The sequence below is a fragment of the Mycobacterium sp. H4Y genome, assembly GCF_000364405.1.
Taxonomy (GTDB): domain Bacteria; phylum Actinomycetota; class Actinomycetes; order Mycobacteriales; family Mycobacteriaceae; genus Mycobacterium; species Mycobacterium intracellulare.
This window is the reverse complement of the sequence record NZ_AKIG01000002.1, coordinates 1081834-1138536: the sequence shown is the minus strand read 5'-3', so window position 1 is coordinate 1138536 and position 56703 is coordinate 1081834. Positions and strand designations below refer to the sequence as shown.

The 56703-nt window shown below is 68.5% G+C and carries 55 protein-coding genes, 2 pseudogenes and 1 riboswitch (2 of these 58 cut by a window edge); of the genes and pseudogenes, 30 read left to right on the top strand and 27 right to left on the bottom strand.

The features are described from left to right. The 4 genes from W7U_RS19240 to W7U_RS26940 form a co-directional block, all read left to right on the top strand. A protein-coding gene (locus W7U_RS19240) for a hypothetical protein (RefSeq protein WP_008261503.1) crosses the window boundary here: on the top strand, positions 1–9 show its 3' end. It extends 894 nt beyond the left edge of the window; 9 of the gene's 903 nt are visible here — the last part of the coding sequence; the start codon falls outside the window, past its left edge; the stop codon is at positions 7–9. Beyond that, the gene (locus W7U_RS19235; RefSeq protein WP_008261501.1) at positions 6–653 is read left to right on the top strand and encodes an RNA methyltransferase; all 648 of its coding nucleotides are present in this window, start codon (positions 6–8) and stop codon (positions 651–653) included. Before W7U_RS19240 ends, W7U_RS19235 begins: the two co-directional genes overlap by 4 nt. A 152-nt stretch (positions 654–805) precedes the next feature. Further along, positions 806–1945 (top strand): glycoside hydrolase family 76 protein, encoded by a 1140-nt coding sequence (locus tag W7U_RS19230; RefSeq protein ID WP_008261499.1) that lies wholly within the window; start codon positions 806–808, stop codon positions 1943–1945. Beyond that, complete coding sequence (locus W7U_RS26940) at positions 1942–3291, top strand: 3-oxoacid CoA-transferase (RefSeq protein ID WP_008261497.1); 1350 nt, start codon at positions 1942–1944, stop codon at positions 3289–3291. Before W7U_RS19230 ends, W7U_RS26940 begins: the two co-directional genes overlap by 4 nt. A 15-nt stretch (positions 3292–3306) precedes the next feature. Here the strand turns inward: W7U_RS26940 and W7U_RS19220 are convergent, their stop codons facing one another. Beyond that, a complete protein-coding gene (locus W7U_RS19220; RefSeq protein ID WP_008261494.1) occupies positions 3307–3999 on the bottom strand; it encodes a DedA family protein in 693 nt (230 codons plus the stop codon). A 92-nt stretch (positions 4000–4091) separates the two neighbouring features. Between W7U_RS19220 and fbaA the strand changes: the two genes are divergently transcribed. Further along, on the top strand, positions 4092–5123 hold the full coding sequence (gene fbaA, locus W7U_RS19215; protein ID WP_008261492.1) for a class II fructose-bisphosphate aldolase: 1032 nt from the start codon (positions 4092–4094) through the stop codon (positions 5121–5123). Between the two features lie 87 nt (positions 5124–5210). Here the strand turns inward: fbaA and W7U_RS19210 are convergent, their stop codons facing one another. Continuing rightward, complete coding sequence (locus W7U_RS19210) at positions 5211–6092, bottom strand: hypothetical protein (RefSeq protein ID WP_008261490.1); 882 nt, start codon at positions 6090–6092, stop codon at positions 5211–5213. Between the two features lie 123 nt (positions 6093–6215). Between W7U_RS19210 and W7U_RS19205 the strand changes: the two genes are divergently transcribed. After that, positions 6216–6629, top strand: a complete 414-nt coding sequence (locus W7U_RS19205) for a DUF3151 domain-containing protein (protein WP_008261488.1) — start codon at positions 6216–6218, stop codon at positions 6627–6629. Positions 6630–6633: 4 nt separating this feature from the next. Here W7U_RS19205 and W7U_RS19200 read toward each other — a convergent pair whose 3' ends face one another. The 3 genes and pseudogenes from W7U_RS19200 to W7U_RS19190 all read right to left on the bottom strand — a co-directional run bounded on the left by W7U_RS19200 (position 6634) and on the right by W7U_RS19190 (position 9009). Beyond that, positions 6634–7530, bottom strand: a complete 897-nt coding sequence (locus W7U_RS19200) for a cation diffusion facilitator family transporter (protein WP_008261485.1) — start codon at positions 7528–7530, stop codon at positions 6634–6636. Between the two features lie 40 nt (positions 7531–7570). Continuing rightward, complete coding sequence (locus W7U_RS19195; RefSeq protein ID WP_008261482.1) at positions 7571–8353, bottom strand: site-2 protease family protein; 783 nt, start codon at positions 8351–8353, stop codon at positions 7571–7573. 9 nt (positions 8354–8362) lie between these two features. Continuing rightward, a pseudogene (locus tag W7U_RS19190) lies at positions 8363–9009 on the bottom strand (peptidase M50). A gap of 285 nt (positions 9010–9294) precedes the next feature. On the opposite strand from W7U_RS19190, the gene W7U_RS19185 reads away from it, so the two are divergent. The 6 genes from W7U_RS19185 (at position 9295) to W7U_RS19160 (ending at position 15446) form a co-directional block, all read left to right on the top strand. Continuing rightward, on the top strand, positions 9295–10209 hold the full coding sequence (locus W7U_RS19185; RefSeq protein ID WP_170320614.1) for a histidine phosphatase family protein: 915 nt from the start codon (positions 9295–9297) through the stop codon (positions 10207–10209). Between the two features lie 208 nt (positions 10210–10417). Next, the gene (locus tag W7U_RS19180) at positions 10418–11716 is read left to right on the top strand and encodes an adenylosuccinate synthase (protein ID WP_008261479.1); all 1299 of its coding nucleotides are present in this window, start codon (positions 10418–10420) and stop codon (positions 11714–11716) included. After that, entirely contained in the window at positions 11713–12360 is a 648-nt protein-coding gene (locus W7U_RS19175) for a PaaI family thioesterase (RefSeq protein WP_008261478.1), read from the top strand. Before W7U_RS19180 ends, W7U_RS19175 begins: the two co-directional genes overlap by 4 nt. Before the next feature lie 89 nt (positions 12361–12449). Next, a complete protein-coding gene (purT, locus tag W7U_RS19170; protein WP_020823680.1) occupies positions 12450–13646 on the top strand; it encodes a formate-dependent phosphoribosylglycinamide formyltransferase in 1197 nt (398 codons plus the stop codon). 116 nt (positions 13647–13762) lie between these two features. Continuing rightward, a complete protein-coding gene (locus tag W7U_RS19165) occupies positions 13763–14203 on the top strand; it encodes a rhodanese-like domain-containing protein (RefSeq protein WP_008261475.1) in 441 nt (146 codons plus the stop codon). A gap of 7 nt (positions 14204–14210) precedes the next feature. Further along, a complete protein-coding gene (locus W7U_RS19160) occupies positions 14211–15446 on the top strand; it encodes an O-succinylhomoserine sulfhydrylase (protein ID WP_008261473.1) in 1236 nt (411 codons plus the stop codon). On the opposite strand, the gene W7U_RS19155 is transcribed toward W7U_RS19160, so the two are convergent. From W7U_RS19155 to W7U_RS19130, 6 genes are all read right to left on the bottom strand, one after another. Continuing rightward, the gene (locus W7U_RS19155; protein WP_008261470.1) at positions 15443–16837 is read right to left on the bottom strand and encodes an NAD(P)/FAD-dependent oxidoreductase; all 1395 of its coding nucleotides are present in this window, start codon (positions 16835–16837) and stop codon (positions 15443–15445) included. The two genes, W7U_RS19160 and W7U_RS19155, sit on opposite strands and share 4 nt — an antisense overlap. A gap of 812 nt (positions 16838–17649) precedes the next feature. Continuing rightward, positions 17650–18276: a hypothetical protein gene (locus W7U_RS19150; protein ID WP_008261466.1), complete on the bottom strand. Its 627-nt coding sequence runs from the start codon at positions 18274–18276 to the stop codon at positions 17650–17652. A gap of 5 nt (positions 18277–18281) precedes the next feature. Then, complete coding sequence (locus tag W7U_RS19145; protein ID WP_008261464.1) at positions 18282–18953, bottom strand: TetR/AcrR family transcriptional regulator; 672 nt, start codon at positions 18951–18953, stop codon at positions 18282–18284. Positions 18954–18962: 9 nt separating this feature from the next. After that, entirely contained in the window at positions 18963–20108 is a 1146-nt protein-coding gene (locus W7U_RS19140; RefSeq protein ID WP_008261463.1) for an acyl-CoA dehydrogenase family protein, read from the bottom strand. Next, complete coding sequence (locus W7U_RS19135) at positions 20108–21292, bottom strand: acyl-CoA dehydrogenase (protein WP_008261462.1); 1185 nt, start codon at positions 21290–21292, stop codon at positions 20108–20110. The genes W7U_RS19140 and W7U_RS19135 overlap by 1 nt, the downstream gene beginning before the upstream one ends. A gap of 27 nt (positions 21293–21319) precedes the next feature. Beyond that, positions 21320–22066, bottom strand: coding sequence for an SDR family oxidoreductase (locus W7U_RS19130; protein WP_036429539.1), 747 nt, complete (start codon positions 22064–22066; stop codon positions 21320–21322). Between the two features lie 70 nt (positions 22067–22136). Between W7U_RS19130 and W7U_RS19125 the strand changes: the two genes are divergently transcribed. The 3 genes from W7U_RS19125 to W7U_RS19115 are packed head-to-tail and all read left to right on the top strand — an operon-like array spanning position 22137 to position 23917. Then, positions 22137–22508 (top strand): DUF3054 domain-containing protein, encoded by a 372-nt coding sequence (locus W7U_RS19125; RefSeq protein ID WP_008261460.1) that lies wholly within the window; start codon positions 22137–22139, stop codon positions 22506–22508. Positions 22509–22515: 7 nt separating this feature from the next. After that, entirely contained in the window at positions 22516–23406 is an 891-nt protein-coding gene (locus W7U_RS19120; protein WP_008261459.1) for a class I SAM-dependent methyltransferase, read from the top strand. Positions 23407–23413: 7 nt separating this feature from the next. Beyond that, positions 23414–23917, top strand: coding sequence for a GNAT family N-acetyltransferase (locus W7U_RS19115; protein WP_008261457.1), 504 nt, complete (start codon positions 23414–23416; stop codon positions 23915–23917). A 182-nt stretch (positions 23918–24099) separates the two neighbouring features. On the opposite strand, the gene W7U_RS19110 is transcribed toward W7U_RS19115, so the two are convergent. Next, entirely contained in the window at positions 24100–24846 is a 747-nt protein-coding gene (locus tag W7U_RS19110) for an MBL fold metallo-hydrolase (RefSeq protein WP_036429538.1), read from the bottom strand. A 133-nt stretch (positions 24847–24979) separates the two neighbouring features. Here W7U_RS19110 and fgd point away from each other — a divergent pair, with 133 nt between their 5' ends. The 3 genes from fgd to W7U_RS19095 are packed head-to-tail and all read left to right on the top strand — an operon-like array spanning position 24980 to position 29314. Then, entirely contained in the window at positions 24980–25990 is a 1011-nt protein-coding gene (fgd, locus tag W7U_RS19105; protein WP_008261452.1) for a glucose-6-phosphate dehydrogenase (coenzyme-F420), read from the top strand. Between the two features lie 11 nt (positions 25991–26001). Next, positions 26002–28161: a phosphate acetyltransferase gene (pta, locus tag W7U_RS19100; protein ID WP_008261450.1), complete on the top strand. Its 2160-nt coding sequence runs from the start codon at positions 26002–26004 to the stop codon at positions 28159–28161. Continuing rightward, entirely contained in the window at positions 28151–29314 is a 1164-nt protein-coding gene (locus W7U_RS19095; RefSeq protein WP_014383396.1) for an acetate kinase, read from the top strand. Before pta ends, W7U_RS19095 begins: the two co-directional genes overlap by 11 nt. Before the next feature lie 75 nt (positions 29315–29389). On the opposite strand, the gene W7U_RS19090 is transcribed toward W7U_RS19095, so the two are convergent. The 4 genes from W7U_RS19090 to glnX form a co-directional block, all read right to left on the bottom strand. Then, on the bottom strand, positions 29390–30253 hold the full coding sequence (locus W7U_RS19090; RefSeq protein ID WP_036389707.1) for a hypothetical protein: 864 nt from the start codon (positions 30251–30253) through the stop codon (positions 29390–29392). A 355-nt stretch (positions 30254–30608) separates the two neighbouring features. Beyond that, entirely contained in the window at positions 30609–32897 is a 2289-nt protein-coding gene (locus tag W7U_RS19085) for a serine/threonine-protein kinase PknG (protein ID WP_008261442.1), read from the bottom strand. Further along, positions 32897–33874, bottom strand: a complete 978-nt coding sequence (locus W7U_RS19080) for a glutamate ABC transporter substrate-binding protein (protein WP_008261441.1) — start codon at positions 33872–33874, stop codon at positions 32897–32899. Before W7U_RS19080 ends, W7U_RS19085 begins: the two co-directional genes overlap by 1 nt. Continuing rightward, positions 33874–35193, bottom strand: a complete 1320-nt coding sequence (glnX, locus tag W7U_RS19075; RefSeq protein ID WP_008261439.1) for a protein kinase G-activating protein GlnX — start codon at positions 35191–35193, stop codon at positions 33874–33876. The genes W7U_RS19080 and glnX overlap by 1 nt, the downstream gene beginning before the upstream one ends. Positions 35194–35346: 153 nt before the next feature. Between glnX and W7U_RS19070 the strand changes: the two genes are divergently transcribed. Beyond that, positions 35347–35979: an NUDIX hydrolase gene (locus tag W7U_RS19070; protein ID WP_008261437.1), complete on the top strand. Its 633-nt coding sequence runs from the start codon at positions 35347–35349 to the stop codon at positions 35977–35979. On the opposite strand, the gene thiE is transcribed toward W7U_RS19070, so the two are convergent. Beyond that, positions 35951–36601 carry a thiamine phosphate synthase gene (gene thiE, locus W7U_RS19065; RefSeq protein ID WP_170320631.1) on the bottom strand — a complete coding sequence of 217 codons (651 nt, stop codon included), beginning with the start codon at positions 36599–36601 and terminating at the stop codon, positions 35951–35953. The two genes, W7U_RS19070 and thiE, sit on opposite strands and share 29 nt — an antisense overlap. Before the next feature lie 69 nt (positions 36602–36670). Further along, a riboswitch (TPP riboswitch) is annotated at positions 36671–36789 on the top strand. A 1-nt stretch (position 36790) separates the two neighbouring features. Here thiE and thiO point away from each other — a divergent pair. The 4 genes from thiO to W7U_RS19045 are packed head-to-tail and all read left to right on the top strand — an operon-like array spanning position 36791 to position 39593. Further along, complete coding sequence (gene thiO / locus W7U_RS19060) at positions 36791–37813, top strand: glycine oxidase ThiO (RefSeq protein ID WP_008261433.1); 1023 nt, start codon at positions 36791–36793, stop codon at positions 37811–37813. Further along, a complete protein-coding gene (thiS, locus tag W7U_RS19055) occupies positions 37810–38019 on the top strand; it encodes a sulfur carrier protein ThiS (protein WP_008261432.1) in 210 nt (69 codons plus the stop codon). Before thiO ends, thiS begins: the two co-directional genes overlap by 4 nt. Next, positions 38012–38821, top strand: a complete 810-nt coding sequence (locus tag W7U_RS19050) for a thiazole synthase (protein WP_008261431.1) — start codon at positions 38012–38014, stop codon at positions 38819–38821. Before thiS ends, W7U_RS19050 begins: the two co-directional genes overlap by 8 nt. A gap of 4 nt (positions 38822–38825) precedes the next feature. Further along, positions 38826–39593 carry an SGNH/GDSL hydrolase family protein gene (locus W7U_RS19045; RefSeq protein WP_008261430.1) on the top strand — a complete coding sequence of 256 codons (768 nt, stop codon included), beginning with the start codon at positions 38826–38828 and terminating at the stop codon, positions 39591–39593. Positions 39594–39596: 3 nt separating this feature from the next. On the opposite strand, the gene W7U_RS19040 is transcribed toward W7U_RS19045, so the two are convergent. Beyond that, positions 39597–40118 carry a hypothetical protein gene (locus W7U_RS19040; RefSeq protein WP_008261427.1) on the bottom strand — a complete coding sequence of 174 codons (522 nt, stop codon included), beginning with the start codon at positions 40116–40118 and terminating at the stop codon, positions 39597–39599. Positions 40119–40178: 60 nt separating this feature from the next. Further along, a complete protein-coding gene (locus W7U_RS19035) occupies positions 40179–40709 on the bottom strand; it encodes a hypothetical protein (protein ID WP_008261424.1) in 531 nt (176 codons plus the stop codon). Positions 40710–41045: 336 nt separating this feature from the next. Here W7U_RS19035 and W7U_RS19030 point away from each other — a divergent pair, with 336 nt between their 5' ends. From W7U_RS19030 to W7U_RS19005, 6 genes are all read left to right on the top strand, one after another. Further along, on the top strand, positions 41046–41378 hold the full coding sequence (locus W7U_RS19030; RefSeq protein WP_008261422.1) for a CD225/dispanin family protein: 333 nt from the start codon (positions 41046–41048) through the stop codon (positions 41376–41378). A gap of 12 nt (positions 41379–41390) precedes the next feature. Further along, positions 41391–41819 carry a DUF2752 domain-containing protein gene (locus W7U_RS19025; RefSeq protein WP_008261420.1) on the top strand — a complete coding sequence of 143 codons (429 nt, stop codon included), beginning with the start codon at positions 41391–41393 and terminating at the stop codon, positions 41817–41819. A gap of 52 nt (positions 41820–41871) precedes the next feature. Beyond that, positions 41872–43356 carry a M28 family metallopeptidase gene (locus tag W7U_RS19020; protein WP_008261417.1) on the top strand — a complete coding sequence of 495 codons (1485 nt, stop codon included), beginning with the start codon at positions 41872–41874 and terminating at the stop codon, positions 43354–43356. Beyond that, positions 43353–44825 carry a M28 family peptidase gene (locus W7U_RS19015; protein ID WP_008261415.1) on the top strand — a complete coding sequence of 491 codons (1473 nt, stop codon included), beginning with the start codon at positions 43353–43355 and terminating at the stop codon, positions 44823–44825. The genes W7U_RS19020 and W7U_RS19015 overlap by 4 nt, the downstream gene beginning before the upstream one ends. A gap of 212 nt (positions 44826–45037) precedes the next feature. Then, positions 45038–46021, top strand: coding sequence for an NAD-dependent epimerase/dehydratase family protein (locus W7U_RS19010; RefSeq protein WP_008261409.1), 984 nt, complete (start codon positions 45038–45040; stop codon positions 46019–46021). A 145-nt stretch (positions 46022–46166) separates the two neighbouring features. Beyond that, positions 46167–47201 (top strand): hypothetical protein, encoded by a 1035-nt coding sequence (locus tag W7U_RS19005; RefSeq protein WP_231504906.1) that lies wholly within the window; start codon positions 46167–46169, stop codon positions 47199–47201. Here W7U_RS19005 and W7U_RS19000 read toward each other — a convergent pair. The 5 genes and pseudogenes from W7U_RS19000 to W7U_RS18980 all read right to left on the bottom strand — a co-directional run bounded on the left by W7U_RS19000 (position 47185) and on the right by W7U_RS18980 (position 53310). After that, entirely contained in the window at positions 47185–48405 is a 1221-nt protein-coding gene (locus W7U_RS19000; protein WP_008261406.1) for a peptidoglycan DD-metalloendopeptidase family protein, read from the bottom strand. The genes W7U_RS19005 and W7U_RS19000 overlap by 17 nt on opposite strands. Before the next feature lie 25 nt (positions 48406–48430). Beyond that, positions 48431–49354, bottom strand: a complete 924-nt coding sequence (locus tag W7U_RS18995; RefSeq protein ID WP_008261404.1) for a class I SAM-dependent methyltransferase — start codon at positions 49352–49354, stop codon at positions 48431–48433. Positions 49355–49620: 266 nt separating this feature from the next. Next, a pseudogene (locus tag W7U_RS18990) lies at positions 49621–50876 on the bottom strand (HNH endonuclease signature motif containing protein). Positions 50877–50938: 62 nt separating this feature from the next. Next, entirely contained in the window at positions 50939–51838 is a 900-nt protein-coding gene (locus W7U_RS18985; RefSeq protein WP_008261399.1) for a class I SAM-dependent methyltransferase, read from the bottom strand. Positions 51839–51867: 29 nt separating this feature from the next. Further along, positions 51868–53310, bottom strand: coding sequence for a serine hydrolase domain-containing protein (locus W7U_RS18980; protein ID WP_231504905.1), 1443 nt, complete (start codon positions 53308–53310; stop codon positions 51868–51870). A 263-nt stretch (positions 53311–53573) separates the two neighbouring features. Between W7U_RS18980 and W7U_RS18975 the strand changes: the two genes are divergently transcribed. Further along, positions 53574–55022, top strand: a complete 1449-nt coding sequence (locus W7U_RS18975) for a peptidase (RefSeq protein ID WP_008261395.1) — start codon at positions 53574–53576, stop codon at positions 55020–55022. 16 nt (positions 55023–55038) lie between these two features. On the opposite strand, the gene W7U_RS18970 is transcribed toward W7U_RS18975, so the two are convergent. The 3 genes in view from W7U_RS18970 to W7U_RS18960 are tightly spaced (at most 46 nt apart) and all read right to left on the bottom strand, a layout consistent with a single transcriptional unit that may run on beyond the window. Next, complete coding sequence (locus tag W7U_RS18970) at positions 55039–55914, bottom strand: LLM class F420-dependent oxidoreductase (RefSeq protein ID WP_008261393.1); 876 nt, start codon at positions 55912–55914, stop codon at positions 55039–55041. A gap of 18 nt (positions 55915–55932) precedes the next feature. After that, entirely contained in the window at positions 55933–56367 is a 435-nt protein-coding gene (locus tag W7U_RS18965) for a MarR family transcriptional regulator (protein WP_008261391.1), read from the bottom strand. A 46-nt stretch (positions 56368–56413) separates the two neighbouring features. After that, a protein-coding gene (locus W7U_RS18960; RefSeq protein ID WP_008261389.1) for an alpha/beta family hydrolase crosses the window boundary here: on the bottom strand, positions 56414–56703 show its final stretch. 346 nt of this gene lie beyond the right edge of the window; the window shows 290 of its 636 coding nt (coding positions 347–636); the start codon falls outside the window, past its right edge; it ends in the stop codon at positions 56414–56416.

Below are 56703 nucleotides of genomic sequence, written 5' to 3'. Positions count from 1 at the left end.
CAGCGATGAGCGGACCCGGGCCCACCGAATGGTCCGCGACCCCGCCCGCCGGCGTCGGGCCGTGGCCGGGCGAACCACCCGACGACCCGCGGTATGACCCAATCCTGTTGCGCGAGGGCGACACTCGCAACGTCGTCGACGCCTACCGGTACTGGACCCGGGAAGCCATCGTCGCCGACATCGACCGGCGACGGCATCCCCTGCACGTGGCGATCGAGAACTTCGGTCACGACGCCAACATCGGTTCGGTGGTGCGCACCGCCAACGCCTTCGCCGTGCACACCGTGCACATCGTAGGGCGGCGGCGGTGGAATCGCCGTGGCGCCATGGTGACCGACCGCTATCAGCGGCTGTGCCACCACGACAGCACCGCCGAGCTGCTCGACTTCGCGGCGGACGCCGGCCTGACCGTCGTCGCCGTCGACAACGTCCCGGGCGCGGCGCGGCTCGAGGAGACCGCGCTGCCGCGCGAGTGCCTGCTGGTGTTCGGTCAGGAGGGGCCCGGCATCACCGACGACACCCGCGGCGGCGCGACCCTGACGGTGTCGATCGCCCAGTTCGGCTCGACGCGCAGCATCAACGCCGGCGTCGCCGCGGGGATCGCCATGCACACCTGGGTGGAGCAGCACGCCGACCTGTCCCGCGCCTGGTGACACCCGCCGGGCGCGTTGAGTGTGAACCGGCGGCGTTGACTGTGCGCTGACGGCGGGCCAGCTCGGCGTGTCGCCGCCACACATGCACACCGAAAGCCCTGCGTTCACACTCGACGCCGCGCGCTCACACGCATGCGGCAGGATCGGCAGGTATGGATCAGCTATGGGCCAACCGGGCGGCCAGCTGCGAAGCCGCTGTCACACAACGGCACCTGAAGCGGCTGTGGGGTCTACCCGCCACACAGCTCGGGGTGGTGGCCTGGCCGGCGCAGCGCAAAGACCGGCTGTTCGGGACCTGGCACTACTGGTGGCAGGCGCATCTGCTGGACTGCCTCATCGACGCCCAGCAGCGCGATCCGCAGCCCCACCGGCACACCGAGATCAACCGGCAGGTCCGTTCGCACCGGCTGCGCAACAACTTCTCGTGGATCAACAACTACTACGACGACATGGCCTGGCTGGCGCTGGCGCTCGAACGTGCCGCGCGCATCGCCAGCGTCGAGCGCCGAAAAGCGTTGCCCAAGCTGGCGAACCAATTCCTGACGGCGTGGTCGCCGGAGGACGGCGGCGGCATCCCGTGGCGCAAGCAGGACAAGTTCTTCAACGCCCCGGCCAACGGCCCCGCGGGGATCTTCCTCGCCCGGTACGGCGATCACCTGAAACGTGCCGAGCAGATGGCGAATTGGATCGAGGCGACGCTCATCGACCCCGAGACGCACCTGGTGTTCGACGGCATCAAGGCGGGGTCGCTGGTGCGCGCGCAGTACACCTACTGCCAGGGCGTGGTGCTGGGGCTCGAGACCGAGCTGGCCGCCCGCGCCGGGGCCGAGGTGAGGGCCCGGCACGCCGCGCGGGTGCATCGGCTGGTCGCGGCCGTGCGCGAGCACATGGCCCCGGCGGGCGTGCTGGTCGGCGCCGGCGGCGGCGACGGCGGCCTGTTCGCCGGCGTGACCGCCCGCTACCTGGCGCTGGTGGCGACCACGCTGCCGGGGGATTCGCCGGAGGACGCGATGGCCCGCGATACCGCCCGCCAGATCGTGCTGGCCAGCGCGAAGTCGGCGTGGGACTACCGCCAGACGGTGGACGGGCTGCCGGTGTTCGGCCCGTTCTGGGACCGCGACGCCCAGGTGCCCACCGCGGGCGGCAAAGAGGCTGAGTTCGTCGAGGGCGCGGTGATGGCGTCCGAGGTCGCCGAGCGGGACCTGTCGGTGCAGCTGTCGGGGTGGATGCTCATGGAGGCCGCCTGTAACGTCTCCGCCGAATCGTCGCACGAGGACAGGAGCGCCCTGTGAAGAAAGTCCACCCCGACGCGGAGTCGGCGCTGCACGGCCTGCTGAAGGACGGCATCACCATCGCCGCCGGCGGCTTCGGCCTGTGCGGCATCCCGGAGAAGCTGATCCGGGCCCTGGTGGACAGCGGCATCAAGGACCTCACCATCGTCGGAAACAACGCCGGCGTAGACGATTTCGGCATGGGCCTGCTGCTCAAGGGCAGGCAGGTGAAGAAGGTGATCGCCTCCTATGTGGGGGAGAACAAGGAGTTCGAGCGGCAGGTGCTGGCCGGCGAGCTCGACCTCGCGCTCACGCCCCAGGGCACGCTGGCGGAGAAGCTGCGGGCCGGCGGCGCCGGGATTCCCGGCTTCTACACGCGCACGGCCTACGGCACCAATCTCGCCGAGGGCAAGGACACCCGGGTCTTCGACGGTACGGAATACGTTCTGGAAGAAGGCATCCGGGCGGACGTGGCGCTCGTCAAGGCGTGGAAGGGTGACACGACCGGCAACCTCGTCTACCGCAAGACGGCGCGCAATTTCAACCCCATGATCGCCACCTGCGCCGCGGTCACGGTGGCCGAAGTCGAGGAGCTGGTCGAGGTCGGCGAGCTGGATCCGGACCTGATCCACACCCCCGGCATCTACGTGGACCGCATCATCGAGGGCATCGGCTACGAGAAGCGCATCGAGTTCCGCACCACCAGCGGCGGCGCAGCGCTGAAGAACGACAGCCCCATTCGCGAGCTCATGGCCCAGCGCGCGGCCCGCGAATTGCGCGACGGCTACTACGTGAACCTGGGCATCGGCATCCCGACGTTGGTGGCCAACTTCATTCCCGACGACATCAACGTCACGCTGCAGTCGGAGAACGGCTTGCTCGGCATCGGGGCCTACCCGAGCGAGGACAGCGTGGACCCCGATCTCATCAACGCCGGCAAGCAGACCATCACGAGCCTGCCCGGCTCCAGCTTTTTCAGCAGCGCCGACTCCTTCGCGATGATCCGCGGCGGCCACATCGACCTGTCGATCCTGGGCGCGCTCGAGGTGGCCGAGAACGGCGACCTGGCCAACTGGATGGTGCCCGGCAAGATGGTCAAAGGGCCTGGCGGCGCAATGGATCTCGTGTCGGGTGTCAAGCGGGTGATCGTCGTCATGGACCACACCGCGAAAGACGGCAGCCCGAAAATCCTCAAGCAATGCACGTTGCCGCTGACCGGCAAGGGCGTGGTCGACATGATCATCACCAACCTGTGCGTCTTCGACGTCGAGCCGGGGCAGGGGCTGGTGCTCACGGAACTGCATCCCGGGGTGACGGTCGAGGACGTCCGCGCCAAGACCGGCTGCGATTTCACCGTCGCGGTCTGAGCCGCGCGCGGCCCGCTACTCGGAGGCCGGCAGCTTCTCGGGTTCCCGGGCGGCGGTCTCCGTCGCGCGGCGGCGGCCCCGATAGCCGCGCCAGGCAGCGACGAACGCCGGGATCATCGACACGAACAGGATGGCGAGGATGATCTTTTCCAGGTTGTGGTGCACGAACGGCACGTTGCCCAAGAAGTAGCCCGCGAGGGTCGCGCCGCCGCCCCAGGCGATGCCGCCGACGATGTCGAACCCCAAGAACAGCGGATAGCGCATGTAGGACACCCCGGCGATCACCGGGACGAACGTCCGCACGAACGGCGCGAACCGGGCCAGGATGATCGCCCAGGGCCCGTACTTCTCGAAGAACGCGTGTGACTCGGTCACGTAGTGCTTCTTGAAGAACCGCGAGTCTTCCTTCTTGAACAGCGCGGGCCCGATCCGCCGCCCGATGAAATATCCGGTCTGATCGCCCAGGACCGCGACCGTGGTGACGCACGGCGCCAGCACCCAGATGCTGACCGGTGGGTGCGGATGCGCGGCCAGCAGGCCGCCGGTGAACAGCAGCGACTCGCCGGGCAGCAACGGGAACAGCAGCCCGGTCTCGATGAAGACGATGACCAGGATCCCGGGCAGCACCGCCGACCCGAAGACGCCGTCGGCGCCCAGCCAATACATCGGGTCGAGGATGGCGGGCAGGGCCGTCACGGCGGTACTCATGATCCATCAACATACCGGCCCGCGGTGAGCCGCCCGCCGACCTGGACGATACTGGGTGGACCCGGCCGCAGAAGGGGCAGAAGGGAGTTGCCATGCCCATCGCCACGCCCGAGGTCTACGCCGAGATGCTGCGCCGCGCCAAGGAGCACTCGTACGCCTTCCCCGCGATCAACTGCACCTCGTCGGAGACGGTGAACGCCGCCCTCAAGGGCTTCGCCGATGCCGGCAGCGACGGAATCATCCAATTCTCCACCGGCGGAGCCGAATTCGCGTCCGGCCTCGGAGTCAAGGACATGGTCGCCGGGGCGGTGGCGCTGGCCGAGTTCACCCGATCCATCGCGGCCAGGTACCCGATCAACGTCGCGCTCCACACCGACCATTGCCCCAAAGACAAGCTGGACACCTACGTCCGCCCGCTGCTGTCGATCTCGGCCGACCGGGTCAGCGCGGGCGGCGCGCCGTTGTTCGGATCACACATGTGGGACGGGTCGGCGGTGCCGATCGACGAGAACCTGGCGATCGCCCGGCAACTACTCACCGAGGCGTCGGCCGCCAAGATCATCCTCGAGATCGAGATCGGCGTGGTGGGCGGGGAAGAGGACGGCGTCGCCAACGAGATCAACGACAAGCTCTACACCACGCCGGAGGACTTCGAGAAGACCATCGACGCGCTGGGCCACGGCGAGCACGGCAAGTATCTGCTGGCCGCCACGTTCGGCAACGTGCACGGCGTGTACAAGCCCGGCAACGTCAAGCTGCGCCCCGACATCCTGGCCCAGGGCCAGAAGGTGGCGGCGGCCAAGCTCGGGTTGCCCGACGACACGAAACCGTTCGACTTCGTCTTCCACGGCGGCTCCGGATCCGAGAAGTCGGAGATCGAGGAGGCCCTGCGCTACGGCGTGGTGAAGATGAACGTCGACACCGACACGCAGTACGCGTTCACCCGCCCGATCGCCGGCCACATGTTCACCAACTACGACGGCGTGCTGAAGGTCGACGGCGACGTCGGGGCCAAGAAGGCCTACGACCCCCGCAGCTACCTCAAGAAGGCCGAGGCGTCGATGTCGGAGCGGGTGGTCCAGGCGTGCACGGACCTGCACTGCGCCGGAAAGTCGATCGCCTGACCCCGTCGAGCGTCGACTTCTGGGGCTGAATCCGGCCCGTTTCGCGCAACAACTCCACGGTCGGCGGGCAGGGGGCGGGCTAGCGGGTCACCCGCTGGCGGACTGGCAGATCTTCCACTGGTCGTCGCGGTACTGCAGGTCCAGGCTGCGGGTGGAGCGCACCTGCGGGTCGTAGGCCATGAACGTGGTGACGTTGGCCTCGGCGTGCTGGCCGTTGACGACGACCTGGTCGATGCTGGCGATCACCGGATACTGCTTGGCCGCCGAGACCCGCCGGTACGTTTCGTCCCAGGAACGTTCGTCGTAATCGGCGTAGCCGTCGCGGGTGGTGCCGCAGGTGATGGTGCGCAGCGTGGTCAGGTCGCCCCGCTGAATCGCGACGTCGAAGTTGCCGATCGTGTGCCGGACCTGGTCTTCCTGCGAGACGCCGGTGTGTTTACCCCGGGTGAGCAGCACTGTGCCCAGGATCGCGATCGCCGCCAGCGCCAGCACGATCACGACGATCGCCAGTATCCACCCCCAGTTGAATTGCCTGGAGGTGCGCAGCTTCCCGCCGAGCCGGGGTGGGATCGATTGCGGGACAGCGGCTTTGGGCGGGGCCCCGAACTGCGCGGTCCCGTCCTGTCCCGGCGTGGCGAAGACCTCGGTGGCGGGCTCCGGGGTGGTGGAGATGATCGTGGTTTCTTTCGCGTCAAACCCCGGGGCGGTGAAGCGACGCTCGCGCTGCGGTGCCTCCGGCACTTCCTGGGGACCGCTGTGCGGGTCGGGTTTGTTGATCACCACGGTCTCGGTCTCGGCGTCGTTGGGGACCATGGGCACGCTCTCGGTGGCGTCGTCACCGGTCTCGAAGCCGCCGTCGGGGCCGGATTCGGCCCCCCACTCGTCGCTCGGATCGTTGCGAGACTCGCGTGGGTCGAACCCGGGCCGGTTCGGCGGGCCGCCGCGGTCGGGCTCGGATGGGTTGGGCATGAGTACTACTGTCCTCCCGCTGTCGAGTGGGGTAGTTGCAGAGCTTAGCGACCGAGACCCCGGCCCGGGGCGATGGCCGAGGTGCGTCCCGCGGGCAAAACGGGCGAGCTGCAGAATAGAGCCATGACGCCGATGAAGGATCTGCTAGGGCCCGACCCGATCCTGCTGCCCGGGGACCCCGACACCGAGGCGGAGCTGCTGGCCGGCGAGAAGCCGGGCATCGTCGCCGCCGCGCATCCGACGGCGTCGCTGGCCTGGGCGGCGCTGGCCGAGCAGGCGCTGGCCGACGACCAGGCCATCACCGCGTACGCGTACGCCCGCACCGGCTATCACCGCGGCCTGGACCAGCTGCGCCGCAACGGCTGGAAGGGTTTTGGCCCCGTCCCGTATTCGCACGAGCCCAACCGCGGCTTCCTGCGCTGTGTGGCCGCGCTGGCGCGCGCCGCCGACGCGATCGGCGAAACCGACGAGTACGCACGGTGCCTGGACCTGCTCGACGACTGCGACCCCGAGGCGCGCAAAGCGCTTGGGCTGTAACGCCTTAAAAGCTCTCCGAGCAATCGGTGTCGTCGGGGCAGTCGATCTGAACGGTGGCGTGTTCCAGCCCGCGGGCCGATAGCACCGCCCGCGCGTCATGCAGGACCCGGGCGGGGTCCCCGGTGCTGGTCAGGTGCGCCGTGCACATGTCTTTGCCCGGCGACAGCGTCCACACGTGCAGGTCGTGCACCCCCGTCACGCCGTCGACGGCGGCGAGGGCGCGGCGCAGCTCCTCGACGTCGATGTGGGTCGGCGACGACTCGGAAAGGATCCGCAGCGCGTCGCGCGCGAGCGCGATCGCCCGGGGCAGCACCCAGAGCGCGACGAGCACGGCAACCACCACGTCGGCGTAGGGCCAGTGCGTCGTCACGGTGACCACGCCGGCGATCAGCACGCCCAGGCTGCCGACGGTGTCGGCGACGACCTCCATGTAGGCGCCCTTGACGGCCAGGCTCCCCGACGAGTGGGACCGCAGCAGCAGCGCGACGGCGAAGTTGGCGGCCAGCCCGGCCAGCGCGACGACGATCATCGGCACGCCTGGGACGGCGGGCGCCTCGCTGAGCCGCCGGACGGCCTCGTAGAGGATGAACGCCGCCACCCCGATCAGCAGGCCCGCGTTGGCGACGGCGGTGAACACCTCGGCGCGATGCCAGCCATACGTGCGGGCCGGCGACGAGCTGCCGCGGCGGGCCAGCGTGACGGCGGCCAGCCCCATGAACACGGCGACGACGTCGGTCAGCATGTGGCCGGCGTCGGCCAGCAGCGCGATCGAGTTGATCAGCAGCGAGGTGGCCAGTTCCACGACGAAGAACGCCGCCAGGATCGCCGCGGCGGTGACCATGCGCGGGATCAGCCGAGCGTCGTCCGTCTCGGCCGGGGTGTGGTTGTGGCCGGCGCCCATGCCGGGAAATATATGCGTGACGACGCATATATGGCAAGGGTCAGAACCAGCGGCTCCAGAAGCGGGTCAGCCCGTTGCCCCAGCTCACCAGCACGTCCGGCACGCCGGACAGGTCGAACAGCGACAACACGATCCCGAAGAACCAGTGGTTGAGCACCGGCGCCAGGAGCAGGAACAGCAGGATGACGAAGCCCCACTGCTTGGCCGGGGCCAGCGCGCGCTGCGTCTCGGGGCTCAGGTGCGGTTCCAGGGCGTCGTAGCCGTCCAGCCCGGGGATGGGCAGCAGGTTCAGCACGACGGCGGTGAGCTGAAGGAATCCCAGGAACGCCACCGCGGCCCACAGCACCACGTGCGTCGGGTCGAAGAACAACCGGATCAGCGCCAGCAACAGCGCCGCCAGCGCCAGGTTGGCCGCCGGCCCGGCCAGGCTGACCAGCGTGCGACGGGCCGGCGTCATGAACCACGTCCGCACGTAGACCGCCGCCCCGGGCAGGCCGATCCCGCCCAGCGCGACGATCACCAACGGCAGCACGAGCGACAGCGCCGGATGGGCGTAGCGGCGGGGATCCAGCGTCAGGTACCCGCGCACGGCCGCGTCGTGGTCGCCGAACCGCCAGGCGGTGACCGCGTGCCCGAACTCGTGCAGGCACAGCGACACCAGCCAGCCGGCGATCACGAAGATGAACACCCCGACATAGGCCAGCGGCCGCGCGCTGTAGCCGGCCTGCCAGGCCAGTCCACCACCGACCGCCGTCAACCCGAGCAGGGCCAAAAAGATCGGGCTCGGCCGGACCGATTCGCGTTGGGGCGAGGGGAAGCTCACCGCACGAAACTATCGGACCAGCAGCCAGCCCTCGATGTTGCGGTAGAACGCCGAGCGGCGGCCGGGCCGGGGGCGGGGACGCCGTCGCGCAGCACGACGACGCCCGTGCTGCCCAGCTGGGCCGCGCGGCCGGTGACCCACCGGCGCCAGCGCCCCTGGAGCGAGGCCCGCAGGCCGGGCGCGGCCAGCGTCGGCTCGACGAGCACGCCGGCGGCGTCGCCGTCGAACAACGTGGTGTCGTCGACGACCGCCTCGCCGTGGATCACCCGCTCGCCGTCCGGCGGTACCCAGGCGGCGCGCCCGACGACCACCGAGCCGGTCTCGTCGCGGATCAGCGTCACCCGTTGCGCGGAACCGCGGACGGCCCGGCGCGCCGCCCGGCGCCCGGTGGGCAGGCGATAGATCCGGGTCGCCCGGGTGCGCCGCCGCGGCACGTAGGCCACCTCGACGTCGAGCCGCTCCGCGCGCAGCAGCCGGGTCAGCACGGCCGCCAGGTCGGCGTCGGCGCCCACCACGACCAGGCGCGGGAAGGTGCCTATCGCGGCGTCGAGGTCGGGTTCGCCGGCGATGCGGTGGGCGCGCAACCCCCGCAACGGGCCGTAGGTCCGCCCGTGCGTGAACAGCAGGACCGCGGCGGCCGGATCGTCTTGTGTCACAAGCTATCCAATCAAGCTGGTCCAATCTGTTTGACTTCCAACGACTCTGGCTCGATCAATGGGCCATAACGACACAGTCACAACATGGTGTCGGACTGCGAAAGTTGTTGCGGCGCCGCCTGGAAACACCCGGATACTTTACTCCTGCCACCGGGCCTACGTTGTGCGGAATCCCGCCAACGAGTGGCTGAGAGAACGGAGAACGACCATTCGCCGCCTCACCGCCATTGTCTCCGCCGTGCGGCCCGCGCCGCTCGGGTACGGCGCCGGCCCCGCCCGCCTCCGTTGCTGACGACGCACCTCGGTCGCGTTGGCGCCGTGCTGCTTTCGGCCGTGCTGCTGTGCCTCGCATCGGCGCGGGCGTCGGCCGACGAGTCGATCGTGATCGATTTGGTGCGCCACGGGCAGTCGGTGGCCAACGCCGCGAGGGTGATCGATACGGCGGTGCCCGGGGCCGCGCTCACCGCGCTTGGCCAACAACAGGCGCAGGACGTCGCCAATGTGCTCGCGGCGAAGGGCCCGGTCGCCGCGATCTTCGCGTCGCAGTTGATCAGGACGCAGCAGACCGCGGCGCCGTTGGCGGCGGCGCTGGGGATGAATGTCCAGGTGCTGCCCGGGCTCAACGAGATCGACGCGGGCATCTTCAACGGGATGCCGCAGTTCAGCCTGGCGGGGCTGGCGTACCTGCTGGCACCGGTCGCGTGGTTGCTCGGGCTGCGCGTCGTGCCGATGCTCGCGCCGGGCTCGGCCGACCCCAACGGGTACGAGTTCCACAGGCGTTTCAGCGGCGCGCTCCAGACGATGTCCGGCAACGCGGCGACGACCGCGAGCGGCTTCAACGACATGCTCGCAAGGATGTACGGCAGCGCGTTGGCCAACCCGGTCCGCGCGTCCGACGGCAGGATCAGAGAGGTCGCGTTCTCCAGCGAATTCGACATAGGCATCGGGACGATGACGACCGTCAGAAACCCCGAACAGTTGCTCCTGCTTTTCGACCCGCTGCCCAACACCGGCATCGTCGAGATCCAGGGCAATCCCCACGATGGCTGGACGCTGGTCAGCTGGAACGGGAAACCGGCGTGGCCCGGTTGGGCGGCCAAGCGATACGACCGTGACGCCAACGGCCTGTGCCTGATGCTGGACGCGCCGTCGCGCAACGGCGTGTGCGCGGCGAAGCCGCCGCTGGCGGCAAGCCCCTGAGCACCATGCGAGGCCCGACGTCTAGGATCGCCACGTGAGCGCGGCAAGCAAAGACGCGTGCAGCTACGCGCACGGTCACGACGCGGCCAACCGAGGCGCCGTCACCCGACGGCAGTGCGAGCCATCGGGCGATGTCGAAAACCGTTGCAGCGGTGCAAGATCTGGCGTTCTGCCAGCAGAACCACAGTAGGCAGGCGGGAGCAAACTCATGCCGGCAATCGTCCTGATCGGCGCCCAGTGGGGCGACGAGGGCAAAGGTAAGGCCACCGACCTGCTGGGTGGGCGGGTGCAGTGGGTGGTGCGCTACCAGGGTGGCAACAACGCCGGGCACACGGTCGTCTTGCCGACGGGGGAGAACTTCGCCCTGCACCTGATCCCGTCGGGCGTGCTTACGCCCGGCGTCACCAACGTCATCGGCAACGGTGTGGTGATCGACCCCGGCGTGCTGCTCGACGAGCTCAAAGGCCTCGAAGACCGCGGCGTCGACACCTCGAGGCTGCTGATCTCCGCCGACGCGCACCTGCTGTTGCCCTACCACGTGGCCATCGACAAGGTCACCGAGCGCTACATGGGCAACAAGAAGATCGGCACCACCGGCCGCGGCATCGGGCCCTGCTACCAGGACAAGATCGCCCGGATCGGAATCCGCGTCGCGGACGTGCTCGACCGGGACGTGTTGACCCACAAGGTCGAGGCCGCGCTGGAGCTGAAGAACCAGATCTTGGTCAAGATCTACAACCGCAAGGCGCTCGACCCGCACCAGGTGGTCGAGGCCCTGCTCGAGCAGGCGGAGGGTTTCGCGCACCGCATCGCCGACACCCGGCTGTTGCTCAACACCGCGCTGGAGTCCGGCGAAACCGTGTTGCTGGAGGGTTCGCAGGGCACCCTGCTCGACGTCGACCACGGCACGTATCCCTATGTGACGTCGTCGAATCCGACGGCGGGCGGGGCGGCGGTGGGTTCGGGAATCGGGCCGACGCGGATCACCGCGGTGCTGGGCATCCTCAAGGCCTACACCACCCGCGTGGGCTCCGGCCCGTTCCCCACCGAGTTGTTCGATGAGAACGGCGAATACCTGTCCAAGACCGGGGGCGAATTCGGCGTCACCACCGGGCGGCGCCGGCGGTGCGGCTGGTTCGACGCCGTCATCGCCCGCTACGCCACCCGGGTCAACGGCATCACCGACTACTTCCTGACCAAGCTCGACGTGCTGTCCAGCCTGGAAACCGTTCCCGTGTGCGTCGGCTACCAGATCGACGGGGCACGCATCCACGAGATGCCGATGACCCAAAGCGATTTGCACCGCGCCGAGCCGATCTACGAGGAGCTGCCCGGCTGGTGGGAGGACATTTCGCACGCCCGCGAGTTCGACGACCTGCCCGCCAAGGCCCGCGACTACGTGCTTCGGCTCGAAGAGCTTGCGGGAGCCCATGTTTCGTGCATCGGTGTGGGACCCGGGCGCGAACAGACCATCGTGCGCCGCGACGTCCTGGCGGCCCGCGCGTGACGGACCCGGAACCGAACCCGATCGACCTCGATCCCGAATACGAACACCACGGCGGCTTCCCGGAGTACGGGCCCGCCAGCCCCGGTCCCGGCTTCGCCCGGTTCGTCGCCTCGATGCGCCGGCTGCAGGACCTCGCCGTGTCGGCCGACCCGGGTGACGACGTCTGGGACGACGCCGCCGACCGGGTCGCGGCGCTGACCGAGCTGCTGGGGCCGTTTCAGGCCGAGGCCGAGGGCCAGGCGCCCGCGGGCCGCACCCCCGACCTGCCGGGCATGGGCAGCCTGCTGCTGCCGCCGTGGGTCCTGACGCGGTACGACCCCGAGGGCGTCGAAATGACCGGCCACTTCAGCCGGTTCCACGTCGGCGGCAACCACGCGGTGCACGGCGGCGTGCTGCCGCTGCTGTTCGACCACATGTTCGGCATGATCTCCCACGCCGCCAACCGGCCCATCAGCCGCACGGCGTTCCTGCACGTCGACTACCGCAAGGTCACCCCGATCGACGTGCCGCTGCTGGTGCGTGGCCGCGTCACCGGCACCGAGGGCCGCAAGGCGTTCGTCTCCGCCGAATTGGTCGACGAGGACCAGACCGTGCTGGCCGAGGGCAACGGCCTGATGGTGCGGTTGCTTCCCGGTCAGCCCTAGCGCGGCGACGATGCGGCGCGGTGCCACCGCGCCGCTGAGGAGCCGGGCAGTCAGCCCTAGCACTCGCCGAACCGACCTATCCTTGAGCCGTGACTGACGGCGTGACGGACGGACGCGACGACGAGACGACGGCGCTCGTCGTCCCCCCACCGGCCCCCGCCGACGCACGCCCGACGGTGCTGCTGCTGGGTTCCGGCGAGATCAGCCGGGAGCTGGCGATCGCCCTGGGACGCCTCGGGGCGCGGGTGATCGCCGCCGACCGGCACCCCCACGCGCCCGCGCACGGGGTCGCCGATCAGGCGCTGGTGCTCGACATGACCGACGCCGACGAGCTGGCGCAGGCGATCGGGCGGCTGCAACCCACCCTCGTCGTCACCACCACCGACGCGGTCGCCACCGGGGCCCTCGACGCCCTCGACGGCGAGCTGGTGCCCAGCGCCCGCGCCGTGCGGCTCACCGCCGACCGCGAAGGGCTGCGCCGGCTGGCCGCCGACGAGCTGGGGCTGCCCACCGCGCCGTTCTGGTTCGTCGGATCGCTGGGCGAACTCGAGGCGGTCGGCGCGCACGCCGGGTACCCGCTGCTGGTCAAGCCGGTGGCCGGGCCGGCCGGGCAGCGGCAGTCGGTGGTGGCGCGCCGCGAGGACATCGAACCCGCCTGGCGCCGCGCGGTGGGCGACCAGTCCTCCGCCCGGGTGCTGGCCGAAACCGTGGTCGAGGTCGAGTTCTACGTGACCCTGCTGGCGGTGCGCAGCGAGGGCCCGTCGGGGCCGGCCATCGAATTCTGCTCACCCATCGGGCACCGCGGGTCCGACGGGCAGGTGCTGGAATCCTGGCAGCCCCAGAAGATGAGCGCGGCCGCGACGGACGCCGCGAGGTCGATCGCCGCGCGGATCGTCAAGGCGCTGGGCGGGCGCGGCGTGTTCGGGGTCGAATTGATGGTCAACGGCGACGAGGTGTACTTCGCCGGCGTCACGTCGCGCCCGGCCGACAGCGCCTGGGTGACCCTGCGCAGCCAGCGACTTTCGGCGTTCGAGCTGCAGGCCCGCACCATCCTGGGCCTGCCGGTGGACACCATGATGGTGTCGCCGGCCGCCGCCCGGGTGGCGGGCCCGGCCGATCCCCATGACCCCGCCGCGTTGATCGGCGCGCTGAGCGTGCCGGAGAGCGACCTGCGCGTCTCCGGGAGCGGGTTCCGGGCGTTGGCGACCGCGCCGGAGGTGACGGCGGCCCGCGAACGCGCCGGCCAGGCCGCCGAACGGCTGGCCGCCCCGGCGCCCCGCGGCTGAGCCCCGAGATGCGCGCGGCGCCGGTCTCGATACGATCGCAGGTCAGGTAGCGCCGCGCGGGGGGCAATCTCGCCGGGGTGGCTGACGATGCGTACGAAGGACGAGGGAATACGAGCATGAGCACAGAGCGCGGACACTCCTACGCGGGCGACATCTCGCCCCTGGAGGCATGGAAACTGCTCAGCGACAATCCGAACGCCGTGCTGGTCGACGTGCGCACCGACGCCGAATGGCGATTCGTCGGGGTGCCCGATCTGTCCAGCCTCGGCCGCGAGGTGCTGTTCCTCGAATGGAATTCCTCCGACGGCAGGCCCAACGCGAACTTCGCCGACCAGCTGCGCGAGCAGGTGGCGCCGGCCGAAACCGACGCGGATCGCCCGGTGCTGTTTTTGTGTCGCTCCGGAAACCGCTCCATCGGCGCCGCCGAGGTGGCGACCCAGCTGGGGATCACGCCGGCCTACAACATCCTGGACGGCTTCGAGGGCCAGCTGGACGCCAACGGTCATCGCGGCGAGTCGGGCTGGCGGGCGATCGGATTGCCTTGGAAGCAAGGTTGATCCGGGCATGACGCCCGCCGATCACGACTCGGTTCGCACTCCCGCACCGTTGCCCGAAGGCGTCAGCCAGGCGACCATCGGCGTGCGCGGTGGGCTGCTGCGCTCGGGGTTCGACGAGACCGCCGAGGCGCTGTACCTGACGTCGGGCTACGTCTACGAAACCGCGGCGGTCGCCGAGCAGTCGTTCACCGGCGAGGTCGACCGCTTCGTCTACTCGCGGTACGGCAACCCGACCGTGACGATGTTCGAGGAGCGGCTGCGCCTGCTCGAAGGGGCACCGGCGGCGTTTGCCACCGCGAGCGGCATGGCGGCGGTGTTCACGTCACTGGGCGCGCTGCTGGGCGCGGGGGACCGGTTGGTCGCGTCGCGCAGCCTGTTCGGCTCGTGTTTCGTGGTGTGCAACGAGATCCTGCCGCGCTGGGGTGTCGAGACCGTCTTCGTCGACGGCGACGACCTGTCCCAGTGGGAACAGGCGTTGTCGGTGCCCACCACGGCGGTGTTCTTCGAAACCCCGTCGAATCCGATGCAGTCGCTGGTGGACATCGCCGCGGTGACCGAGCTGGCCCACGCCGCGGGCGCAAAGGTGGTGCTGGACAACGTTTTCGCCACACCGCTGCTGCAGCAGGGCGTCCCGCTCGGCGTCGACGTGGTGGTGTACTCGGGCACCAAGCACATCGACGGCCAGGGCCGGGTGCTGGGCGGGGCCATCCTCGGCGACAAGGAGTACATCGACGGCCCGGTACAGAAACTGATGCGGCACACCGGCCCGGCGATGAGCGCGTTCAACGCCTGGGTGTTGTTGAAAGGCCTTGAGACGATGGCCATCCGGGTCGAGCACAGCAATTCATCGGCGTACCGGATCGCCGAATTCCTCGAGACCCATCCGGCGGTGAGCTGGGTGCGCTACCCCTATCTGTCCTCACACCCGCAATACGACCTGGCCAAGCGCCAGATGTCGGGCGGCGGAACGGTGATCACCTTCGCGCTCGAAGTGCCGGACAGCTCAAAAAACTCTGCCAAACAGCGGGCTTTCGAGGTGCTGGACAAGTTGACGCTGATCGACATCTCCAACAACCTCGGCGACGCCAAATCCCTTGTCACACATCCCGCGACCACCACTCACCGGGCGATGGGCCCGGAGGGCCGCGCGGCGATCGGGCTCGGCGACGGCGTGGTCCGCATCTCCGTCGGCCTGGAAGGCACCGACGACCTGATCGCCGACATCGATCGGGCCCTGAGCTAGCCGGCCGCCTTCTGCTCGGCCGTCTCGGCGCGCTCGGCGGCCGCGAGCGTGCCTTCGGCGGCCTGCTGCTCCACCCAGTTCACCAGCGGCCGGGCGTAGATCATCTGGCTGGTGATGGCCATCTGGCCGCGGGTGCGGCCCAGGAACGAGATCCCCCAGGCGAACATGGCGGCCAGCCGGTTCCGGTGGCCGATGAGGTAGTACAGGTGCAGCACCAGCCACGCCAGCCAGGCGAAGAACCCGGCGAATTCCACCTTGCCGACCTGCGCGACGGCACTGTAGCGGGAGATGAGCGCCATGCTGCCCTTGTTCACGTACCGGAAGGGCTTGCGGTCGTCGGGATTGTCCTCACCCTTGAGCGCGTGCTTGATGACGGTGGCGGCGTATTTCGCGCCCTGGATCGCGCCCTGCGCCATCCCGGGCACGCCGGGCACCGACATCAGGTCGCCGACGACGAACACGTACGGGTGCCCCTTGACGGTGAGGTCGGGTTCGACGATCACCCTTCCGGCGCGGTCGGTTTCGGTTCCGTCGGACTGTTCGGCGAGCATCGCGCCCAGCGAGCTGGCCTGCACGCCGGCCGCCCACACCTTGCACGCGCATTCGATGCGGCGCTCGCCGCCGTCCTTCTCCTTGATCGTGATGCCCATGTAGTCGACCGCGGTCACCATCGCATTGAGCTGGACCTCGACGTCCATCTTCTCCAGCCGCCGCTGGGCCTTGAGGCCCAGCTTGGTGCCCATCGGCGGCAACACCGCGGGCGCCGCGTCGAGCAGGATGACGCGGCATTCGCTGGGGGTGATCGTCCGGAACGCGCCGGCCAGGGTGCGCTCGGCCAGCTGGACGATCTCGCCGGCCAGCTCGACGCCGGTGGGCCCGGCGCCGACCACCACGAAGGTCAGGCGGCGTTTGCGCTCGGCCGGATCGGTGGCGACCTCGGCGGCCTCGAAGGCGCCGAGGATGCGGCCGCGCAGCTCCAGGGCGTCGTCGATGCTCTTCATCCCGGGCGCGAAGGCGGCGTACTCGTCGTGGCCGAAGTAGGACTGCTGTGCGCCGGCGGCCACGATCAGGCTGTCGTAGGGCGTCACCGTCTCCATGCCCATCAGGTGCGATGTCACCGTCTTGGCGGTGAGGTCGATGGCGGAGACTTCGCCCCACAGCACCCGGACGTTGCGCTGCCGGCGCAGGATCAGTCTGGTGGTCGGCGCGATGTCGCCTTCGGACAGGATGCCCGTGGCCACCTGATACAGCAGCGGCTGGAAGAGGTGCGTGGTCGTCTTCGAGATCACGGTCACCTCGACTTCGGTGCCCTTGGGGGCGCGTTTGAGCGCCTTCGCCGCGGTCAACCCGCCGAAACCGCTTCCGATGATGACCACACGATGGCGCGACATGCCTCCACCGTACGACGCCGCACCCACGAAAGGCGAGGCCGACGTGCGCGCGGATGCGCGGCGCGTCGGAGCCACCGGGCCAGCAGAAGGAGCCGCAGAAGTCGAAAATGCGTGCGGCCAAGCCGATCTCGACGTCTCTACGGACGCCATAACCCGAAATGGCGTGTGTGGTAACGGATCCCGGCGGCCGGGGCCGCGGCGCGCATCAGGGCATGCTGTGGCCCCGGCCGATCACCTTGTGCCCTTCGCTACGCGAAGCGTGATGTGAGTGAACGGGCCCCAATTGAGCTCGGGGCCCGTTCGGTTACCGCTATCCGGTGCAGGTCAAACCGGGACCACAGTCGATAACGAGCGGAATCGTGCACGCCGAGGTCATTGGCGCTGCGAAAGCCAGCACCACGGCGACGACGATTTTGCTAGTACGACGTGACATTAGAACCCCCTACGTCTGGGAGACGACATTCTAAGGCCCGATGTCGGCGAGCTTACGTTGTCAATCGCTCGCAGATAAGCGATTTCGCGAATATTTCCGACCAATTCGTCAAACGGATGACCGACGAACCCAGCTCGGATGCGACCGCCTGGCCGCGAACGGAATTCAGCAAAATCCGGTGGCCCGGTGAATGGGAATTATCCTGCGCGGGGCCCATGTCGCGGCTATATTGGATCGCTATTTACCCGCCGCTCGCCGGCGCCGCTGCGCAAATTGGATATGAATTCAAATAGGCCCCGAGCTCGCGCCGCCCGACGCACGGCGAAACCGTCGGGATGGCAATTTGTTTCAGCGACGGGTGGGAGGGCATCGCGGCCGCTCAGAACGGCCACCCGCTGGCGTCGCTCTTGTACTTGGCGTTGAGGCCGCTGCAGAAGTCGGCGGCGGTGCCGGCGAGCAGGATGTAATAGGTCTCGCCGCGGCGGCTGTCGTAGGACGTCGGCGTGGTCCAGCCGTTGTTGCACATGGCGGTTTCGCCGCCCGCGGCGGTCCTTCGCCAATTGGTCTTCACGCAGCCCACCAGGCCGTCGAGGCTCGGCGTCGCGCTCTTGGCCGCGACCAGCATCGCGCCGCCCCACTGCCCGTCGTTGCGCCGATAGGCGCGCGCCCCGAATCCCGAATTGTCGGTCTGACACGCCAACGCCCGGCGCAGCAGCGAGAAGGGCCCCGCGAGTTGCGGGTTGGCGGCTCCCGCCGCGGACGTGATGAACTGCGCCGCGTCCGAGCCGTCGACCTCCTGCACGACGTTAGGATTGCCAAAGCTGAAGAGCTGCTGGGCGATTCCCTGCGCCGCCGCGGAACCCCCGCCGATGATCGGCCCGCTGCCGCTGGACGCCATCGGGGGCAGCGCCGCTGCCGGATCGGCGCCCGCCGCGGGCAGGCCGGCGGCGGCTCCCAGGGCCAACAAGGCGATCGTGCCGCGGACGCGGCGTGCGGTGACTCCCATGCCCTTCATTCCAGCACGTGCGCGTAGTCGACGCGGCGGTCGTCGGCGATCAATCCGCCCAGCACGTGGCGGATCTGCAACGCGATGTATTCGTCGAGGGTGTAGGTCGGCCCGAAGTGCCAGTGCTTGAGCGCCCAACCGTGGGCCAGCAGCATGATGTCGAACACGGTGAGGTCGACGTCGACCCCGCGGAAGACGCCCTGGGCGACGCCGGCCTCGATCACCGCGCGCAGCGGTGCGGCCGTGGCGATTTCGAGGTCCTTGATCTGGGTGCGGCCGGGCGACCCGAGGGTTCGGCTCTCCCGGTAGGTCAGGACCACGCCGTCGAGGTTCTCGTCGACGATCTGGATGTAGCGTCGGACCCCCGCGGTCAGCTGGTCCACGACGTCGTCGCCGGCGGCGGCGATGACCGGCGCCAGCTGATCGCGGAACGCGTCGAGGATGCGCACGATCGTGGCGAGCAGCAGGTCTTCCTTGCCGCCGAAGTATTTGTAGAGCAGGCCGACGCTGACCTCGGCCTCGGTGGCCAGGTCCTGCATGGACATCTGGTGAAACCCGGTCCTGCCCATGACTTTGACCGCGGCATCGAGCACCTGGCGGCGCCGCGAGCTGACGCGGGCGGCGCGCACCGCCTCCTCGGCGGGAAGGGCGCTGTAGTCGGCGACGTCGGTGGCCATCGGCTGTCCCTACAGGCCCAGGTCCTTGGCGATGATCGTCTTCATGATCTCGTTGGTGCCGCCGTAGATGGTTTGGATGCGGGCGTCGACGAACGCGCGCGCCACGCTGTACTCGCGCATGTAGCCGTACCCGCCGTGCAACTGCAGGCAGCGGTCGGCGGTGCGCACCTGCAGGTCGGTGGTCCACCATTTCAGCCGGGCGGCCCGGGCGGCCGTCAGTTCGCCCTCGAGGTGCTCGGCGAGGCAGTCGTCGAGATACGTTCGCGCGACGTCGATTTCGGTGGCCAACTCGGCGAGCACGAATTGGCTGTGCTGGAAGCTGGCGATCGGTGATCCGAAGGCCGTGCGATCGCGGACGTAGTCGAGGGTTGCGGCCAGGATCGCTTCCGCGGCGGCCACCGCCCCGACACCGAGCGCGAGCCGCTCCTGGGGCAGGTTCTTCATCAACTGATAGAAGCCGCGGCCCTCTGATTCGAGCAGGTTGTCCTTCGGCACCCGCATATCGGTGAAGGTGAGCTCGCTGGTGTCCTGGGCGTGCAAGCCGATCTTCTCCAGGTTGCGGCCGCGAGAAAAGCCCGGGGTGTCGGCGTCGACCACCAGAAGTGACAGTCCCTGATGGCGATCCGGCGAGGTGCGCGCGGCGATGACGAACAGGTCCCCGACCTGACCGTTGGAGATGAACGTCTTGGCGCCGTTGACGACGTAGTCGTCGCCGTCTCGCACCGCGGTCGTGCGGATCCCGGCCAGATCGCTGCCGGTGCCAGGCTCGGTCATCCCGATGCCGAGCACGGTCTCGCCGGTGACCACGCCGGGCAGCCAGCGCTGTTGCTGCTCCGGGGTCGTCAAGTCGGTGAGATAGGGCAGCACCACGTCGTTTTGCAGCGTGAAGGCGATGGCCTCCGCCGCCGCCCCGGCCCGCTGCAACTCGTCGATCACGATCGCGTTGTAGCGGAAGTCGTCCACCCCCGGGCCGCCGAGATGCTCGGGCACCGAAAAGCCCAGCAGCCCAAGCTTGCCCGCCTCGATGAACAGCGAGCGGTCCCACTGGCCGTCGCGTTCCCAGCTCTCGTGGTTGGGCGCGACCGTCTGCCGCACGAAATCCCGTACCAGTTCCCGGAACTGGCGATGCTCGTGCGTGTAGGTCAGTCGGCTCATCAGCGGAAGGCGTCGCTGCCGGTGAACGCCTGGCCGAGGACCAGCTGATGCATCTCGGGTGTGCCCTCGTAGGTCAGCACCGATTCCAGGTTGACCATGTGCCGGATCACGGGATATTCCAGCGATATCCCGTTGCCGCCCAGTATCGTTCGGGCGGTCCGGCAGATCTCGATCGCCTCCCGGGTGTTGTTCAGCTTGCCGAAGCTCACCTGCTCGGGACGCAGGCCCACGCTGTCCTTGAGGCGGCCGAGGTGCAGCGACAGCAGCTGGCCCTTGTGCAGTTCGACGGCCATGTCGACGAGTTTGGCCTGGGTCAACTGGAATCCGGCGATCGGGCGGCCGAACTGGGTGCGCTGCGTGGCGTAGTCGAGGGCCGCCTGCCAGGCCGAGCGCGCGGCTCCCATGGAGCCCCAGATGATTCCGTACCGGGCCTCGGACAGGCACGACAGCGGCCCGCGCAACCCCTTGGCCTCGGGCAGCATCGCCTCGGCGGGCAGCCGCACGTCGTCGAGCACCAGCTCGCTGGTGATCGAGGCCCGCAACGACAGCTTGTGGTGAATGGTGTTGGCGCTGAAGCCCGCCGTCTTGGTGGGCACGATGAAACCGCGGACCCCGTCATCGGTGTTGGCCCACACGACCGCGACGTCGGCCACCGAGCCGTTGGTGATCCACAACTTGCGGCCGGTGAGCACCCAGTCCGAACCATCCCGTCGCGCACGGGTTTTCATCGCGGCGGGGTCGGATCCGACGTCGGGCTCGGTCAGCCCGAAGCAGCCGAGCAGCTCGCCGGTGGCCATGCCCGGGAGCCATTCCTGCTTCTGCTCCTCGGATCCGAAATTCCAGATCGCAAACATCGCCAGCGAGCCCTGCACCGAGACCATCGATCGAATGCCGGAGTCGGCGGCCTCGAGCTCGACGCAGGCCAGGCCGTAGTGCACGGCGGAGGCCCCGCCGCAGCCGTACCCGTCCAGGTGCATGCCCAGCAGACCCAGCTGGCCGAACCCCTTGGCGAGTTCGCGGACCGGGAGGTCGCCGATCTCGAACCACTCCGCGACGTGGGGCAGGACGTGCTCGGCGCAGAATTCCCGGACGGTCTCGCGCACGGCGCGTTCGTCGTCGGACAGGGAGGCGTCCAGGCCGAGCGGGTCGTAGCGGTCGAAGGCGGGCGGCGTCTTGGTGCTCATAGGAGTCAGCCTGCCACTAGCCGGCCACTAACCGGCCATCGTCAGGCCGCCGCTGACGCTGATCACCTGTCCGGTGATGAACGAGGCGGCCTCCGACGCGAAGAACAACACCGGCGCGGCGACCTCGTCGGGCCGGGCAAGGCGGCGGAACGGGATCGCCTTGACCAGTGCCTCCTTCAGCTTCTCGGGCTGCGCGTGAAACAGCGGCGTGTCGGTCGGTCCGGGGCACACGCAGTTCACCGTGATCTGGTGCCGCGCCATCTCGCGGGCCAGCGACTTGGTCAGGGCGATCACCCCGCCCTTGGCGCCGGCGTAGATGCTCTCGCCCGCGCTACCCACCCGGCCGGCGTCACTGGCCAGGTTGACCACGCGCCCGCCGCCGTGCGTCTCGATCATCCCCGGCAGGAACGCCGAGCAGACATGCACGGGCCCCAGGTAGTTGATCGCGACCACCTTCTGCGCGAATTCCGCCGTGGCATTGAGGAATTGGTCAGTGCGGTCCCATCCGGCGGCGTTGACGACGACGTTGGGCACCCCGAGGTCGGCGTTGATGCGATCCCGCAGCGCGTTGACTTGATCCGGGTCGGCCACGTCCACCGGCAGCGCGGTGATCTTGTCGGGGTGTTCCCCGGCGGTGGCCGAGGCCGCCGCCTCGTCGAGGTCCGCGGCCACCACGCGGTCGCCGCGGGCGGCGAGTCCGAGCGCGATCGCCCTGCCGATGCCGGAACCGGCGCCGGTCACCACCGCGAGGCCATCAGGTGAATGGGTATTCATCGCTGACGAATCTAGGTTCACCGCGGCCGCCGGGTCAAGGATTGAGGCCCTGCCCCGGTAGTCTCGCTGCATGCTTAGGCTCCGGTGGCTGGGCTGGCTGGCCGTGGACGTCGTCGGCGTGCTGGTGTTCTGCGCCCTGGGGCGCCGCAGCCATGACGAAGGGCTCAACCTCACCGGCATCGCCACGACGGCGTGGCCGTTTCTCACCGGCACCGCCGTCGGTTGGCTGGCCGCACGCGGCTGGCGGCGGCCCACCGCCGTGGCGCCCACCGGGGTCGTCGTCTGGTTGTCCACCGTGGTCGTCGGCATGGTGCTGCGCAAGGCGACGTCTGCGGGCGTGGCCGCCAGTTTCGTCGTGGTGGCGACGGCGGTCACGGCGTTGTTGTTGCTGGGCTGGCGAGTGGCCGTGGGGCTTACCCTGCGGCGCCGCTCCGACGTCTGAGCGCGCGATGGCACCGACGGCCGATGTGGAGGTGACCGCGACGTTCGGGGCCGCCGCGCGGGCTGTGGCCACCCACAAGGGCCTGCTGAACGACCCGTTCGCCGAACCGTTGTTGTGCGCGGTCGGGATCGACTACCTCACCCGGGCGATCAAGGACCACGCGTTCGCGGCGGAGGGATCGCCGGTCGGCGACGACGCGGCGATGACGGCGCTGATGGACGCGCTGGCGGCGCACACCCGCTTCGTGGACGAATTCCTGGCCGACGCGGGCCGGGCGGGCATTCGCCAGGTGGTGATCCTGGCGTCGGGCCTGGACAGCCGCGCCTACCGGCTGTGGTGGCCGCGGGGGACGACGGTCTACGAGATCGATCGGCCGCAGGTGCTCGACTTCAAGTCCGACGTGCTTCGGGGGCTGGACGCCACCCTGGCCACCAACCGATGCGCGGTCGGCATCGACCTGCGCGACGATTGGCCGGCGGCGTTGCGGCGGGTGGGTTTTGACGCCGCCCAGCCCACGGTGTGGGTCGCCGAGCAGTTGCTCGTCGGGTATCTGCCGCCCCAGGAGCAGAGCCGGTTGCTGCGCGGGGTCACCGCGGCCAGCGCCCTCGGCAGCCGGTTGGCCGCCGATCACATGCCCACCTGGAATCCCTTGCAGCTGGGCGCCGAACGCGCCTTCGTCGACGGCTGGCGGCGGCGCGGCCTCGACGTCGATCTGGCCAGCCTGACCTATCCGGGCGAATACCACTATGTCCCTGAGTATTTGGCGGCCCACGGCTGGGAAACGCGTGGGCGTGACATCGCCGACTTGCTGCGCACCATGGGGCTGGGCAAGCGGCGGCGCACCGGGCGCGGCGACGCGGAGTTCATCCCGGAATACGTCACCGCGACACGCGTTTGAGTTTTCGATGATGCCGGAATCCATTCCGCCAGACGGCCGGTTGCGGTTCGTCTCGGCGACCCACGACGATCCGCTGGCCCAACCGCTGTTGGCCGAGTTGGCCGTCGAGTACGCGGAGCGCTACGGCGGCACGCCGAGCACGCATCTGTCCTGGCTGCCCGTGCCGGAGGCCGAGCTGGCGCCGCCGGATGGCGGGTTGTTGATCGGCGTGGTGGGCGGCGTGCCGGTGACCGGCGGCGCGTTTCGCCGCTACGACGCCCACACCGCCGAACTCAAGCGGATCTGGACCGACGCCGCCCATCGGCGCCGCGGCTATGCTCGGGCGTTGCTGGCCGCGCTGGAGGCCGAGACCCTGGCGCGCGGGTACCGGCGGCTCTACTTGATCACCGGCAACCGGCAGCCCGAGGCCGAGGCGCTCTACGACGCGACGGGCTATACCCGGGTGGCGCCGGACCCGCTGCCGTCCTGGGGGCCGTTCATCCCGATCGCCTTCGAGAAGTGGCTGGCATAGCCGGCGCCGCAACGGGTTTGGGGCGGCGACGTGTGAATCCTGGGCGTTGAGTGTGAATCGTGGGCGGCGACACGCCGGGATCTTGCGCCGTAGAGTCACGCAGAACGCCGGGGTTTCACGCTCGACTCCGTGGTTGCACGGCCGACTTCGCCCACACCGCGACCGCTCCGGCGGTTATGCGCTCACTGGGCCACCGAGATGGCCCGAGCCGTCGCCTCGCGGATCGGGCCGCGCCACACGTCGCCGTGCCCCGGCAGCAACACCTCGGTGTCGAGCAGGGCCAACGCGTCCAGGCTGCGCAGCGAATTCTGCTGGCTGTGGCTGAACACCTCCGGCAGCAGCTGTGGCCCGTCGTGCTTGAGCAGGGGGTGGCCGGTGATCAGGGCGTCGCCGCTGACCAGGACCCCGTCGACCACATACGAGCAGTGCCCGCTGGTGTGCCCCGGGGTGAAAACGGCCATCGGATGCCCGGGCAGGCCGGCGGCCACGTCGGCGGTCAGCGGCCGCGTCGACGGGATGCCGTCGCGGATCAGGCCGCCGCTGCGCACCACGTGCAACCCCCACGCCGCCCACCGCGGCCGCCAAATGCGAAGGGCGACATCGAAAACCGAGGCCTGCTCCAGGTATTCGCGCTTGGCGTGCCCCACCTCGTCGGCGTGGCAATACACGTCGGTGCCGTGCTCGTTGGCGAACCAGATCGCCGAGCCCAGGTGGTCGATGTGGGCGTGGGTAAGCAGGATGGCACGCACGTCGCCGGCGTCGAAGCCCAGCTCGCGCAGCGATGCCAGCACGTCGGGGCGGTCCCCGGGATAGCCGGCGTCGATCAGCATCACGCCGGTGTCGTCGGCGACGATCGTCCAGTTGACGGCGTCGCCCCGGGCGAGGTGCACCGTGTCGGTGGCTTGAACAAGAGTTGGCGCCGGTCCCATGCCCGCGAGTGTAGGTCTGACGCGCGGCGTAGCCGGGCGCGGCGGGTCGCGACCATCGGCACGGAGCGATCGCAAGCGCGGCGTAGCCGGGCGCGGCGGGTCGCGACCATCGGCACAGGAGTAGAAAGAACTCGTGGCTGAACTGAAACTCGGATACAAAGCGTCCGCCGAACAATTTGCACCGCGCGAGCTCGTCGAGCTTGCCGTCGCCGCCGAAGGTCACGGCATGGACAGCGCAACGGTCAGTGACCATTTCCAGCCGTGGCGGCACGAGGGCGGGCACGCGCCGTTCTCGCTGGCCTGGATGACCGCGGTCGGCGAACGCACGAAGCGGATCACGCTGGGCACCTCCGTGCTCACCCCGACCTTCCGCTACAACCCCGCCGTCATCGCGCAGGCCTTCGCCACCATGGCCTGCCTGTACCCGGACCGCATCTTCCTCGGGGTCGGTACCGGCGAGGCGCTGAACGAGATCGCCACGGGATACGAGGGCGACTGGCCAGAGTTCAAGGAGCGGTTCGCCAGGCTGCGCGAGTCGGTGCGGTTGATGCGCGAGCTGTGGCGCGGCGACCGCGTCGACTTCGACGGCGAGTACTACCGGCTCAAGGGCGCCTCGATCTACGACGTGCCCGAGGGCGGGGTCCCGATCTACGTCGCGGCCGGGGGCCCCGCGGTCGCCAAGTACGCGGGGCGCGCCGGCGACGGCTTCATCTGCACCTCCGGCAAGGGCGAGGAGCTCTACAAGGACAAGCTGATCCCCGCCGTCAAGGAGGGCGCCGCGATCAACGACCGCAACGTCGACGACATCGACAAGATGATCGAGATCAAGATCTCCTATGACCCCGATCCCAAACTGGCGCTGGAGAACACCCGGTTCTGGGCGCCCCTGTCGCTGACCGCCGAACAGAAGCACAGCATCGACGACCCGATCGAGATGGAGAAGGCCGCCGACGCGCTGCCGATCGAGCAGGTCGCCAAGCGCTGGATCGTGGCATCCGATCCCGACGAGGCGGTCGAAAAGGTCGGCCAGTACGTGAAGTGGGGCCTCAACCACCTGGTGTTCCACGCGCCCGGTCACGACCAGCGCCGGTTCCTGGACCTCTTCGAGAAGGACCTGGCGCCGCGGCTGCGGCGGCTGGCCTGAGGGGCGGACGAGTGGTCTCGGGCGCCGCAACGGCAATCTACATCGCCGCGCCCGAGCCGGAGACCGGAAAGTCGACGATCGCGCTGGGCCTGCTGCACCGGCTGACCGCGACGGTCGCGAAAGTCGGTGTGTTCCGGCCCATTACGCGTTCAGATGGCGGCGATCGCCAACGCGGCGAAGCCGGGCGCAGCGGGTCGCCGCAGGACCTGGAAAATCGCGACTACATCCTGGAACTGCTGCTGTCGCGCACCACGGCGGGCCTGTCGTACGAGCAATGCGTCGGCGTCACCTACCAGCAGCTGCACGCGGACGGCGACGCGGCGATCGCCGCCATCGTCGACGCCTACCACGCCGTCGCCGAGAAGTGCGACGTCGTGGTGATCGTCGGCAGCGATTATTCCGAACTCGGACAGGCGATTCGACCCGCGGAGCTTTCCACCAACGCGCGCATCGCGGTCAACCTCGGCGCGCCGCTGCTGCTGACGGTCAGCGGCAAGGGCCGCACCGCCGGTGAGGTGGCCGACGTCGTCAAGGTGTGCCTGGCCGAGCTGGACGCTCAGCACGCCCACACCGCGGCGGTGGTGGCCAACCGCTGCGAACCGGCCGAGCTGGACGCCATCCGGAAGAAGTTGGACGAGGCGCTGCGGCCATCGTCCCTGCGCAGCTACGTCCTGCCCGACGAACCGCTGTTGTCGGCGCCGACGGTGGCCGAGCTTCAGAGCGCGGTGCGCGGGACGCCGGTCAGCGGCGAAGAGTCGCTGCGCGAACGCGAGGTCACCGGTGTGATGGTGGCCGGGATGACCGCCGACCACGTCCTGGAACGGCTGCGCGACGGAATGGCGGTCATCACCCCCGGCGACCGCTCGGACGTGGTGCTCGCCGTCGCGAGCGCCCATGCCGCGGAAGGGTTTCCGTCCCTGTCGTGCATCGTCCTCAACGGCGGCTTCGAGCTGCACCCGTCCATCGCGGCCCTGGTCGCCGGGCTGCGGCTGCGGCTGCCGATCGTCGCCACCGCGCTGGGCACCTACGACACCGCCAGCGCGGCGGCCTCCGCCCGGGGCAGCGTCACGGCGGCGTCGCAACGCAAGATCGACACCGCGGTCGAGCTGATGGACGGCCACGTCGACATCACCGATCTGCTGGCGCAGCTTGCCATTCCGATCCCCACCGTGACCACGCCGCAGATGTTCATCCATCAGCTGACGCTGCAGGCGCGTTCGGATCGCAGGCACATCGTGCTGCCCGAGGGCGACGACGACCGCATCCTGCGCTCGGCCGGGCGGGTGCTGCAACGCCGCGTCGCCGACCTGACCATCCTGGGCGACGAGGCCCAAATCCGCCAGCGCGCGGGCGAACTCGGGGTGGACCTGGCTGATGTGACGGTGATCGATCCGCGCGCCAGCCGGTTGCGCGACGAGTTCGCCGACCAGTATGCGCAGTTGCGCAAGGCGAAGGGGGTCACCGTCGAGCAGGCTCGCGAGATCATGCGCGACACAACGTACTTCGGCACCATGATGGTGCACAACGGGATGGTCGACGGCATGGTGTCCGGCGCTGCCCACACCACCGCGCACACCGTGCGGCCCGCGTTCGAGATCATCAAGACCGTCCCGGACGTGTCCACCGTGTCCAGCATCTTCCTGATGTGCCTGCCCGATCGTGTCCTGGCCTACGGCGATTGCGCGATCATCCCCAATCCGACACCGGAGCAGCTGGCCGACATCGCAATCTCCTCGGCGCGCACCGCCGCACAATTCGGCATCGAACCGCGGGTCGCGATGCTGTCCTACTCGACCGGCGACTCCGGCGCCGGTGCCGACGTCGACAAGGTCAGAACGGCAACGCAATTGGTGCGAGAGCGCAACCCCGACCTGCCGGTGGAGGGCCCCATCCAGTACGACGCGGCGATCGAACCGTCGGTCGCGGCCACCAAGCTGCGCGACTCGCCGGTGGCCGGGCGCGCCACGGTGCTGATCTTCCCCGACCTCAACACCGGCAACAACACCTACAAGGCGGTCCAGCGCAGCGCCGGAGCCCTCGCCATCGGACCCGTGCTGCAGGGTCTGCGCAAGCCGGTGAACGACCTGTCGCGGGGCGCGCTGGTCGAGGACATCGTGAACACCGTTGCCATCACCGCGATTCAGGCGCAGGGCGGCCCCGATGGGAAGTAGCAGCGCGCGCCTGGTGCTGGTGATCAACTCCGGCTCGTCGTCGGTGAAGTTTCAGCTGGTCGATCCCGATTCGGGCACGGCGCTCTCGACCGGCCTCGTGGAACGCATCGGCGAAGAGGGGTCTCCCGTCCCCGACCATGACGCCGCGCTGCGCCGCGCGTTCGACACGCTGGCCGACGACGGCATCGACCTCAAGACATGCGGCGTCGTCGCGGTCGGCCATCGAGTGGTGCACGGCGGCAACGCCTTCTACGAGCCCACCCCGCTGGACGACGCGGTGATCGCCCGGCTCGGCGAACTGTCGGACCTGGCGCCGCTGCACAACCCTCCCTCGCTCAAGGGAATCGAGGTCGCCCGGCGGCTGCTGCCCGACATTCCGCACATCGCGGTCTTCGACACCGGGTTCTTCCACGACCTGCCGCCCGCCGCCGCGACCTACGCCATCGACCGCGACCTGGCGCAGCGGCATCAGATCCGCCGGTACGGGTTTCACGGCACCTCGCACCGCTACGTCAGCGAGCAGGCCGCCGCCTTCCTGGACAGGCCGCCCGGCGACCTGAAACAGATTGTGCTGCACCTGGGTAACGGCTGCTCGGCCTCGGCGATCGCCGGCACCCGGCCGATCGACACCTCGATGGGCCTCACACCGCTGGAGGGGCTGGTGATGGGCACCCGCAGCGGGGACATCGATCCCAGCGTCGTCAGCTACCTGTCCCACACCGCCGGGATGGGCGTCGACGACGTCGAGACCATGCTCAACAAGCGATCCGGGGTGCTGGGCCTGTCCGGTGAGCGCGACTTCCGCCGGCTGCGAAGGATGATCGAATCCGGTGACGAGTCAGCGCAATTGGCCTATAGCGTGTTCACGCATCGGCTGCGCAAGTACGTCGGCGCCTACCTGGCGGTGCTGGGGCACACCGACGTCATCAGCTTTACCGCGGGGATCGGCGAGAACGACGCGGCGGTGCGCCGCGACGCGGTCGCGGGCATGGAGGAGCTGGGCATCGTGCTCGACGAGCGCCGCAACCTCGGTGGCGGCAAGGGTGCGCGGCAGATCTCCGCCGACGATTCGCCGATCGCCGTCCTGGTGATCCCGACCAACGAAGAGCTCGCCATCGCCCGCGACTGCGTAAACGTGCTGGCGGGCTCCTAGCGGGCGTCGAGTGTGCATCCTGGGCTTTGATCGTGAACCGTCGGCGGCGACACGCCGATAATCGACGCCGTAGGTTCACACCGAAAGCCCCAGGTTCACACTCGATTTCGCGAGCGCCTCGCGCACCCGGCGCAGGATGCTGGCCGGGCGATCCTCGGCGACCACCCGGACTATGGTCCAGCCCATCTCCTCGAGCATCTCCATGCGCCGGAGGTCTTTGACGAATTGGCGCCGGTCGGTGCGGTGGTGATCGCCGTCGTACTCGACAGCCACCAGCGATTCCTCCCAGCCCAGATCCAGGTAGGCGAACGGTAGGCCGTCGGCGCCCAGCACCGGGATCTGCGTCTGCGGCCGGGCCAGGCCGGCGTCGATGAGGAGCAGTCGCAGATAGCTCTCCCTGGGGGACTGAGCGCCGGGGTCGACCAGGTCGAGCGCGACCTCCAATCGCCGCACGCCGGGTGCGCGAGGATGCGCCGCCGCAACATCCAGCACGTCGTCGACCTTGAAACCCGTTGCCCGGGCGAGCGCGTCCAGCCTCACCACGGCCGAGCGCACCGCGCCGCGCCGTCCGATGTCGAAAGCGGTCCGCTCCGGAGTGGTGACGGCGAGCCCGTCGCGGATCTGGGTCTCGCCGGCGCACAGCGTTTCCCGGCGTGTCAGCACGCCGCGGGGAGGATGAGTGTTGGTGTGTATCAGCTCGACCGGGACGTTGTCGGGGATCCACTGGGCGCCATGCAGCGCGGCCGCGGCGGCTCCGCCGATGACCGCCCTCCGCCCCGACCACAGCCAGGCCGCCCGAATGCGCAATTCGAGCGGCACCTCGGCATGCGTCGGCACGTAGACGTTCGGAAACACCGCTCGGTAGGACATCCGCAGCTGGTGGCGGCTGAGACTTCCCGACGCCAACTCCTCGCTGCCGATGAACGGCACTCGTCTCATGCCGCGAACGATTGCACGTCAACCACGGTCGGCGAGTGCGTCTGTGCACAGGGCGGGCCACGCGACGGCAAGCCGCCGGACGGGCTGACGCCGGGTCCGCGAGGCCCCGGCTAAATCGACTGTGAATCACCGACTTTGAGTGTGAACTCACGGCTTTCAGTGTGAACCCACGTCGGGGTTTGTCGGCGTGTCGCCGCCCAGGGTTCACACTGAACGCCCAGGATTCACACTCGACGGCGAAGGGCCGACGCGGGAAAGGCCGACGCGGGAAAGACCGACGCGCGAAAGGCCGACGCGCGAAGGGCCGACACGGGAAAACCGCCAGGCGGCGCAAACCGGCAAACCCGCAAATACCTCAGAACGTGCTCGTGGGCCGCACCCGGTTGGCCATGTCCACCAGCTCGTAGCGATGCCGCTGCGTGGGGGCGACGCGGGCCAGATTGCGCAGCGCCGCCTCGACGCCCAGCCGCAGCCCGTGCTCGGTGAACGGAAAGCCCAGGATGTGATTCGTGCTGGCCTTGTTGTCCTCCAACCAGTCCATCGCACAGCCCAGCACCAGCGCCCGGATCTGCAACACGCGTGGTTCGGTGGGCGGCAGCGCCTCCACCCGTCGCGCCGCGTCCCGGATGTCCTCCTCGGTGATCTCGCTCTTGGACCGGCCGGACAGCAGCGTCACCGCGCTCGTCAGGCGCGCGGTGGTGAAGTGCCGGGAGGTGGCCGGCACCTCGTCCAGCGTGCGCACCGCGGCGGCCCGATCACCTTCCGCGGACAGCGATCTGGCCAACCCGAAGGCCGCCGAGATCACGCCGTCGTTGGTCTTCCACACCGTCTCGTAATGCTTGTGCTCGTCGACGTCGCCGGCCAGCTCGGCGGTGGCGGCCAGCGCCAGCTTCGGTGCGAGCTCACCCGGGAACGTGTCCAGCACCTCGGTGAAATGTGTTGTGGCCGAATCGTAATCACCGGTGAGCAGGTCGGCCACCGCCTTGTACCAGACCAGCCGCCACTGCCAACCCACCCGCTCGGCCAGGTCCTCGAGCTTGCGGGTGGCCTTGGCGACGTCGCCGAGATCCAGCAGCGCGCGCACCTCCATCAGCGGTAGCTCGACCGACTCGGACAGCTCGGCGCCGTCGGCGTCCAGCGTCCCGTGCCGGGCCGCGCGCAACGAGTCCAGCGTCTGCACCGGCTGCGACAACACCGTCGCCTGCAGCACCGACGCGGCGACGTCGGCCGGATTGACCAGCGGCACTTGCAGTGCGGTGACGATTTCGCGGGCGGTCAGCTTCTCCGAATGGACCTGCCCGTCCAGGTACACGTCGGTGTGCGCGACCAGCAGATCCACCCCGAACGTGGAGCGGCTGGGGGAGAAGATCGTCGACAGGCCGGGCCGCGGCACCCCGGTGTCGTGGGCGACCACCTCACGCAGCACGCCGATCAACTGCGCCGACATCTCCTCGGTGCTGGCGAACCGGCGACGCGGGTCGGGATCGGTGGCGCGGCGCAGCAACCGGTGGAACGAGTCGTAGGTGCTCAGCACCGGGTCGTGCTCGGGCAGGCCGTCGACGTAACGGCCGTTGCGGGTGCGCAGGTTGAGCGTGAGCGCCGCCAGCGTGCGGCCCACCGTATAGATGTCGGTGGCGACCGTCGGGCCGGTGCGCACAATCTCCGGCGCCTGGAAACCCGGTGTGCCGTAAAGGTATCCGAACGAATTGATCCGCGACACCGCGCCCAGGTCGATGAGCTTGAGCTGCTCCTCGGTGAGCATGATGTTCTCCGGCTTCAGGTCGTTGTAGACCAGGCCGATGGAGTGCAGATAGCTCAGCGCGGGCAGGATTTCCAGCAGGTAGGCGATGGCCTCGGCGACCGGAAGTTTCTCGCCCTTCCCGTGCTTGAGCGACTGCCCGCCGACGTACTCCATGACGATGTAGCCAACCGGATTGCCGTGCTGGTCCTTGTGTTCGACGAAGTTGAAGATCTGCACGATCTGCGGGTGGACCACCTCGGCCAGGAACTGCCGTTCGGCCATCGCGATCGCCTGCGCCTCCGCGTCGCCGGAGTGGACCAGGCCTTTGAGCACGACCGGCCGGTCGTTGACGTTTTTGTCGACGGCCAGATACACCCAGCCCAGCCCGCCGTGCGCGATGCACCCCTTGACCTCGTACTGGCCGGCAACGATGTCGCCGGGATTGAGTTGCGGCAGAAACGAATACGGGCTGCCGCAGGCCGGGCACCAGCCCTCCGACGTGCCCTTGCTCTTCTTGCTGGACCGGCCCACCGGCTTCCCGCAGTTCCAGCAGAAGCGCTTGGACTCGGGGACCACCGGGTTGGTCATCAGCGCTTCGCGGGGGTCGATGTCGCGTCCCCGCGGGATCTCGACGAGTCCACCGCCGAGCTGTCGGACCGCGGGCAGCGCCCGCGTCGCCACCGTCATGCGGTCGCCGGTGTCGGTGTCCAGGGCGCCCAGCGCGATGTGCGGAAAGTCGTCGTCGTCATCGTCGAAGTCGGGCCGAAACAGCGCCTGCGTGGCCTGCAGCCGCCCCGTCGAGGCGCCGGTCTGGACCTCCGCCGGCTGGGTGCCGGGGTTCGCGTCCTCCACCGTTTCCGGGCCCGATTCCGGCTTCTCGGAGTGCTTGTCCGGCTCGGCCATCAGTCCAGATACCTCGGTGTGGGCGGGGCCGGCGCGGGGCCCAGCACGGTCAACCACTTGCGGTACAACGTGTTCCACGTGCCGTCGCGGCGGATCCTTTCCAGGGTCCCGTTGACGAACCGCACCAGTGCAGTGTTGTTCAGGTTGATGCCGATGCCGTAGGGCTGGGTGGCCATGTTGGGGCCGACGATGTGCAGGTAGGGGTCCTCTTCGACCAGCCCGGCCAGGATCGAGTCGTCGGTGCTCACGGCGTCGATCTCGCGCTGCTGCATCGCGACCAGGCAGTCGGCCCAGTTGACCACCGACACGATGACCGGCGGCGGGTCGATCTGCCGGATGCGGTGCAGCGAGGTGGTGCCCTTGGCCACGCACACGCGTTTGCCCGACAGGTCGCTCACCTTGACGATCGACGAGTCGCGCGGGGCGAGGATGCGCTGGTTGGCGTCGAGGTAGACGGTGGAGAAGTTCACCAGCTTGCGCCGGTCGCAGGTGATGGTCATGGTCTTGACCACGATGTCGACCTCGCCGCGTTGCAGCGCGGTGACCCGCTCGTCCGACGACAGGATCCGGTACTCGACGTGGGACGGCGCGCCGAAGATGTCGCGGGCGATCTCGCCGGCGAGGTCGACGTCGAACCCGGTGATCTCGCCGGTGATCGGGTCGCGGAAGCTGAACAGGTTGCTGCCGATGTCGAGCCCGACGATCAGCCTGCCGCGCGCGCGGATGTCGGCGACCGCGGCGTCGGCCTCGGCCTTGGTGGGGAAGGGCCGCAGGCTGGCCGTCAGGTCGCAGTCCTGATTGGGGCCGTCGGGCGGTAGCGGCGGCTGCGGCGGCAGCTGTTCCATGCCGACCGGGGTGGGCGGCGGCAACGTCGGGACGCTGGCGACGTGCAGCGATTCCGTGTGCCCGCAACCCGCCAGCACGCAAACCGTGGCGGCCACGGTGCACGCCCGGCGCAGCAGGGGCAGGCGGATCATTATCGATACTCTTTCAGCCGCGGCCACAGGCCCAGCGCCACCGCGATGGCCGCCCCGAGGCTGAGCACCACGCCGCCCACCTGGGCGCCGGAGAGCCCGCTGCGCGCGTTGATGACGTCGTTGCGCAGGTGGATGCGGCCCTGGTCCATGGCCTTGACCAGCTCGTCTTCCAGCTTGTCGAACGCCGGGGTGGAATCCTCCTCGCTGCTGCCCAGCGCGACCTGGGTGGCGGCGCGGTAGTTCCCCACCGAGATGTACGAGCTGATCCGGTCATTGGCCTGACGCCAGCGCAGCAGCAGCTGGTCGGCGCCCTCGAGGTCCGGTTTGTCCACGGCGTCGCTGCGGGACATGTACTGGTCGAGCTGGCGGTGCATCGAGTCGATCCGCTGATAGAACGACTGCTTGCGCTTCTCCTCGTCCCCGCGGCGGATCAGCGACAGCGTCTCGTCGGCGCGCGCCTGCTGGGCGGTGATCGCGACGTTGGTGACGGTCTTGAGGGACTCCGCGGCGGTGTCCTTCGCGCTACGACTTGCCGTCGTAGAGATGGTTAGCGCAGTCCCGACCCACACCACCATGACGAGGATAGCGAGAGCGCCCACGACCAGGCCCGGGTTGATGCGGCGCCGGGTGCGCCGGGCCAGCCAGCGATGCGAGAAGGCGCCGAAGACGACGGTGGTGCCGACGACCATGATGACCGGCGCCGGAATCTGGGTCGACGCCGTGGTTTCCACGTCCACCCGCTCCGAGGTGGCCCGGTACAGCCGCGCCGCGTCGGGCAGGATCGTCGACTGCATCAGCCCCGATGCCTCCGACAGGTACGACGAACCGACCGGGTTGCCCGCCCGGTTGTTGGTCCGGGCGATCTCGATCAGGCCGGTATAGACGGCCAGCTGGGCGTTGATCCGGCCCAGTAGCTGCACCTGCGGTTCGTCGGTGAGCCCGCTGGAGGCCCTGGTCACGGCCACGGCCGCGTCGGTGATGGCCTGCTCGTAGCGCTGCCGCACGGGCGGCGGTTCGGCTTCGGCGATGAACGCCGTGGCCGCGGCGGCGTCGGCCACCGACAGCGTGGTGTAGAGCCGCCCGGCCGCGAACGACAGCGGCTCGGTGTGGTTGAGCACCGTGGTGAGCACCTGTTGCCGGTGGTTGATGGTGGTCGAGGTGGCGAAGGCGCTGATCCCGCCGAGGGCCGCCAGCACGATGCCGATGGTCAGGATGCGGCCCGGCGTCGTGGAGATGAACCACCAGCGGGGATGGGCTGGTTCGGCCGGTGACCGCGATCCCTGCGGCTCGGTCGACGGGTGCGCCAGCTCAACCGTCACGTCTGATCAGCCCTCATCTCTTGGCCACTGGATTTCGCTGCACGGACCTCTATAAGCGAAGTCTAAGAGCATGTTCGGGTGGATGGGTGGAGGCCGACGCAATTGCCGACGCGCCGAAGACCGCCAAGAACCAAGTCTGCCTATCCTTGATCCGTGCAGGGCGACGGCGACGGTTGGGTGATCTCGGAGCGCGGCGCCCATTACTGGGGTCGGTACGGCGCCGCCGGTCTTTTGCTGCGCGCCCCGCGGGACGACGGCACGCCCGCGGTGCTGCTGCAGCATCGGGCGGTGTGGAGCCATCAGGGCGGGACCTGGGGGCTGCCGGGTGGGGCCCGGGACAGCCACGAGACGCCCGAGCAGACGGCGGTCCGCGAGGCGAACGAGGAGGCCGGGCTGCTCGTCGACCGGCTCGCCGTGCGCGCGACGCTGGTCACCGCCGAGGTCGCCGGGATCGGCGGCACGCGGTGGAGCTACACGACCGTCGTCGCCGACGCCGACGAGTTGCTGCACACCGTCCCGAACCGGGAAAGCGCGGAAATGCGGTGGGTGGCCGAGGACGAGGTGGCCGACCTGCCGCTGCATCCGGGTTTCGCGGCCAGCTGGCAACGGCTGCGCACCGCGACGGCGCTGGTGCCGCTGGGCGACGGCGACGAACGCCGGCAGTATCTGCCCCGCACGATCGAGGTCGAGGCCGGCGTCTTCGTGTGGTGCATGCCGGGTGACGCCGACGAGGTCCCGTCGCAGCTGAGCCGACGGATCAGCTCGCTGCTGCCAGCGCCGAACTGAGCCGCCGGGCGGCCGCCCGCGGGTCGGACGCCGCGGTGATCGCGCGCACCACCACCACACGGCGGGCGCCGGAATCGAGCACCTCGGGCAGCCGCTGGGCGTCGATGCCGCCGATCGCGAACCACGGTTTGTCGGTCCCCAGCCCGGCGGCGGCGCGGACGAGCCCCAGGCCCGGCGCCGCGCGGTCCGGCTTGGTGGGCGTCGGCCAGCAGGGGCCGACGCAGAAGTAGTCCGCTTCGCTGACGGCCGCGGCGCCGGCCTGGTCGGCGCTGTGGCTGGAGAGCCCGAGCAGCACGTCCGGACCGACGATGTCGCGCGCGACGTCCAGCGGCAGGTCCCCCTGCCCGAGGTGCAGCACGTCGGCGCCCGCCGCGCGGGCGATGTCGGCGCGGTCGTTGACCGCGAACAGGGCGCCGTGCCGGCGGGCGGCGTCGGCCAGGATCTCGCAGGCGGCCAGCTCCTCGCGCGCCTCCAGCGGCCCGAACCGCTGCTCGCCGGCCGACCCCTTGTCGCGCAGCTGGATGATGTCCACGCCGCCGGCCAGGGCGGCGTCGGCGAACTCGGCCAGGTCGCCGCGCTCGCGGCGCGCGTCGGTGCACAGGTACAGCCGCGCGGTGGCCAGGACGGAGGGTCGTCTATCCCAGGGACGCTGCACACCGAGACGCTAGCGCGCTAGCGTGGAGCGCAGAGAATTACCAGACACGGGAGTCCCGGGAGCGGGGCTGAGAGTGGGCACAGCCGCGAGGACCTGCCCTTACCGTCACACCTGATCCGGATCATGCCGGCGAAGGGAGGCTCGACAATGACCGGGATGCCCTCGGGCCCACCGCTGGGGTCGCTGGCCGTCATCGGCGGCGGCGTCATCGGGCTGGCGGTGGCGCGCCGCGCCGCGCAGGCCGGCTGGTCGGTGCGGGTGCACCGCAGCGGGGAGCGGGGCGCATCCTGGGTCGCCGGCGGCATGCTCGCCCCGCACAGCGAGGGCTGGCCGGGCGAAGAGCGATTGCTGCGGCTGGGCCTGGAATCCCTGCGGCTGTGGCGCGACGGCGGTTTCCTCGACGGCCTGCCGGCGGGGGTGGTCACCGCCTGCGAGTCGCTGGTGGTGGCCGTCGACCGCGCCGACGCCGCCGACCTACGCACCGTGGCGGACTGGCTGTCCGCACAGGGACACCCCGTGGTCTGGGAGTCGGCCGCCCGCGACGTGGAACCCCTACTCGCGCAGGGCATCCGGCACGGCTTTCGGGCGCCCACCGAGCTGGCCGTGGACAACCGGGCGGTGCTCGACGCGCTCGAGGCGGAGTGCGAACGTCTTTTGGTGCGGTGGGCGCCGCCGGTGCACGACCTGTCGGCGGTCGAGGCCGACGCGGTGGTGATCGCCAACGGCATCGACGCGCCGGCGTTGTGGCCCGGGCTGCCGGTGCGCCCGGTCAAGGGCGAGGTGCTGCGACTGCGGTGGCGCAAAGGCTGTATGCCGTTGCCGCGGCGGGTGATTCGCGCCCGGGTGCACGGCCGGCAGGTCTACCTGGTGCCGCGCGCGGACGGCGTGGTGGTCGGCGCGACCCAATACGAGCACGGGCGCGACACCGCCCCGGTCGTCTCGGGGGTGCGTGACCTCCTCGACGACGCCTGCGCGGTGCTGCCGGCGCTCGGTGAATACGAGCTGGCCGAGTGCGGCGCCGGGCTGCGCCCGATGACACCCGACAATCTGCCGTTGGTGCATCGCCTGGACGCGCGCACGCTGGTCGCCGCCGGTCACGGCCGGTCGGGGTTCCTGCTGGCGCCCTGGACGGCAGAACAGATCGTTTCCGAACTCGCACCGGTGGGAGCCGCGCAATGATCATCCTGGTCAACGAGAAAGAGGTCGACGTCGACGCGCACACCACGGTGTCGGCGCTGCTCGATTCCCTGGGCTTCCCGGACCGCGGCGTCGCCGTGGCGATGGACGACGCGGTGCTGCCGCGATCACGATGGGCGACGGAGCTTTCGGAGCTTCCCGGCGCTCCCGTGCGTCTCGAGGTGGTGACGGCGGTGCAAGGTGGCTGACTCGAAACTGACCATCGCGGACCGCAGCTTCGCCTCGCGGCTCATCATGGGGACCGGGGGAGCGAGCAACCTGGCGGTGCTGGAAGAGGCGCTCGTCGCGTCGGGCACGGAACTGACCACCGTCGCGATCCGCCGGGTCGACGCCGAGGGCGGCACCGGGTTGCTCGATCTGCTGGGCCGGCTCGGAATCACGCCGCTGCCCAACACCGCGGGATGCCGCGGCGCCGCCGAGGCGGTGCTCACCGCTCAGCTGGCGCGCGAGGCGTTGAACACCAACTGGATCAAGCTCGAGGTGATCGCCGACGAGCGCACGCTGCTGCCCGACGCGGTCGAATTGGTGCGCGCGGCAGAGCAATTGGTCGACGACGGGTTCGTCGTGCTGCCCTACACCAACGATGATCCCGTGCTTGCGCGCCGGCTGGAGGACGCCGGATGCGCGGCCGTCATGCCGCTGGGATCGCCGATCGGGACCGGGCTGGGCATCACCAATCCGCACAACATCGAGATGATCGTCGCCGGGGCCCATGTCCCGGTGGTGCTCGACGCCGGCATCGGCACCGCCAGCGACGCCGCGCTGGCCATGGAATTGGGTTGCGACGCCGTGCTGTTGGCCTCCGCGGTGACCCGGGCCGCCGATCCCGCCGCGATGGCCGCCGCGATGTCGGCCGCCGTCACCGCCGGCTATCTGGCCCGGCGCGCCGGGCGGATCCCGAAGCGGTTCTGGGCGCAGGCCTCGAGCCCTGGCGCGGCGACGATGCGGGCCGCGCAGCGGGCCACCGAGGAGCCGGGCAATCGAGCCTGAGCCGATGAAACGCTATGTCGCGCTGGGCAGTTCGATGGCCGCCGGTCCCGGTATCCGGCCGCGCGCCGCGGGTGCCCCGCGCTGGTCGGGCCGGTCCGCCCGCAACTATGCCCACCTGATCGCCCGGCGATACGGCTACGACCTTGTCGACGTCACCTTTTCCGGTGCGACCACCGCGAACGTGCTCGCCGAGCGTCAACGCGGCGCGCGGGCGCAAGTCGACGCCCTGGACGGTTCGGAGGGTCTGGTCACCATCACCATCGGCGGCAACGACGTCGGCTACGTACCGCTGTTGATGGCGGCCGCACTGCCGCGCCCGCTGCGGCGCGTGCCACTGTTGGGCGACCGCATCCGCGAACTGCTCGATCCCGACGCGCGAGATCGGGCCCTCGACGCGGTGTTCGAATCGCTGTGCGCGGTGGGCCGCGCGGTGCGTCAACGATCCGCAGGGGCGCGGATTTTCTTCGTCGACTACCTGACGATGCTGCCGCCCGCGGGCACGCCGGCCCCACCGCTGTCGCCCGCTGACGCCGACCTGGGCCGGCACGTGGCCGCCACGCTGGAAAGGATGACGGCCGACGCTGCCGCGGCGACCGGCTGCGGAATCGTCCACGCCGCCGCGGCCAGCCGCGAGCACCACGCCTGGTCGGCGGAGCCGTGGACGACGCTGCCGGCGCGCTACGGTGTTCCGCTACCGGGTCGCCCCGCACCGTTGCACCCGAACCCCGCCGGGATGCGCGCGGTAGCGGATTTGATTGCGGCTCAGCTGTAAACGTCAGCCGTTCGTGCGCCACCACTGGTAGAGCGCGTTGACGTCGGCGTTGGCCGCGGTCAGGTGACCCAGCACGTTCTTGGCGTCGGTGGTCCAGGTCAACGTCGCGTAGTTCTTGTAGGTGCCGCAGGCGATCTGGCCGCCGGTCTGGCCGTTCTGCTTCCACGTTCCCGGTGACTGCCCGGCGTCCCCGCACGCGGCCAGCGACACATCCTTGATGGTGGAACTGAAGGCGGAGCCCAGGTTCGTGCTGTTGGAGAAGAGCGCGTAGACGCCGGAGCCGGGTCCGCCGGAGTCGGGGCTCTGCCCGCACAGCAGTTCGGCCAGTTCGCCGGTTTCGGTCAGCTCCTGCGGCTTGCAGTTGTTCAGGCCGTAGCCCTTCGACAGCGAAGCCGCCAGCGTGTTCATGTCCGTGGCGCTACCGGTGTTGGGTTCGGCGACCGCGGTGGCGCTGCCCGCGAGAACCAAACCGCCCGTGACAGCTGCGGCCGATACGACGCGCAGCGCGGTGATCAGATGTGACATTTTGACTCCCTGCGGTTGTGGGTGGTTAATGCAGAAACCCCTTGCCCCCCAAGAAGATTGTCAACCGTTGGCGCGCCACCATTGGTAGAGCGCGTTGACGTCGGTGTTGGACGCACGCAGGTAGCTCAGCGTGTTTTTCGCGTCCGTCGTCCAGATGATCTCGGCGGCGTTTTGGTACGTGCCGCACGCCGCCTGCCCGGCGTTGGCGGCCGAACCGTCCTTGTGCCAACTGGACGGCGACTGGTTGGCGTCCCCGCACGGCGTCAGGACGTCCTCCTTGATGGTGGCCCGAAACGCGGTGGCCAGGTTCTCGGCGCTGGTGAACAGGACGTACTTGGCCTGTGCCGGTCCTTTCGGATCGGGGCTTTGTCCGCACGTGAGTACGGCCAGTTGCCTGCCGCGGTCGATGTTCTGGGCGGTGCAGTTGTTCAAGCCGTAGCCCTTCGAGAGCGTGGCCGCGAGCGTGTTGATGTCCGACGAGTTGCCGGTGCCGGCGGGGTCGGCGGCCGCCGTGACGCCGCCCGCTAACGCGAAACCGGCCGTGAGCGCCATTGCCATCGCCGTCTTCAGCGCGTTGCTGAAATCAGACATGAATGGCTCCTTAACGGCCGTTGCTAACACGGATAGTAGGGCTATGTCGTGGTAATGCAACACGTTCCGGCGGCAATTGTCTGTGTGGGCATTAGTTCGGGGCGTCGCCCGCAAAGCCCCAGGGCAACGGACCGCACGGGCATTTCGATGCGTCGAATATCGAATGACGTTGAGGCCGGGCGACAATCGGGACTTCGGGCCGATGCGCCGACGCCGCCGACGCACCGCGGCCGTCGTTGCGCGGATCAGATTTTTTCATTGCTAGTGCCGACGCGACGCCGAGCGGGTATGGTTAGCACCGCTTTACGCCAGCTAACTTCTCTGAGTGGAGAATCCATGACACAACCGCCGCCCCCGCCGCCGCCTCCCGGTTACCCGCCGCAGCAGCCGGCCGCCCAAGCGCCGAACAACTATCTGGTGTGGTCGATTCTGGTGACCCTATTCTGCTGCCTTCCGTTCGGGATCGTGGCGATCGTCAAATCCAGCCAGGTCAACGGGTTGTGGGCGCAGGGCCGCTACGCCGAGGCGCAGGCATCGGCCGAGAGCGCCAAGAAATGGGCGATCTGGTCGGCGGCCATCGGCGTCGTCGTCGGCATCATCTACGTCATCTTGATGTCGGTCGGCGCGCTGAACACGAACACGAACGCGGCGCTCGCCGCGATGTTCTAAGCCCGGATCTCGATGCTGGTGACCCGCCGGGGGGCGGCGCACGCGGGCCTGGGTGCACCACTGGTGGTGGCCGCATCCACGACGTTGATGTGCGCCGCCATCTGGGCGGGTGACCCGACCACCCCGAACGGCCCGCTGCCGGTATGCCCCACCAAGGCGTTGTTGGGGATCGACTGTCCCGGTTGCGGCAGCCTGCGCATGCTGTATTCCCTCATGCACGGCAATGTGTTGGCGGCCGCCAGGTTCAACGCTCTGGGCCTGGCGGCGGTCGTGCTGCTGGTGTGGGCGTACCTGGCCTGGACCTACGGACACCTGGTGGGCCGGCGGGTCCGCAGTTGGCAACACCGCCGCTGGGCCGCCGCGGTGACACTGTCATTGGTGCTGGCGTGGTTCGTGGTGCGCAACATTCCCTTCGCCCCCTTCACTGCGCTGTATGTCTGATCCCGACGTGTCCTGATCCCGCCCGCTCGGACCGCGGTCTAACCTGGGCGCGATGGTGAACAAACTCGCGACGTTGCCGGCGGCGCTCGCCGTGATCGCCCTGACCGCATTCTCGACCGGTTGCTCCCACCGGTCCGGCTCGGAGCAAACGACGGGTGCGGCCGAGTTCGCGTCCGCGCTGAAGGGCAAGGTGACGATCGACGCCATGATGGCCCACCTGTCCAAGCTGCAAGACATCGCCAACGCCAACAACGGCACCAGGGCGGTGGGGACCCCCGGCTACGAAGCCAGTGTCGACTATGTGGTTAATACCTTGCGCGACAGCGGTTTTGATGTGCAGACGCCCGAGTTCTCGGCGCGAGTGTTCCATGCCGAGAAGCCGGAGCTGACCGTCGACGGCAGGCCGGTGGAGGCGCGCGCGCTGGACTTCAGCCTGGGAACCCCACCGGGCGGGGTGAGCGGGCCGCTGGTTGCCGCGCCGGCGAACAGCTTGGGCTGCGCGGCCGCCGACTACGGCGATCTCCCGGTGCGGGGCGCGGTGGTGCTCGTCGATCGCGGCACCTGCCCGTTCGCTCAGAAGGAAGACGCCGCGGCGCAGCGCGGAGCCGTGGCGATGATCATCGCCGACAACGTCGACGAAGAACAGATGGGCGGCACGCTCGGGCCGACCACCGAGGTGAAGATCCCGGTGCTCAGCGTGACGAAATCCACCGGGGTGCAGCTGCGCGGCCAGCCGGGGCCCACCACGATCAAGCTCGATGCCAGCGCGCAAAGCTTCAAGGCCCGCAACGTGATCGCACAGACCAAGACCGGTTCGGACGCCAACGTGGTGATGGCGGGGGCGCACCTGGACAGCGTGCCCGAGGGGCCCGGGATCAACGACAACGGATCGGGAGTGGCGGCGGTGCTCGAAACCGCTGTGCGGCTGGGCAGTTCGCCGCCGGTGCACAACAAGCTGCGATTCGGCTTCTGGGGTGCGGAGGAACTCGGGCTCATCGGGTCGCGGAACTACGTCGAGTCGCTGGACCTGGCCGCGCTCAAAAACATTGCGCTCTACCTCAACTTCGACATGCTGGCATCGCCGAACCCCGGCTATTTCACCTACGACGGGGACCAATCGCTGCCCATGGACGCCCGCGGCAAGCCGGTGGTCCCCGAAGGCTCGGCCGGCATCGAGCGCACGCTGGTCGCTTACCTGAAGTCGGCCGGCAAGACCGCGCAGGACACCTCCTTCGACGGCCGGTCCGACTACGACGGATTCACCCTGGCGGGCATCCCCGCCGGCGGCCTGTTCTCCGGCGCCGAGGGGAAGATGTCCGCGGACCAGGCCAAGCTGTGGGGCGGGACGGCCGACCAACCGTTCGACCCCAACTACCACCAAAAAGGCGACACCCTCGACCACATCGACCGCACCGCGCTGGGAATCAACGGCGGCGGGGTGGCCTACGCGCTCGGGTTCTACGCACAGGACCTCAGCGGACACAACGGGGTCCCGGCGATGGAAGACCGCGTCCGGCACGTCCTCGCCAAGTCATGAATCCCCGCTGGGGTGCAACGCTGTTGCTGATCGCGGCGCTCGTGGCCGGGTGTTCGTCGACGCGGCCCGCCCCGCACGCCGCGACACCCGACCTCGGGCACGGCCTCGCCAAAAAGATCACCGTCGAGGGCATCCTCACCCATCTGCGCGCCCTGCAGGACATCGCCAACGCCAACGGCGGCAACCGCGCGGACGGCACGCCGGGCTTCAACGCTAGCGTGGACTACGTCGCCAAAGCGCTGCGCGACAAGGGGTTTGACGTGCAGACGCCGCAGTTCGACCGGTTGTACACCGTGTCGATGGGTAAGCCGTCGCTGACCGTCGCGGGCCGCACCTATCCCGTCGACCAGGCGTCGCTGCTGGTCCAAACGCCCCCGGGCGGCCTGACGGGGCAACCGATCCGGCCGGCACAGCCATCGGGTTGCGCCGCCCACGACTACCCGGCCGCGATGCCCAAGGGCGCGATCGCCGTCGTCGACGACACCCGCTGCTCGGTCGTCGACAAGCAGAACGCCGCGCTGGCCAACGGGGCGAGCGGGCTGATCGTGCTGAGCGCCCCCACCGGGCGAGGGGCGCCGCCCACGTTGTTCAGTCCCGGTTATTTCAAGCAGCTGACCGTGCCGGTTGCCGTCGTCAACCCGTACGGCGCCTCCGCGCTGACCGGTGTGACCGCACCGATCCGCCTGGTGCTCGACGCCGTCAACACCAAGATCACCTCCCGAAATGTCGTGGCACAGACCAAGACCGGTTCTCCGCACGACGTCGTCGTGGTGGGTGCGCAGCTCGACGGTTCACGCGCCGGACCCGGCATCAACGACGACGGCTCCGGGGTCGCCGCGGTGCTCGAGACGGCGCGTCAGCTGGGACCGCTGGCCCCGGTGAACAACGCGGTGCGGTTCGTGTTCTGGGGCGCCGAAGCCGAGGGGCCGAACGGGGTCATGGATTACGTGTTCGGCATGGACCGTGATCAGCTCAACGACATCGCGCTCTATCTGAACTTCACCATGCTGGGCTCGCCCAACGCGGGCTTCTTCACCGACGACGGCGATCAATCCGGCCCGCCCGGACCCGGAGTCTTCGCCGCGGACGTCCCCGAAGGCTCGGCGGGCATCGAGCGCACGCTGGCCGGCTATCTGAACCTGGCCGGCAAGCGTCCCGCGGACATGCCGCTGAATTCCCGGGCCGACTACCACCCCTTCATGGTCGCGGGCGTGCCGATCGGCGGGCTGACGACCGGTTCCTCCCAGACGAAGACCACCGTGCAGGCGCGCTTGTGGGGCGGCCAGGCCGGCGTGCCGTTCGATCCGAACTTCCAGAGCCCGCGCGACACCGTCGACAACATCAACCGGGAAGCCTTGGGGATCATGGGTTCTGGCGTCGGTTTCGCGGTCGGCAGCTACGCCGAGTCCATCGGCGGGGTCAACGGCGTGCCGGCACACGACAAGAGGCATCGCACCCGAATGCCGTAGGGGCGTTTTGTCGGACACTGCAAAATAATGCGCTGCGCCAAGCGCTATATCGCTCGCGGGAGTTTAGCAGGCGTCCGCGATCCCAGCAGCAGAATCATCGAACTCCTTTCCTGAGAACATAAGAGCTTCCACTATCAAGCCGGATTGCCCACCGGGCCCGCGCGTATCGATTAAGCTCTCGCCCTACCAGTAGCAGGCGAGGGACGAACCAGATGGAAATACTTGTCACGGGGGGCGCAGGCTTTCAGGGAAGCCATCTATGCGAGTCGCTACTGGCCGACGGGCATTGGGTCACCGTCCTGAATACGTCGTCGAAGAGCGCGAACCGAAACACCAATGACTTTCGTTCGCACCCGCGAGCGGCCTTTATCTCGGGCTCGGTGACCGACGGCGAAACTGTCCATCGCGCGGTCCGGGAGCACCACGTCGTTTTTCATCTGGCCGCCAATATCAACGTGGACCAGTCTTTGGGTGATCCAGAGAGCTTTCTCGAAACCAACGTCATGGGTACCTACCGCGTGCTCGAGGCGGTAAGGCGCTACAAGAACCGGTTGATCTACGTGTCAACCTGCGAAGTGTACGGCGACGGACACAATCTGCGGGACGGCGAGCTTCTCGACGAGACAGCTGAGCTCAAACCGAACAGCCCCTACGGCGCCTCCAAGGCGGCGGCGGATCGGTTGTGCTACTCCTACTACCGCTCCTATGGGCTTGACGTCACGATCGTTCGGCCATTCAACATCTTCGGGGTGCGCCAGAAAACCGGGCGCTTCGGTGCGCTGATTCCACGACTCGTCCGGCAGGCCATCAACGGCGAAAACCTGACGATCTTCGGCGACGGTTCGGCAACGCGCGACTACCTGTACGTCAGCGATATCGTGCGCGCATACAACCTGGTATTGGAAAACAGCGCGCTTCGTGGACGGGCGATCAATTTCGCGAGCGGCATAAACACGCGGGTGAAAGACATCGTCGAATATGTCGCCGGAAAGTTCGACGCCAAAATCGAACGTCGCGAAGCACGCGCCGGCGAAGTCGCTCGTTTCCCCGCCAACATCGACTTCGCGAAAAGCCTCGGATTCAAGCCCGAAGTCGGTATCTGGGAAGGCATCGACCGCTACATCCAATGGGCCAAGGATCAGCCACAATACTCCTACCAACAAGACGGGGTCAGCGGCGTCTTGTCGCCCCTATGAGTCCGGCGATTACCGATCTTTCAAAAAGTGCATCTTGCCCAGCACATCGCCGTTAGGCTGGTGAAAGCTTCCATCCCACAAATGGCTCGGTGTTACGTGTTCGCGGAGCAAGGACCTTGAAGTGAACAGTCCGGCTGAAGTGTCGATGCGTGGCGGCGAGTTTGATGGTGAGTTTTTGACGTCGCTGCGCCAGGAGGTCGACGCGTGGAGTGCGCATGACGCGCTGGCGCAGCTGGTTGCGATGTTCGGCGGAGTTTTCCCGCGGCACGCCAACCTGGCAGCCCGGTTGGCCGCCCTGGACGAGTTCAGTGAGGTATGGGATTACCGGGGCCGGGCGAGGGCGCGTCGGGGCGGACAGCAGGTGCGGTGCCAAGACGCCGACGGCGGGGCGCGGTGGATGATCCCGCGCCTGGACCTGCCGGACCGGCAACTCGACACGATCACGACGCTGGCGCGACAGCTTGGCCTTACCGACGAATCACGGCGCACTGACGCAACGTTCGACTACATGCTGGTGATCGGCACCGGACGCTACTCGAACATGCTTCGGGCCCGGTGGGCGCGGGATCTGGCCGCCGAGAATCGCGTCGGTCATATCGTGCTGGCCGCCGCTTCTCGGCAGCTATTGCCGTCCGAACACGACGCGGCCGCGTCCTGCGCGCCGGGCGCGCGTACCGAGTTCGAGTTGTTGGCGGCCGCCGCGACCGACGCGTTCGGGGTGGATACCCGCGAAGCGGTACGGCATGGGCGGCAGCGAGTCGGCGACCCGCATCGGGGCCAGATGGTCTGGCGCTTCAGCGAAGACAGCAACGACGTCGGGCTGCCCATCACACTGCTCGAGGCGCCGTCGCCGGACCCCAACAACCGCCGCGCCACCTCCGCGGATACCTTCACCTTTACCGCGCGGAGCCTGGATATGCAGCGATCGAGTTGCCTACTGGTGACCGGTCAGCCGTTCGTCCCCTATCAGAACTTTGACGCGCTGCGGACTCTGACCCTGCCGTTCGGAATTGGCATCGAGACGGTGGGCTTCGGCATCGACCGCTACGAAGGACTGCACGACATGGACCTGCAGCATCCCGCCAAACTGCTGCAGGAGGTCCGCTCGACGATCCGGGCCGGCCGCAGCCTGCTGGAACGCGTCGAGGCCGCCCAACTCACCGCTACCCGTCGGCGGTGATTGTGCACGGTGTGGCGGGCGGGTAGTTGCCCGATACCGCGCGCAGCCGCCCCGGCGGCGGCCAGGGCCGCAGGCCCATGTTGCCCAGAAAGCGCAGCGGATTGACGTGTGCGCCCCGAACCCGCGTCTCGAAATGCAGGTAGCCGTCCGCTGATTGACCTTCCGCGCCGATGCTGCCGATTTGGGTTCCCGCATTGATTCGATCACCGACCGCGATGTGCGTGGCGCCACCTGGCCGAAACACGTAGCGGATTTCGGAGTCGCCGTCCGAGATGATCACCGAGCAAAGGTGATCGACTTCGCCTGTGCGGCAAACAGTTCCGGATATGACGGCGTAGATCGGGCTGCCGGGGTCAGCGGCGAAGTCGACCCCGGGATGGAAACCGTCCGCGCGGGGTCCGTATCCGCGCCCGATCGCGCGTGGCTCCGCCTCGATCGGCAGGCGCGCCCCCGGTTCGGTCCGGTCGAAGTCGCCACGCACCCGCCGCCGGTAGTCCGCTTTGAGGACGTCGACCTCGTCGAGTGCGTAGCCGAACAGCAGGGATCGGTCATAGGCGACACCGAAGTTGTGCCGAAAATCGGGATCCAGCCGCATGTAGTGCCTGACGCGTGCGATCCGTTCCTCCAGCGTCGACCAGCCGTTGTGCGTCAAGCGGATTCCGTCCAGCCGCCCTATCCGGCCGTGGTCGGTGATGTTGGCCGGCCAGTGCGAATTGTGCATCAACTTGGAGCCCGCATACAGGCCCGGGTACCAACGCCAAAACGGCCCGCGCAGCGCCTCGGCGGTGCCCATCACGGGCACCATGTCCGGGTAGTCGGGGTCATCCCAGCGGGAAACCATCGGACACATCAGCGCCGCCACGTCCTCCGGTGTCCGGGCAAGCACTTCACGGATGTCGACGTCGATCTGGAAAACCCAGTCGGCGTCGACCATCACCATCCAGTCCGGGCGACAGAAATCGGCCATCCGGTAGAGCAGGTCCAGGCCGGTGGACTCGGGGATCAACCATGGCGTGGACGGTAGATCCGCCCGGGCGCGAACAACATTGGTGACCGCGGGATGGTTCGCGAGAATCGCGGCGGTGTCGTCGGTGCTGCGGTCGTCGATCGCGTAGATCTCGTCGCTGAAGGCGGCCAGCGAGTCCAAGGTATCGGCCAAGGTTTCCCCGGCATTGTGGGCGCGCGTTACCGCCAGAATCCGCATCGTGCTGTCCTCTAGGTCGCGGCTATCACGCGAGAACCGAAATGTAGTAGCTGGGCTTGTCGGAAGGCGGGCTGTGATTGCCGGGCATCGCGGGCAGGCCGTGATCGGCCAGCAGCTGCGCGGCCGTGGTCCCCACCGAGCGCCACCCGTGGTTGTCGAGGTAGTCGGAAACGTCGCTGCGGGCCCCGGAATAGTTCAGCGACCAGATGTCGAGATGGAATCCATGGTCGCGCCAGGTGCGAGTCGCACCGCGGATGATCTCTTCGACCCGCTCGGAGTCCAGATCCGACGACCCCACGAACGTCTCCATGGCCATCTGGCTTCCCGGTGCGCTGAGATCGGTGACGTTGTCCAGCAAGCGATCCTGGGCGTCCGGGGGCAGATAGCCGAACAGTCCTTCGGCGATCCAGGCGGTCGGTCGCGCCGGCTCGAATCCGCTCCGCAGCAGCGCGGCCGGCCAGTCGTGGCGCAGGTCGGCTGGCACCATTCGCAGACGCGCCGTCGGCTCGGCACCCAGCTGCGCCAACGTTTCGGCCTTGAATTGCAGCACATCCGGTTGATCGATCTCATACACCGTCATCCCGGGCGGCCACGACAGTCGGTAGCCGCGCGCGTCGAGGCCGGACGCCAGGATCACCGCCTGGCGGATTCCGGTGGCTGTGGCGTCCTTAAGGAACTGATCGAAGTAGCGGGTGCGTGCCACCAACTCGGTGGTCATTCGCTGTAGGCCCCAGGCCGCTTCGGGATCGTCGACGTCGGACGCGCGGAGCTCTCCGGTGGCCCATCTGATGAGGAATTCGATACCCACCGCGCGGACCAACGGTTCGGCGAACGGGTCCTCGATCAACGGCTCGGCCGAATTGGTGGCTCTGGCACGGCCCGCGGCCACCAGCGTTGCGGTTGCGCCGACATGGCTGGTCAGATCCCAGCTATCGTCGTCTCTCCGCACCGCCAATCCTCCCTTTTCGCACTGCTGACAGGCGCACAACTACGGTCAAAGAATTGCACACAAACGAGGTGTCAAGTGAAGCTATTCGCCCGAATTGTCGGCCATCTAAGTCGATCCCGGATGGCTGTACCACTCGATGCGATCGCCGCGCAATCCCGGCTTGGCTCGAATTGGTGCGCACGTCAGCATCAGTGCGAGGTCGACGACGCGCTGGGCTTCGCGGGTGTTGTCGACGAATTCCCCGGTGAACCAGGGTATTTGGCGGTTCAGTTGGTTGTCGGTGGTGGTTGGGGTTGGAAGGGGTCATACCACCACCAGTCGGCGCGCTCCCCGGTAGGTCCGGGACACGGCGGCACCGCGGGCGGGGGAAGGCTGGGTGGGCGTGCCAGTGATCCCGGGCTCAGTGGTCGGCCGGTGTCGTCGGTGACGGTGAGGTCGTGGGCGGGTCCGGTGAGGGTGATGTCGCCGCGGTGGTGTGCCCGGTGGTGATAGGGGCAGACCAGCACCAGGTTGGCCAACTCGGTGGGGCCACCGTCTTCCCAATGCCACAGGTGATGGGCATGCAGACCACGGGTGGCCCCACAACCGGGCACCACACACGCGCGGTCGCGGTACTCCAGGGCGCGGCGCAGCCGCCGGTTGATCACCCGGGTGGTCCGGCCCGCCCCCATGGGCTGCCCGTCGCGTTCGAACCACACCTCACAGGTGGCATCACAGGTCAACAAGCGGCGCTCGGCATCCGAGAGCAGCGGACCCAGATGCAGCGCCGCCACGCGCCGTTCGATGTCGAGGTGGGCCACCACGGTGGTGTGCTGCCCATGCGGGCGGCGGGTGGCCTCGGCGTCCCAGCCCGCCTCGACCAGGCGCATGAACGCATCGACGGTGTCGGCAACGGGGGCCGCTGATCGGAAACGCCCGCGCCGTTTGCGTGATCGCGCTTCCACTCGGCGATCAGCGCATCACGATGAGACGCCAACGCCGCGTCGAACTTCGCCGCGTCGTGGTGCGGAAGTTTGATCCGGTAACAGCTGCCCGCGTCGTCGGTGGTCGTGGTGATCGAACGCTCGGGCCCAGGATCGGGGCGAGGTTCGGGTTGCGGTCGCGGTTCCAGCTTGACCGCGGTACGCAACTGGTTCACCGTGGCGACCGCGGCCAGCTGCGCGTAATGCTCATCAGATCCCTCGCCTGCGTGTGCGGCGATCACCCCAACCTGATCGGCCGACAGGCGACCCTCTCGCAGGCCGGCGGCGCAGCGGGGAAACTCCGTCAGCCGGCCAGCAATCGCGGCCAGCGTGTGCGCGTTTGCCGACGAACACCCCAGCTTCCAGGCCACCAACGCCGGCACCGAGCGCGCCCCGGTCACACCGCACAATTGGTCGCGGTCGATCTCGGCCACGATCTCCACAATGCGCCCGTCGATCGCATTGCGCTGACCACTCAACTCCGCCAACTCCTCGAACAACACCTCAAGGCGGTCACTCGCAGTGACCACCACGGCCTCAGCGGACGCGATCGACGACATGACCACATCATCACAGCCACCACCGACAAAACCGGGCCGCCAATCCCGATACGTGAGCCAAGTCAGGCCAGAGCGCCGCTGATGAAGAGGGTGTCGTCGTCGTCTGGAGCGGGCGCATCGAGGCCGCTGCGCCGGAACAGTTCTGCCAGCGGCACACCTTCGAGCTGCCAGCCCTTGGCGCCGAGGTAGTCGAGGGCGTGGTTGCGCTGGCCGGTGTAGACCAAGGAAGCCAGGTCGATGTCGACGCCATGGTCGCGGAACGGGTTGGAGATCGTCCGCGCTCGCTCGGCGTCGAAATCCACGATGCTGGTGACGAATTCGGTGGCTACCCTGCTTCCTGACGCGCTGAGTGCCGTGATGTTGTCGAACAGCCGGTCCTGGTCTTCTGGCCTCAGATACATCAGTAACCCCTCGGCCAGCCACGCCGTCGGTGCCGCCGAGTCAAGGCCGGCGGCGCGCACCGCCGTCGGCCAATCCGCGCGCAAGTCGACGGACACGGCGCGCAGCGTCGTCAACGATCGGGCGCCGAGGCGGGCCAAGGTCGTCGCCTTGAACTCCATCACTTGTGGTTGGTCGATCTCGTACACCACCGTCCCGGTCGGCCACGGCAGACGGTAGGCCCGGGTGTCCAACCCGGACGCGAGGATCACCACCTGTCGAATCCCGCGGCCGGTGGCGTTGAGGGCGTAGTCGTCAAAGTACTTCGTGCGGACCGCGTTTCCGTCGACCATCGCCCGGGCCACGGCCGGTGAGACGTCGGCGATCGCCGACATGTCGAGCTCGCCGTCCATCATCTTGGTGAACAGATCCAATCCCACCGCACGGACCAGAGGTTCGGCGAACGGATCGTTGATCAAACCGCGCGGATCCTTGGTGGCCATCGCGCGCCCGGCCGCGACAATCGTCGCGGTGACGCCGACGCTCGACGCCAGATCCCAGCTGTCGTCGTCGGTGCGCGGCATCAGGCCACCTTAGCCGTGTCCTCGTTGTGCTATTGGCGTCGGAACAGGCGCCCATGGAGGGTGCAGAACCAGGCGATGTTGCCGTCCGGCCCGCGGACGAAGTTGGACCGACTGCCGGTGGGTTTGCCGTCGGGTCCGATGTCGATCCCGTAATCGGGCCGGTAAAAGGCGAGCCCCAATTCGGCGGCATCCGGGCCGTCCGGGTTGGCATCAGTCAGGGTTCCAGCGAGCTGGCCGTCCCTCGCCCGGAATTCGATGACCGTTTGCTCGAAATTGCCATTTTGCGAGACTTGCCCGGCGACGTACCGGCCCTCGTAGGGCGCCAGGTCGGCGGGGCCGAGGCGTTGCGGTGCGGCGGGCAGGTTGCTGATTCCGGCGAATCTTCGCAACGCCCAGTCGCGGGCGAAAAGGTCGTTGATCAGATGAAATCCGCCGTCAGAGTTGGTGAGTACGGTCATGGCGAAGTCGCGATCGGGCACCATGAAAAAACCGGAACGTTGCCCCTTCCAGGTACCGCCGTGCTCGACGATGGTCACATTCTCCGCGGACGGCCGCAGCATCCAGGTCACCCCCATCCCGGTCAGCTCGACCCAAAGCGTGCCGCCCGCGCCCGGGTTCGAGCGCATCGCCTCCAGCGACCGTCGGCTCAGAATCTGCTCGCCGGTCGGCGCGCTGCCGTCGCCGAGGTGGAACCGCGCGTAGCGCAGCTGATCTCGCGCCGTGGACATCAACCCACCGGTGGGATTACAGCTGCGTGGAAACGCCCAAAACTCGCTTTCGACAATGGGTCTTCCGCCGACCACGGCGTGCGGCGCCGCCACATTCAGACCGATGATCTGGTCGGAGAAGTAGTGGGTGTGGGCAAGCTGCAGCGGATCAAGTACCAGCTTCTGCACGGCGGACTCGTAGGTTGTTCCCGTGACAAGCTCGATGATGCGCCCCGCCACCACGAGACCCGAATTGTTGTACGCGAACGCGGTTCCCGGAGCCGTCAGCTGCGGTAAGTGTGTCATCGCGTCGACGTAGCGCGCCACCGCGTCATCGCCACGCCCAAAGTCCTGGCCGTTGCGGCCATCCCAGCCCGCGGTGTGATTGAGAAGCTGACGGACGGTCACCGTGGCGCCGACCGACTCGTCGGCCACCGCGAAGTCGTGGATGTAGCTGCGCACGGGTGAATCCAGGTCTACCTTGCCCTGCTCGACCAGGCGCATCATCGCGGTTCCTGTGAAAGTCTTTGTGGTGGAACCGATTCGGAAGACCGTGTCACCGTCGACAGGCAACGGATGGTCGACATTGGTAACCCCGTAGCCCTTGACGAATTCTTGGCCGTCGACCCAGATAGCAACCGCGACGCCCGGAATCGCGTAGGCGTCCATGCCGGCGTTGATCTTGGCATCGAGTTCGTCGAACGCCACGCCAAGATCCGCGCGCTGAGCGGTTTCAACCACTGCAGCGGCGATTTCGCGTGGCAGTCGATCCGAATGGCTTTGTGGTGTCTTTGGCCTTCAGTGGCACCGTCCACATGACCGTCAATATAGCCGGGCTTACGTAACCATCGCGAGGCCTTCACACGCCGAGCCGTCAGCCAAGGCGACGGCGAGCCGCCGCCTTTCTAGCGCGGCCGCGTCCGGCCGGGGTTTGCTGGGTCTCTCGATTTCGCCCGCCGCGGACGGTCGGCACCTCTAGAATGAGTCCCCTTGGTGCTGCCGTGTCGCCGGTCGGGATGAGGTTGGTCATGAATAGCCATGCGCTCAGGTCGGCACTGGTCTGGGCGGCGGCGGTGCTGGTGGTGGCCGGCTGCACGACATTCGTCGACGGGCGCGCGCTGTCGATGCTCAACGACCCCTTCCTGGTGGGCGGGCTGCCCGCGACCAACGGGCCCAGCGGGATCCGCTCGAACGCGCCTAGCCCCACCGGCAAGGTGCTCAACACCGACAACGGCCCCATCGACAGGTTGGCGTTGCTCTCGGTCAACGACATCGAGGACTACTGGCAGTCGGCGTACAGCCGATCGCTCAAGGGCACCTTCGCTCCCGTCAGCAAGATGGTGTCCTACGACTCCAACGACCCGAGCAGCCCGATCGTGTGCCACAACGACACCTACAAGCTCGTCAACGCCTTCTACACGTCGCGCTGCAACCTGATCGCCTGGGACCGCGGCGTGTTCATGCCCGTCGCGCAAAAGTACTTCGGCGACATGTCCGTTACCGGCGTGCTCGCCCACGAATTCGGGCACGCGTTGCAGCAGATGGCGAAGCTGGTGACCAGACGGGACCCGACCATCGTCCACGAACAGCAGGCCGACTGCTTCGCCGGCGTCTATCTGTTCTGGGTCGCCGACGGCAAATCGCCGCGCTTCACGCTGAGCACCGCCGACGGCCTCGACCACGTGCTGGCCGGAATCATCACCACGCGTGACCCGGTGATGGACAGCGAGGCCGAAAACGACGACGCACACGGCTCGGCCCTGGACCGGATCAGCGCCTTCCAAATGGGTTTCCTCACCGGCGCCTCGGCGTGCGCGGCGATCGACCGCAGGGAGATCGAGCAGCGCCGCGGCGATCTGCCGAACGCCCTGCGGGTCGACTTCAGCACCGGAACGCCGGAGACCGGCGAGGTCCCGATCAACCAGGACACCCTGTCGACCCTGATGGAACTGCTGGGCAAGATCTTCGCCCCGGCCAATCCGCCGGTGCTGTCCTACCAGCCCGCCAATTGCCCGGACGCCAAACCCACCCCACCGGCGTCCTACTGTCCGGGCACCAACACCATCGCGGTCGACCTGCCCAAGCTTGCCGTCATGGGCAGGGTCGCCGACGAGAGCGAACAGTCCCTGCCGCAAGGCGACGACACGGCCCTGTCCCTCGTGATGTCGAGATACGCACTGGCGGTGCAGCATGAACGCGGCCTGCCGATGCAGAGCCCGTGGACCGCGCTGCGCACCGCATGCCTGACCGGCGTGGTGCACCGCAAGATGGCCGAACCCATCGAGCTGCCCTCGCACAACCAATTGCAGCTCACCGCCGGCGATCTCGACGAAGCGGTCGCCGGGCTGCTCACCAATCACCTGGTGGCCAGCGACGCGGACGGCACCAGCGTCCCCGCCGGCTTCACCCGCATCGCCGCGTTCCGTGGCGGCGTGACCGGCAACGCGGACGCGTGTTATTCTCGTTATCCGGGATAACGAAAGACCCCGCGGATCAGCCTATTTCGGCCAGCCGGGGAATCACCTCGTCACCCAGGCGGCGGACGAACCCGACCGGGTCCGGGTTGCCCGGCAGCGGGCCGACATTGATCATGTCCACACCGAGCCTGGCGTAGCGTTCCACGGTCTTCAGGTACTCGTCGATGTTCTCGAACGGGTCCGTCGTCGCGAGACCGCCGGACGTCTTACGAATGTCGGCGGGGTTCCTGCCCACCGCGTCGCAGTGCCGGTGCAACACGTCGATTTTGTGCTCGAGCTCCTCGACGTCATTCGACATGCTGTTCCAGATGTTGGCATACTGCGCGACCAGGCGCAGCGTCTTCTTCTCGCCATCCCCGCCGATCAGGATCGGGGGACGCCGAATCGGTTGCGGCACACAGATCGTCTCGGCCAGCCGATAGTGCGCGCCTTCATACGGGCCGTCGTCGTCACTCCACATCTGCCGGCAGATCTGCAACGTCTCCTCGAGCATTTCGAAGCGCGCGCTCAGCGGCGGATACGGAATGCCCAGCGCGGTGTGCTCGCGCTCGTACCAGGCCGCACCCAGCCCCAGCATCGATCGGCCCTGCGACAACACGTCCAGGGTGGTGACCGTTTTGGCCAACACGCCCGGGTGGCGGTAGGTGACCCCGGTGACCAGCAGGGTCAGGTCGATCGTGGCGGTCTGGGCGGCCAAGAACCCCAGCGACGTGTAGCCCTCGAGGAACGGGTCCTGCGCTGGGCCAAGCTCTTCCATCTGGAAGAAGTGATCGGCCAGGGTGAACAACGTGGCGCCGCCCTGCTCGGCGGCCTTGGCCGCGTCGGCCAGCGTCGGGCCCAGTCGCGCCGGGTCTCCGGGTAGAAAGTCGATGAAATGCAATCCCAATTCCATTGCGATGACGCCCCTTTCTCAGTGTTCGGTCAAGCGCTCGAGTAGCGACAGCGCGTCGACGATGACGCGCCGCTCCGCCTCGGTGTAGCGCTCCTGGATGGTCCGGGCCAGCCATTCCTCCCGGGCCCGACGGTCGCTCTCGGCGCGCTTTCTCCCCGCCGGGGTCAGCGAGACCACCTGTCGCCGACCATCATTCGGGTCCGGGGAGCGTTCGATGAGCCCCCGCTGCCCCAATCCGGCCAGGATGGTGGCCATCGACTGGGGACGCACCTGTTCCGCGCCGGCCAATGCGCTGGCCGACGACGGCCCCTCCTTCCAAAGCCGCGTGAGCACCGCCGTCTGCGACGGTGTCAAACCGTCGACCGCGATGTCCTTCAACCGGCGCCGCAGCCTGCTGAACACCACCCGGATATCGCGTGCCGCCGCTGCCGCGGAGTCGCTGATGCCATCCACGGCACCACTCTAAATTAGACAGCCAAAACTGTCCAGTTCGGACTGTCTATTCCCGTCCGAGCAGCTGTAGCGCGGCATCCACGGCCAGGGCCGGGACGTTCAGCGTCTTGGACCGCAGATCGTGTCGGGCGCTGGCGATCTCGACGACGGCGGTCGTTCCGCCGATCAGCGCGGCCGCGGTGCGCAGCTCGTCGGGCGTGCCGAAGGGATCCGAGGTTCCGTGGGTGAACACCGTCGGCACCGTGATGTCGGGCAGATGCTCGGTGCGCAGGCGCTCCGGCTTGCCCGGCGGGTGCAGCGGGTAGGAGAACAGCGTCAGCACGTCCACCGGGGCCT

Excerpts from the sequence above, each read along its gene's own strand:
- W7U_RS19090 (WP_036389707.1), bottom strand. The coding sequence starts at position 30,253 with ATGAGACGAGTGCCGTTCATCGGCAGCGAGGAGTTGGCGTCGGGAAGT.
- W7U_RS19200 (WP_008261485.1), bottom strand. The coding sequence starts at position 7,530 with ATGGGCGCCGGCCACAACCACACCCCGGCCGAGACGGACGACGCTCGG.
- W7U_RS19135 (WP_008261462.1), bottom strand. The coding sequence starts at position 21,292 with ATGAGCACCAAGACGCCGCCCGCCTTCGACCGCTACGACCCGCTCGGC.
- W7U_RS19230 (WP_008261499.1), top strand. The coding sequence starts at position 806 with ATGGATCAGCTATGGGCCAACCGGGCGGCCAGCTGCGAAGCCGCTGTC.
- W7U_RS18985 (WP_008261399.1), bottom strand. The coding sequence starts at position 51,838 with ATGCCGCGCACCGACGACGACAGCTGGGATCTGGCGTCGAGCGTCGGC.
- W7U_RS19235 (WP_008261501.1), top strand. The coding sequence starts at position 6 with ATGAGCGGACCCGGGCCCACCGAATGGTCCGCGACCCCGCCCGCCGGC.
- W7U_RS19125 (WP_008261460.1), top strand. The coding sequence starts at position 22,137 with ATGCTTAGGCTCCGGTGGCTGGGCTGGCTGGCCGTGGACGTCGTCGGC.
- W7U_RS19205 (WP_008261488.1), top strand. The coding sequence starts at position 6,216 with ATGACGCCGATGAAGGATCTGCTAGGGCCCGACCCGATCCTGCTGCCC.
- W7U_RS19145 (WP_008261464.1), bottom strand. The coding sequence starts at position 18,953 with ATGGCCACCGACGTCGCCGACTACAGCGCCCTTCCCGCCGAGGAGGCG.
- thiS (WP_008261432.1), top strand. The coding sequence starts at position 37,810 with ATGATCATCCTGGTCAACGAGAAAGAGGTCGACGTCGACGCGCACACC.
- W7U_RS19020 (WP_008261417.1), top strand. The coding sequence starts at position 41,872 with ATGGTGAACAAACTCGCGACGTTGCCGGCGGCGCTCGCCGTGATCGCC.
- W7U_RS19115 (WP_008261457.1), top strand. The coding sequence starts at position 23,414 with ATGATGCCGGAATCCATTCCGCCAGACGGCCGGTTGCGGTTCGTCTCG.
- W7U_RS19120 (WP_008261459.1), top strand. The coding sequence starts at position 22,516 with ATGGCACCGACGGCCGATGTGGAGGTGACCGCGACGTTCGGGGCCGCC.
- fbaA (WP_008261492.1), top strand. The coding sequence starts at position 4,092 with ATGCCCATCGCCACGCCCGAGGTCTACGCCGAGATGCTGCGCCGCGCC.
- W7U_RS19015 (WP_008261415.1), top strand. The coding sequence starts at position 43,353 with ATGAATCCCCGCTGGGGTGCAACGCTGTTGCTGATCGCGGCGCTCGTG.
- W7U_RS19035 (WP_008261424.1), bottom strand. The coding sequence starts at position 40,709 with ATGTCTGATTTCAGCAACGCGCTGAAGACGGCGATGGCAATGGCGCTC.
- W7U_RS19005 (WP_231504906.1), top strand. The coding sequence starts at position 46,167 with ATGCGTGGCGGCGAGTTTGATGGTGAGTTTTTGACGTCGCTGCGCCAG.
- W7U_RS19045 (WP_008261430.1), top strand. The coding sequence starts at position 38,826 with ATGAAACGCTATGTCGCGCTGGGCAGTTCGATGGCCGCCGGTCCCGGT.
- W7U_RS19010 (WP_008261409.1), top strand. The coding sequence starts at position 45,038 with ATGGAAATACTTGTCACGGGGGGCGCAGGCTTTCAGGGAAGCCATCTA.
- W7U_RS19130 (WP_036429539.1), bottom strand. The coding sequence starts at position 22,066 with ATGAATACCCATTCACCTGATGGCCTCGCGGTGGTGACCGGCGCCGGT.
- W7U_RS19025 (WP_008261420.1), top strand. The coding sequence starts at position 41,391 with ATGCTGGTGACCCGCCGGGGGGCGGCGCACGCGGGCCTGGGTGCACCA.
- W7U_RS19140 (WP_008261463.1), bottom strand. The coding sequence starts at position 20,108 with ATGAGCCGACTGACCTACACGCACGAGCATCGCCAGTTCCGGGAACTG.
- W7U_RS19000 (WP_008261406.1), bottom strand. The coding sequence starts at position 48,405 with ATGCGGATTCTGGCGGTAACGCGCGCCCACAATGCCGGGGAAACCTTG.
- W7U_RS19110 (WP_036429538.1), bottom strand. The coding sequence starts at position 24,846 with ATGGGACCGGCGCCAACTCTTGTTCAAGCCACCGACACGGTGCACCTC.
- W7U_RS18970 (WP_008261393.1), bottom strand. The coding sequence starts at position 55,914 with ATGGAATTGGGATTGCATTTCATCGACTTTCTACCCGGAGACCCGGCG.
- W7U_RS19180 (WP_008261479.1), top strand. The coding sequence starts at position 10,418 with ATGCCGGCAATCGTCCTGATCGGCGCCCAGTGGGGCGACGAGGGCAAA.
- W7U_RS19210 (WP_008261490.1), bottom strand. The coding sequence starts at position 6,092 with ATGCCCAACCCATCCGAGCCCGACCGCGGCGGCCCGCCGAACCGGCCC.
- W7U_RS19040 (WP_008261427.1), bottom strand. The coding sequence starts at position 40,118 with ATGTCACATCTGATCACCGCGCTGCGCGTCGTATCGGCCGCAGCTGTC.
- W7U_RS19085 (WP_008261442.1), bottom strand. The coding sequence starts at position 32,897 with ATGGCCGAGCCGGACAAGCACTCCGAGAAGCCGGAATCGGGCCCGGAA.
- W7U_RS19030 (WP_008261422.1), top strand. The coding sequence starts at position 41,046 with ATGACACAACCGCCGCCCCCGCCGCCGCCTCCCGGTTACCCGCCGCAG.
- thiO (WP_008261433.1), top strand. The coding sequence starts at position 36,791 with ATGCCCTCGGGCCCACCGCTGGGGTCGCTGGCCGTCATCGGCGGCGGC.
- W7U_RS19220 (WP_008261494.1), bottom strand. The coding sequence starts at position 3,999 with ATGAGTACCGCCGTGACGGCCCTGCCCGCCATCCTCGACCCGATGTAT.
- W7U_RS19160 (WP_008261473.1), top strand. The coding sequence starts at position 14,211 with ATGACGCCCGCCGATCACGACTCGGTTCGCACTCCCGCACCGTTGCCC.
- W7U_RS19165 (WP_008261475.1), top strand. The coding sequence starts at position 13,763 with ATGAGCACAGAGCGCGGACACTCCTACGCGGGCGACATCTCGCCCCTG.
- W7U_RS19155 (WP_008261470.1), bottom strand. The coding sequence starts at position 16,837 with ATGTCGCGCCATCGTGTGGTCATCATCGGAAGCGGTTTCGGCGGGTTG.
- W7U_RS19080 (WP_008261441.1), bottom strand. The coding sequence starts at position 33,874 with ATGATCCGCCTGCCCCTGCTGCGCCGGGCGTGCACCGTGGCCGCCACG.
- W7U_RS18975 (WP_008261395.1), top strand. The coding sequence starts at position 53,574 with ATGAATAGCCATGCGCTCAGGTCGGCACTGGTCTGGGCGGCGGCGGTG.
- W7U_RS19095 (WP_014383396.1), top strand. The coding sequence starts at position 28,151 with ATGGGAAGTAGCAGCGCGCGCCTGGTGCTGGTGATCAACTCCGGCTCG.
- W7U_RS19150 (WP_008261466.1), bottom strand. The coding sequence starts at position 18,276 with ATGGGAGTCACCGCACGCCGCGTCCGCGGCACGATCGCCTTGTTGGCC.